The sequence below is a fragment of the Streptomyces daghestanicus genome (genome assembly GCF_020521275.1).
Lineage (GTDB): Bacteria > Actinomycetota > Actinomycetes > Streptomycetales > Streptomycetaceae > Streptomyces > Streptomyces griseoviridis.
This window is the reverse complement of record NZ_BNDX01000002.1, coordinates 1,412,731-1,468,832: the sequence shown is the minus strand read 5'-3', so window position 1 is coordinate 1,468,832 and position 56,102 is coordinate 1,412,731. Positions and strand designations below refer to the sequence as shown.

General features: G+C 73.6%; 51 protein-coding genes (2 of these 51 only partly in view). 34 read left to right on the top strand and 17 right to left on the bottom strand.

Annotation, left to right across the window (positions count from 1 at the left end):
- The 4 genes from Sdagh_RS06540 to hemC all read left to right on the top strand — a co-directional run.
- Window positions 1-999 carry the 3' portion of a YncE family protein gene (locus Sdagh_RS06540; protein WP_189424502.1) on the top strand. It extends 57 nt beyond the left edge of the window, so 999 of the gene's 1,056 nt are visible here — the last part of the coding sequence; its start codon lies beyond the left edge, outside the window; the stop codon is at window positions 997-999.
- A 153-nt stretch (window positions 1,000-1,152) separates the two neighbouring features.
- A complete protein-coding gene (locus Sdagh_RS06535; protein ID WP_189424534.1) occupies window positions 1,153-2,133 on the top strand; it encodes an ATP-dependent DNA ligase in 981 nt (326 codons plus the stop codon).
- A 130-nt stretch (window positions 2,134-2,263) separates the two neighbouring features.
- The gene (locus Sdagh_RS06530; protein WP_189424504.1) at window positions 2,264-3,040 is read left to right on the top strand and encodes an NPP1 family protein; all 777 of its coding nucleotides are present in this window, start codon (window positions 2,264-2,266) and stop codon (window positions 3,038-3,040) included.
- Between the two features lie 48 nt (window positions 3,041-3,088).
- Window positions 3,089-4,024, top strand: a complete 936-nt coding sequence (hemC, locus tag Sdagh_RS06525) for a hydroxymethylbilane synthase (RefSeq protein WP_189424506.1) — start codon at window positions 3,089-3,091, stop codon at window positions 4,022-4,024.
- 15 nt (window positions 4,025-4,039) lie between these two features.
- Here the strand turns inward: hemC and Sdagh_RS06520 are convergent, their stop codons facing one another.
- Window positions 4,040-4,561, bottom strand: a complete 522-nt coding sequence (locus tag Sdagh_RS06520; RefSeq protein ID WP_189424508.1) for a hypothetical protein — start codon at window positions 4,559-4,561, stop codon at window positions 4,040-4,042.
- A gap of 324 nt (window positions 4,562-4,885) precedes the next feature.
- Here Sdagh_RS06520 and Sdagh_RS06515 point away from each other — a divergent pair, with 324 nt between their 5' ends.
- Window positions 4,886-5,677 (top strand): RNA polymerase sigma factor SigF, encoded by a 792-nt coding sequence (locus tag Sdagh_RS06515; RefSeq protein ID WP_189424536.1) that lies wholly within the window; start codon window positions 4,886-4,888, stop codon window positions 5,675-5,677.
- Between the two features lie 15 nt (window positions 5,678-5,692).
- Here Sdagh_RS06515 and Sdagh_RS06510 read toward each other — a convergent pair whose 3' ends face one another.
- Window positions 5,693-6,004 carry an ANTAR domain-containing protein gene (locus Sdagh_RS06510; RefSeq protein ID WP_189424510.1) on the bottom strand — a complete coding sequence of 104 codons (312 nt, stop codon included), beginning with the start codon at window positions 6,002-6,004 and terminating at the stop codon, window positions 5,693-5,695.
- 191 nt (window positions 6,005-6,195) lie between these two features.
- Here Sdagh_RS06510 and Sdagh_RS06505 point away from each other — a divergent pair, with 191 nt between their 5' ends.
- Window positions 6,196-6,999, top strand: a complete 804-nt coding sequence (locus Sdagh_RS06505) for a VOC family protein (RefSeq protein ID WP_190012183.1) — start codon at window positions 6,196-6,198, stop codon at window positions 6,997-6,999.
- Between the two features lie 2 nt (window positions 7,000-7,001).
- On the opposite strand, the gene glgX is transcribed toward Sdagh_RS06505, so the two are convergent.
- Both glgX and Sdagh_RS06495 read right to left on the bottom strand, forming a co-directional pair.
- A complete protein-coding gene (glgX, locus tag Sdagh_RS06500) occupies window positions 7,002-9,158 on the bottom strand; it encodes a glycogen debranching protein GlgX (RefSeq protein WP_189424515.1) in 2,157 nt (718 codons plus the stop codon).
- Entirely contained in the window at window positions 9,155-9,673 is a 519-nt protein-coding gene (locus Sdagh_RS06495) for a PI-PLC domain-containing protein (protein ID WP_189424517.1), read from the bottom strand. The genes glgX and Sdagh_RS06495 overlap by 4 nt, the downstream gene beginning before the upstream one ends.
- Before the next feature lie 374 nt (window positions 9,674-10,047).
- Here Sdagh_RS06495 and Sdagh_RS06490 point away from each other — a divergent pair, with 374 nt between their 5' ends.
- The 6 genes from Sdagh_RS06490 to Sdagh_RS06465 all read left to right on the top strand — a co-directional run bounded on the left by Sdagh_RS06490 (window position 10,048) and on the right by Sdagh_RS06465 (window position 18,927).
- Complete coding sequence (locus Sdagh_RS06490) at window positions 10,048-10,356, top strand: DUF5133 domain-containing protein (RefSeq protein ID WP_189424519.1); 309 nt, start codon at window positions 10,048-10,050, stop codon at window positions 10,354-10,356.
- Window positions 10,357-10,405: 49 nt separating this feature from the next.
- Complete coding sequence (locus Sdagh_RS06485; protein WP_226534655.1) at window positions 10,406-12,403, top strand: alpha-1,4-glucan--maltose-1-phosphate maltosyltransferase; 1,998 nt, start codon at window positions 10,406-10,408, stop codon at window positions 12,401-12,403.
- Window positions 12,400-14,118 (top strand): maltose alpha-D-glucosyltransferase, encoded by a 1,719-nt coding sequence (gene treS / locus Sdagh_RS06480; protein WP_189420436.1) that lies wholly within the window; start codon window positions 12,400-12,402, stop codon window positions 14,116-14,118. Before Sdagh_RS06485 ends, treS begins: the two co-directional genes overlap by 4 nt.
- A gap of 28 nt (window positions 14,119-14,146) precedes the next feature.
- Window positions 14,147-15,514, top strand: a complete 1,368-nt coding sequence (locus Sdagh_RS06475) for a maltokinase N-terminal cap-like domain-containing protein (RefSeq protein WP_190078100.1) — start codon at window positions 14,147-14,149, stop codon at window positions 15,512-15,514.
- A 1-nt stretch (window position 15,515) separates the two neighbouring features.
- Entirely contained in the window at window positions 15,516-17,729 is a 2,214-nt protein-coding gene (gene glgB / locus Sdagh_RS06470; RefSeq protein ID WP_190078101.1) for a 1,4-alpha-glucan branching enzyme, read from the top strand.
- 109 nt (window positions 17,730-17,838) lie between these two features.
- Complete coding sequence (locus Sdagh_RS06465) at window positions 17,839-18,927, top strand: glutamate--cysteine ligase 2 (protein WP_190078102.1); 1,089 nt, start codon at window positions 17,839-17,841, stop codon at window positions 18,925-18,927.
- Between the two features lie 14 nt (window positions 18,928-18,941).
- Here Sdagh_RS06465 and Sdagh_RS06460 read toward each other — a convergent pair whose 3' ends face one another.
- Window positions 18,942-19,175, bottom strand: coding sequence for a DUF6480 family protein (locus Sdagh_RS06460; RefSeq protein ID WP_189420445.1), 234 nt, complete (start codon window positions 19,173-19,175; stop codon window positions 18,942-18,944).
- A 155-nt stretch (window positions 19,176-19,330) separates the two neighbouring features.
- Between Sdagh_RS06460 and Sdagh_RS06455 the strand changes: the two genes are divergently transcribed.
- Window positions 19,331-21,265 carry an AMP-dependent synthetase/ligase gene (locus tag Sdagh_RS06455; RefSeq protein WP_190078103.1) on the top strand — a complete coding sequence of 645 codons (1,935 nt, stop codon included), beginning with the start codon at window positions 19,331-19,333 and terminating at the stop codon, window positions 21,263-21,265.
- On the opposite strand, the gene Sdagh_RS06450 is transcribed toward Sdagh_RS06455, so the two are convergent.
- Window positions 21,243-21,530 carry a DUF4190 domain-containing protein gene (locus tag Sdagh_RS06450; protein WP_189420450.1) on the bottom strand — a complete coding sequence of 96 codons (288 nt, stop codon included), beginning with the start codon at window positions 21,528-21,530 and terminating at the stop codon, window positions 21,243-21,245. The two genes, Sdagh_RS06455 and Sdagh_RS06450, sit on opposite strands and share 23 nt — an antisense overlap.
- Before the next feature lie 368 nt (window positions 21,531-21,898).
- On the opposite strand from Sdagh_RS06450, the gene Sdagh_RS06445 reads away from it, so the two are divergent.
- Window positions 21,899-22,333 (top strand): ATP-binding protein, encoded by a 435-nt coding sequence (locus tag Sdagh_RS06445; RefSeq protein ID WP_189420452.1) that lies wholly within the window; start codon window positions 21,899-21,901, stop codon window positions 22,331-22,333.
- 66 nt (window positions 22,334-22,399) lie between these two features.
- On the opposite strand, the gene Sdagh_RS06440 is transcribed toward Sdagh_RS06445, so the two are convergent.
- On the bottom strand, window positions 22,400-22,768 hold the full coding sequence (locus Sdagh_RS06440; RefSeq protein ID WP_189420454.1) for a PRC-barrel domain-containing protein: 369 nt from the start codon (window positions 22,766-22,768) through the stop codon (window positions 22,400-22,402).
- Between the two features lie 423 nt (window positions 22,769-23,191).
- Between Sdagh_RS06440 and Sdagh_RS06435 the strand changes: the two genes are divergently transcribed.
- From Sdagh_RS06435 to Sdagh_RS06390, 10 genes are all read left to right on the top strand, one after another.
- The gene (locus Sdagh_RS06435; protein ID WP_190010946.1) at window positions 23,192-27,190 is read left to right on the top strand and encodes a HAMP domain-containing protein; all 3,999 of its coding nucleotides are present in this window, start codon (window positions 23,192-23,194) and stop codon (window positions 27,188-27,190) included.
- A 103-nt stretch (window positions 27,191-27,293) separates the two neighbouring features.
- Window positions 27,294-29,681 (top strand): SpoIIE family protein phosphatase, encoded by a 2,388-nt coding sequence (locus tag Sdagh_RS06430; RefSeq protein WP_226534730.1) that lies wholly within the window; start codon window positions 27,294-27,296, stop codon window positions 29,679-29,681.
- A gap of 205 nt (window positions 29,682-29,886) precedes the next feature.
- The gene (locus tag Sdagh_RS06425; RefSeq protein ID WP_189420459.1) at window positions 29,887-30,291 is read left to right on the top strand and encodes an STAS domain-containing protein; all 405 of its coding nucleotides are present in this window, start codon (window positions 29,887-29,889) and stop codon (window positions 30,289-30,291) included.
- 174 nt (window positions 30,292-30,465) lie between these two features.
- The gene (locus Sdagh_RS06420; protein WP_189420461.1) at window positions 30,466-31,365 is read left to right on the top strand and encodes an STAS domain-containing protein; all 900 of its coding nucleotides are present in this window, start codon (window positions 30,466-30,468) and stop codon (window positions 31,363-31,365) included.
- Window positions 31,362-31,784, top strand: a complete 423-nt coding sequence (locus Sdagh_RS06415; protein WP_189420463.1) for an STAS domain-containing protein — start codon at window positions 31,362-31,364, stop codon at window positions 31,782-31,784. Before Sdagh_RS06420 ends, Sdagh_RS06415 begins: the two co-directional genes overlap by 4 nt.
- Window positions 31,784-32,224: an anti-sigma regulatory factor gene (locus Sdagh_RS06410; protein WP_189420465.1), complete on the top strand. Its 441-nt coding sequence runs from the start codon at window positions 31,784-31,786 to the stop codon at window positions 32,222-32,224. Before Sdagh_RS06415 ends, Sdagh_RS06410 begins: the two co-directional genes overlap by 1 nt.
- Window position 32,225: 1 nt before the next feature.
- On the top strand, window positions 32,226-33,296 hold the full coding sequence (locus tag Sdagh_RS06405; protein ID WP_190078104.1) for an ATP-binding SpoIIE family protein phosphatase: 1,071 nt from the start codon (window positions 32,226-32,228) through the stop codon (window positions 33,294-33,296).
- The gene (locus Sdagh_RS06400; protein ID WP_189420469.1) at window positions 33,296-35,014 is read left to right on the top strand and encodes a PP2C family protein-serine/threonine phosphatase; all 1,719 of its coding nucleotides are present in this window, start codon (window positions 33,296-33,298) and stop codon (window positions 35,012-35,014) included. Before Sdagh_RS06405 ends, Sdagh_RS06400 begins: the two co-directional genes overlap by 1 nt.
- Window positions 35,015-35,140: 126 nt before the next feature.
- A complete protein-coding gene (locus Sdagh_RS06395) occupies window positions 35,141-36,517 on the top strand; it encodes an NAD(P)/FAD-dependent oxidoreductase (protein WP_189420471.1) in 1,377 nt (458 codons plus the stop codon).
- 89 nt (window positions 36,518-36,606) lie between these two features.
- Entirely contained in the window at window positions 36,607-38,853 is a 2,247-nt protein-coding gene (locus Sdagh_RS06390) for an FUSC family protein (RefSeq protein WP_189420474.1), read from the top strand.
- A gap of 35 nt (window positions 38,854-38,888) precedes the next feature.
- Here the strand turns inward: Sdagh_RS06390 and Sdagh_RS06385 are convergent, their stop codons facing one another.
- The 5 genes from Sdagh_RS06385 to Sdagh_RS06365 all read right to left on the bottom strand — a co-directional run bounded on the left by Sdagh_RS06385 (window position 38,889) and on the right by Sdagh_RS06365 (window position 42,406).
- Window positions 38,889-39,320, bottom strand: a complete 432-nt coding sequence (locus Sdagh_RS06385) for a hypothetical protein (protein WP_189420476.1) — start codon at window positions 39,318-39,320, stop codon at window positions 38,889-38,891.
- 77 nt (window positions 39,321-39,397) lie between these two features.
- Complete coding sequence (locus Sdagh_RS06380; RefSeq protein WP_189420478.1) at window positions 39,398-40,237, bottom strand: DUF1206 domain-containing protein; 840 nt, start codon at window positions 40,235-40,237, stop codon at window positions 39,398-39,400.
- A gap of 382 nt (window positions 40,238-40,619) precedes the next feature.
- Window positions 40,620-40,847: a DUF5133 domain-containing protein gene (locus Sdagh_RS06375; protein WP_190010943.1), complete on the bottom strand. Its 228-nt coding sequence runs from the start codon at window positions 40,845-40,847 to the stop codon at window positions 40,620-40,622.
- Window positions 40,848-40,918: 71 nt separating this feature from the next.
- Window positions 40,919-41,791 (bottom strand): SigB/SigF/SigG family RNA polymerase sigma factor, encoded by an 873-nt coding sequence (locus Sdagh_RS06370; RefSeq protein ID WP_189420482.1) that lies wholly within the window; start codon window positions 41,789-41,791, stop codon window positions 40,919-40,921.
- Between the two features lie 171 nt (window positions 41,792-41,962).
- Window positions 41,963-42,406 carry an ATP-binding protein gene (locus tag Sdagh_RS06365; RefSeq protein ID WP_189420485.1) on the bottom strand — a complete coding sequence of 148 codons (444 nt, stop codon included), beginning with the start codon at window positions 42,404-42,406 and terminating at the stop codon, window positions 41,963-41,965.
- A gap of 178 nt (window positions 42,407-42,584) precedes the next feature.
- Here Sdagh_RS06365 and Sdagh_RS06360 point away from each other — a divergent pair, with 178 nt between their 5' ends.
- From Sdagh_RS06360 to Sdagh_RS06350, 3 genes are all read left to right on the top strand, one after another.
- Complete coding sequence (locus Sdagh_RS06360; RefSeq protein WP_190078105.1) at window positions 42,585-42,806, top strand: hypothetical protein; 222 nt, start codon at window positions 42,585-42,587, stop codon at window positions 42,804-42,806.
- A 136-nt stretch (window positions 42,807-42,942) separates the two neighbouring features.
- On the top strand, window positions 42,943-44,421 hold the full coding sequence (locus Sdagh_RS06355) for an aminotransferase class I/II-fold pyridoxal phosphate-dependent enzyme (RefSeq protein WP_190010942.1): 1,479 nt from the start codon (window positions 42,943-42,945) through the stop codon (window positions 44,419-44,421).
- A gap of 286 nt (window positions 44,422-44,707) precedes the next feature.
- Window positions 44,708-45,166, top strand: coding sequence for a cyclic nucleotide-binding domain-containing protein (locus tag Sdagh_RS06350; RefSeq protein WP_189420492.1), 459 nt, complete (start codon window positions 44,708-44,710; stop codon window positions 45,164-45,166).
- A gap of 12 nt (window positions 45,167-45,178) precedes the next feature.
- Here Sdagh_RS06350 and Sdagh_RS06345 read toward each other — a convergent pair whose 3' ends face one another.
- Together Sdagh_RS06345 and Sdagh_RS06340 are read right to left on the bottom strand one after the other, a co-directional pair.
- Window positions 45,179-46,510, bottom strand: coding sequence for an MFS transporter (locus Sdagh_RS06345; protein WP_226534653.1), 1,332 nt, complete (start codon window positions 46,508-46,510; stop codon window positions 45,179-45,181).
- A gap of 83 nt (window positions 46,511-46,593) precedes the next feature.
- The gene (locus tag Sdagh_RS06340; RefSeq protein ID WP_189420494.1) at window positions 46,594-47,211 is read right to left on the bottom strand and encodes a LysE/ArgO family amino acid transporter; all 618 of its coding nucleotides are present in this window, start codon (window positions 47,209-47,211) and stop codon (window positions 46,594-46,596) included.
- 66 nt (window positions 47,212-47,277) lie between these two features.
- On the opposite strand from Sdagh_RS06340, the gene Sdagh_RS06335 reads away from it, so the two are divergent.
- From Sdagh_RS06335 to Sdagh_RS06325, 3 genes are all read left to right on the top strand, one after another.
- Window positions 47,278-48,198 (top strand): LysR family transcriptional regulator ArgP, encoded by a 921-nt coding sequence (locus Sdagh_RS06335; RefSeq protein ID WP_190078106.1) that lies wholly within the window; start codon window positions 47,278-47,280, stop codon window positions 48,196-48,198.
- A gap of 236 nt (window positions 48,199-48,434) precedes the next feature.
- On the top strand, window positions 48,435-48,686 hold the full coding sequence (locus Sdagh_RS06330) for a WhiB family transcriptional regulator (RefSeq protein WP_189420498.1): 252 nt from the start codon (window positions 48,435-48,437) through the stop codon (window positions 48,684-48,686).
- 109 nt (window positions 48,687-48,795) lie between these two features.
- Entirely contained in the window at window positions 48,796-49,149 is a 354-nt protein-coding gene (locus Sdagh_RS06325; protein ID WP_190078107.1) for a DUF488 domain-containing protein, read from the top strand.
- A gap of 10 nt (window positions 49,150-49,159) precedes the next feature.
- Here the strand turns inward: Sdagh_RS06325 and Sdagh_RS06320 are convergent, their stop codons facing one another.
- On the bottom strand, window positions 49,160-50,833 hold the full coding sequence (locus Sdagh_RS06320) for an FAD-binding dehydrogenase (protein ID WP_190078108.1): 1,674 nt from the start codon (window positions 50,831-50,833) through the stop codon (window positions 49,160-49,162).
- A gap of 43 nt (window positions 50,834-50,876) precedes the next feature.
- A complete protein-coding gene (locus Sdagh_RS06315; protein ID WP_190010938.1) occupies window positions 50,877-51,485 on the bottom strand; it encodes a TetR/AcrR family transcriptional regulator in 609 nt (202 codons plus the stop codon).
- Window positions 51,486-51,603: 118 nt separating this feature from the next.
- Between Sdagh_RS06315 and Sdagh_RS06310 the strand changes: the two genes are divergently transcribed.
- The 3 genes from Sdagh_RS06310 to Sdagh_RS06300 all read left to right on the top strand — a co-directional run bounded on the left by Sdagh_RS06310 (window position 51,604) and on the right by Sdagh_RS06300 (window position 54,321).
- A complete protein-coding gene (locus Sdagh_RS06310; RefSeq protein WP_189420506.1) occupies window positions 51,604-52,230 on the top strand; it encodes an alpha-ketoglutarate-dependent dioxygenase AlkB in 627 nt (208 codons plus the stop codon).
- A 79-nt stretch (window positions 52,231-52,309) separates the two neighbouring features.
- Complete coding sequence (locus Sdagh_RS06305) at window positions 52,310-53,056, top strand: MBL fold metallo-hydrolase (protein ID WP_189420508.1); 747 nt, start codon at window positions 52,310-52,312, stop codon at window positions 53,054-53,056.
- 29 nt (window positions 53,057-53,085) lie between these two features.
- On the top strand, window positions 53,086-54,321 hold the full coding sequence (locus Sdagh_RS06300) for a DUF4032 domain-containing protein (RefSeq protein ID WP_189420510.1): 1,236 nt from the start codon (window positions 53,086-53,088) through the stop codon (window positions 54,319-54,321).
- Window positions 54,322-54,327: 6 nt separating this feature from the next.
- Here the strand turns inward: Sdagh_RS06300 and Sdagh_RS06295 are convergent, their stop codons facing one another.
- The gene (locus Sdagh_RS06295) at window positions 54,328-55,203 is read right to left on the bottom strand and encodes a universal stress protein (RefSeq protein WP_189420512.1); all 876 of its coding nucleotides are present in this window, start codon (window positions 55,201-55,203) and stop codon (window positions 54,328-54,330) included.
- 175 nt (window positions 55,204-55,378) lie between these two features.
- Here Sdagh_RS06295 and Sdagh_RS06290 point away from each other — a divergent pair, with 175 nt between their 5' ends.
- Window positions 55,379-56,102, top strand: the start of a protein-coding gene (locus Sdagh_RS06290) for an NAD(P)/FAD-dependent oxidoreductase (RefSeq protein ID WP_190078109.1). Its footprint extends 953 nt past the window's final position; the window shows 724 of its 1,677 coding nt (coding positions 1-724); it begins with the start codon at window positions 55,379-55,381; its stop codon lies beyond the right edge, outside the window.

Here is a 56,102-nt window from a genome sequence, read left to right as displayed (position 1 = left end):
ATGGCCGTCGCCGCCGGCGGCGTCCTGACCCTGACGGGCACCGCCTCCGCGCACACCGCCGCCCCGGCCGTCAGCACGGCCAAGCTCACCAAGGGCCTGTACCAGTCGGCCTACTCCGAGCGGAACCACGTGCTGTGGGTGACCGCCGCCGTGGGCCGCCCGCCGGTCACCGAGTCCCACCTGCTGAAGGTCGACCCCGGGACCCTCACCGTCGAGTCGGACATCACCCCGCCGGTCACCGACACCGCCACCGGTGCCGTCGAGGCCGTCTACGGCGTCGCCGTGGACGACGAGCACAACACCGTCTGGACGACCAACACCCGCAACAACACGGTGTCCGTCTACAGCCAGCGCACCGGCGAGCACCTCGCCACCCTGCCGAACGTCGACCACGCCCGCGAGATCGTCGTGGACGAGAAGCACGACACGGTCTGGGCGAGCGCGTTCAGCGACGGCAGCGTCGTCGCCTTCGACAGCAAGACCTTCAAGGAGAAGAAGCGCGTCACCGTGGAGGGTTCCGGCCCGGCCGGCCTCGCCGTCGACGAGAGGACCGGCACGGTCTACGCCGCCGACATGACCAACGACCGGCTCATCGTGGTGAAGCGCGGCTCCACCACACCCGCCTTCGTCCCGGCCGGCGACGGCGCGATCTCCGTCTCCCTGTCGAAGAACGGCAAGGCCGCCTACACCGCCGACCAGACCGCGGGCACCCTGTCCGTGATCGACCTGAGGAAGGGCATCGTCACCAAGACCGTGACGACCGGCGCGGGCGCCCTGTCGGTCGCCACCGACGAGCGCTCCGGCAACGTCCTGGTCGTCAACCGCACCGCGGCGAACGTGACCCGCGTCGACGTCAGGAAGGGCGTCGTCGAGGAGACCGTGGCCACCGGCGCCAACCCGAACCACGTGGAGATCGCCGACGGCACCGCCTGGGTGGTCGACAAGTCGGGCGCCGGCACGGCCGAGGACACCGTCACGAGGATCCGCCTCGCCCGCTGACGCCCCCCGCCCCGGCGCCCGGCACGCCCCCGCTACGGTCAGCGGCGGTGTGCGCCGGGCGCCGGTCCGTACCCGGGCACGATCGCGGCGCCGTTCAGGCGAACCTGCCCGCCGCCGCGCGTGGCGGCACCCGGCCGCGTCGACACCTTCCCCGTGGAGCTGCCGCTGATCCCGCCCATGCTCGCCACGCCGGGCGCCCTGCCGCCTCCCGCGCAGGACGCGCGCTGGGCGTACGAGACCAAGCAGGACGGCCAGCGCGTCATGGTCTACCTGCCCGGCGACGGCCGGGCGCTGCTGCGCGCCCGCTCCGGGACCGACATCACCGCCGCCTACCCCGAGCTGCGGCCCCTGGGCACCGCGCTCGGCACCACCGCGGCCGTCCTGGACGGCGAGGTGCTGGCGCTGGACGCCGAGGGCCGCGCCGACTTCCAGCTGCTCCAGTCCCGGATGGGGCTGGCGCACGCGCCGGGCCGGGCGGCGCACCGCGCGGCGTCCGTCCCGGTCCACCTCGTCCTCTTCGACGTCCCGCACCTGGGCCGCCGCCCACTGCTCCGCCTGCCGTACACCCGGCGGCGCGCCGAGCTGGAGGGGCTCGGCCTGACCGGTCCGGCCTGGTCCACCCCCGCCGCCCTCGTCGGCCACGGCGAGCAGGCGCTGCGCGCCACCCGCGAGCACGGCCTGGAGGGTCTGGTGTGCAAGCGGCTGGACTCGGTGTACGAGCCGGGGGTCCGCTCCCGGGCCTGGATCAAGATCCGGAACATGCGCAGCGAGGACGTGGTCGTCGGCGGCTGGCTGCCCGGCAAGGGGCGGCTGACCGGCCTGCCCGGCGCGGTCCTGGCCGGCCAGCGCGCCGCCGGCCGGCTGCGCTACGTCGGCGGGGTGGGCACCGGCTGGAGCGAGGACGAGCGCGCCGTCCTGGCCGCGCTGCTGCGGGCCGCCGCCACCGACGTATGCCCGTTCGACCCGGTTCCGGCGGTCCCGGGCGCCCGCTGGGTGGTGCCCCGGCTGGTGGGCGAGGTCCGCTTCAGCACCCGTACCCGGGAGGGCATGCTGCGCCAGCCGTCCTGGCTGCGGCTGCGGCCCGACCTGGCCCCGGAGGAGTCGGCGGCGGACGTCCCCGACGACCTGGTGTGACCCCGGGGCGGCTGTTGGGCTGCCCTTAACCCACGCGTCCCCTGGGCCTCTTGGCACGGAAGGGGAACGACGCCATCCTGAAGTCCCCTTTCCCCCACAGCCGTTGGGCTGCGCCCACGAGGAGGACGCGGTGTCGTCGAGCACGTCCGCACCCCGCCGCAGAAGATGGCTCACCACGGTCGCCGGGGCGTTCGCCCTGGTCGTCGCCTTCCCCGCCACCGCCTTCGCCGCCCCGCCCCCGGCGCTCCCCGGCAACGCCGACGCGGCGGAAACCGCCTACCAGCCCGCCTTCGACTACGACACCGACGGCTGCTACCCCACTCCGGCCATCAGCGCCGACGGCACGGTCAACGCCGGCCTCAACCCGACCGGCGCCCTCAACGGCAACTGCCGGGACGCCGCCGACCTGGACAACACCAACGGCTACGCACGCGCCAAGTGCGACGGCGGCTGGTGCGCGTACATGTACGGCCTGTACTTCGAGAAGGACCAGGCGCTGGCCGGCACGAGCATCGGCGGCCACCGTCACGACTGGGAGCACGTCGTGGTGTGGGTGCAGAACGGCACCGTGCAGTACGTGTCGACCTCCAACCACGGCTCGTTCACCGTGCACCCGCGTTCCCAGGTCCGCTTCGAGGGCACCCACGCCAAGGTCGTCTACCACAAGGACGGCATCAGCACCCACTGCTTCCGGCTGGGCACCGCGAACGACGAACCGCCGGAGAACCACAAGGGCACCTGGCAGTACCCGACCCTGGTCGGCTGGAACGGCTACCCGGCGGGCGTCCGCGACAAGCTCGGCGCGTACGACTTCGGCAGCGCCAATTTCGGCCTGAAGGACGCGAGCTTCGCCTCGCACCTGGCCTCGGCGAAGCCCTCGGGGATCACCTTCGACCCGTACGCCTGACCCGCGCGGGGGCGAGACGGCGGCCCCTCCGGGCACTATCGTGTCCGCATGTCCCTTCCCGAGCTGATCCGTGTCGTCTCCCGTGACTCGCCCATGGCTCTGGCTCAAGTGGCCCGCGTCCGGGGCGAGTTGGCGGATCTCCTGCCGGGGGTCCGCACCGAGGTCGTCCCCGTGCGGACGACCGGTGACAAGTGGCTCGGCGACCTGTCGCAGGTGGAGGGCAAGGGCGCCTTCACCAAGGAGGTCGACGCCGCGCTGCTGGCCGGCGAGGCCGATCTCGCGGTGCACTGCGTCAAGGACGTGCCCGCCGACCGGCCGCTGCCGGCCGGCACGGTGTTCGCGGCGTTCCTGCGGCGCGACGACATCCGCGACGCCCTGGTCCACCCGGGCGGGCTGACCCTGGACGAGCTGCCCGCCGGCACCCGGATCGGCACTTCGTCGGTGCGCCGCGTGGCCCAACTGGCCGCGACCCACCCGCATCTGAGGTGCGTGCCGTTCCGCGGCAACGCCAACCGGCGGCTGGCGAAGCTGGCCGCCGGGGAGGCGGACGCGCTGCTGCTCGCCGTGTCCGGTCTGGAGCGCATCGGCCGCACCGACGTGATCAGCGACGTCCTCTCCCCCGAGACGATGATGCCGCCGATCGGCGCGGGCATCCTGGCCCTGCAGTGCCGGGAGGACGACACCGGGCTGATCGACGCGGTCAGCGGCCTCGGCCATCCGGAGACCCACCGGGAGGCCACCGCGGAGCGGATGTTCCTGCACGTCCTCCAGGGCCACTGCAACAGCCCCATCGCCGGTTACGCGCGGGTCGACCGCAGCGGCGAACTCTCCCTGCGGGCTTGCGTGTTCACCCCGGACGGCAAGACCCGGCTGAACGCCCACGAGTGGGCGGGCCGCCTGGACCCGGCCACCCTCGGCACCTCGGTCGCGGTGTCGCTGCTGCGCCAGGGGGCCCGGGAGATCATCGACGGGATTCCGCACTGACCCGGCGGTGACGCCTCAGGCGGTGCCCTCCTCCGCCTGGTCCCGCAGGAACGTGCTCACCTGGTGCGCCAGTTCCTCGCGGCCGGCGGACGGGCAGGTGCCGCCGGCGCCCTCCGTCAGACCGAGACCGCCGGTCCACAGCCGCCGGGCCGTCCACTCGTCGTCGACCCGCAGCTGCACCTGGACGTCCACCCGGCCGAGATCCGCCTGCGGACCGGCCGCGTGGACGACGGCGGTGACCCGGCGCAGCGGGTAGACATCGAAGCCCTCGACGAACTGGGAGTTGCGCCAGTCGATGAAGGCGCCCTCCCCGTCGGGGCCGATCCGGACGTCGATCTGACCGTCCTCCAGGTGGACGCAGACCCGCCGTTCGCCCCGGTTCTCGACGGTGACGCGGAGGCGGAAGCAGGTGAGGCCCTCGGCGGCGTCGTCCCGGCCGCGCGGCGGCTCGCCCGGTTCGACGCGGTGGACACGGACCCGCAGTCCGGGGTGTTCGTCGTACTCCTGCCAGTCCCCGACCACGTTCGGCTCGTACACGGTGCACCTCTCGACCTCTTGGAGCTGCTTCCTATCTGTGCGCTCAGCGCACTGTCAAATGCGCGGAATGCGCTGTGGCCAGGGAGTTCGCCCCTTTTGCTCGGCGATCAAGCGCTGCCCAGGGAGAACGGGACCGGACGACGGGCGGCGGTCACCGTGAGCGTGCCGCACATCACGTTCCGCTGTGGAGCCGGCCGTCCCCGGGGCGGTCCGCTCTGCCGCACGGCGTGCGCCCGCCCCGTCTGCCCGTAAAATCGCCTCATATAGGTATTTCCCTTCCGGTGTCCGATCACCCGAGCACCCCTGCTGAGGGAGGTGCGCATGATGCGTACGGCCGGCCGAACCAAGCCGCACCCGCACGACGACGCCCCCGACACCAGCGCGGCCTTCGCGCGGCTGTCGGGACTGCCCCAGGGCCCGGAGCGCAAGGCGCTGCGGGACGAGCTGATCCAGGTCTGGCTGCCCATGGCCGAGCGGATCGCCGTCCGCTTCCGGGGCCGCGGCGAGTCCCTGGAGGACCTGTACCAGGTGGCGGCCCTCGGCCTGGTCAAGGCCGTCGACCACTACGATCCGGCCCGCGGCCACGCCTTCGAGGCGTACGCGGTGCCCACCGTGACCGGCGAGATCAAACGGCACTTCCGCGACCACATGTGGACCCTGCACGTGCCCCGCCGGGTGCAGGACCTGCGCAACCGGGTGCGCCGCGCCGCGAAGGAGCTGGCGCAGACCACTCCGGGCCGCGCCCCCACCGTCGAGGAGATCGCCGCGTACGCGCACCTGACCGCGGAGGAGGTGCGGGCCGGCATGGAGGCGCTGGAGTGCTTCACCGCGCTGTCCCTGGAGGCGGAGATGCCGGGCACCGACGGGTACGCGCTCGGGGACGCGATCGGCGGCGTGGACCCGGCGTTCGACACCGTGGTGGACCGGGTGGCCGCGCAGCCCTGCCTGATGGCCCTGCCGGAGCGCGAGCGCACCATCCTCTACCTGCGGTTCTTCCGCGGGATGACGCAGAGCTGCATAGCCCGGCAGCTCGGCATCTCCCAGATGCACGTCTCCCGGCTGCTGAGCGGCTGCTTCGCGCGGCTGCGGGAGGAGATCCTCACCGAGACCGGCTGACCCGGGGGGGGCCGGTCAGGGCGTGCCCGGGACCTGGGTCGGGCCGTGGCGGTCGAGGGCGTCCTCCAGCGCGGCCCGGATCTCGCGCGGCATCGCTCCCGTGCGGCCCCAGACGAGGATCAGCTCGGCGACGCTGCGCAGCTTGATGTTGGTGTGCTGGGAGACCTCTTTCAGCACCAGCCAGCCCTCGTCGGGCGCCACCCGGCCGAGGACCACGATCATGCCGATCGCCTGGTCGACGACGGCGTGCGAGACGAGCGCCTCCTTGAGCTGGCGGACCTGTTCCCGCAGCTCGGTCAGCTGGTCCGAGTCCACGTCACCGGTCATGATCACCTCCGGTCGCCTTGACGCGTCCATCCTCACCACCGCCGGTTCCGCCCGCCACTGGGCCGTCCGGGGTCAACCCGCGTCGTTTCGCTGGTCTCGTAGGGGTACTCGGCGGGCGCGAGCGGCGGTCCGGGCCGGACACTGGTGGGAAACCGGCGGCTGCCGGTGAACGAGACCAGGACGCGACTGCCATGAACGACGACATGACCTCGCCCGCCGGCGCGAGGAACGTACTCTCCACGCACTCCGTGTACGGGGCCCCCTGCTGGGTGAGTCTCACCAGCCGTGATCTCAAAGCCACCGAGGAGTTCTATTCGGCGGTACTGGGCTGGCAGTGGAGGCCGGCCAAGCTGGGTGAACGCCACCGGATCGCGCTCGCGGACGGCGCCCCGGTCGCCGGGATCGCCGCGGTCGCCGGGATGTGGCAGATGGCGGTGGCCTGGCTGCCGTACTTCGCGGTGGGCAGCGCCGACCAGGCGGCGGCCCGGGTGCAGGAGCGCGGCGGGACCACCGCGGTGGGCCCGATCTCCTTCCCGCCGGGCCGGGCGGCGCTGCTCGCCGACCGGGACGGCGCGGCCTTCGGGGTCTGGGAGGGCGACCTGTTCACCGACTGGGAGACCTGGCGCCGCGCCCAGCCCGCCTTCATCCGGCTGCACACCCGCGACGCGTTCGACGCGGCGATCTTCTACGGCGAGGTCCTGGACTGGGCGACCGGCCGGCCCGGCGCCTGCGAGGTCGGCTACGAGGGCGGCGAGGTGGTGCTGCGCAGCGCCGGGGAGGTGGTGGCGCGGATCGAGTCGGGCGCGCTGGAGGCGGCGCCCGACCCGGCCGTGCGCCCGCACTGGCAGGTGCACTTCTTCGCCGCCGACGTCGGCGCCTGTGTGCGCGCCGCGGAACTGCACGGCGGCAGCGTCCTGTCCGCGGGCGAGGACGAGGCCGTCCTCCGCGACCCGGACGGCGCGCGGTTCACGGTGGCCGCGCGCCGCCGGCCCTGACGTCACGCCCGCTCCCGGCCGGCGCGCGACGGCCGGGACAGCAGCACCAGGCTGCGCGGCTCCACGGCGACCCGGGTGCCGGCCTTGTGCTCCGTCTCGTCGGGGACGCCCTCCGGTTCGGCGGTGTCGATCAGCGTCGCCCAGCGTTCCCCGTAGGAGGCGTCCGGCAGCCGGAATTCCGTCGGCTCCCAGTGGCTGTTGAGCAGCAGCACGAAGGAGTCGTCGGTGACCGGCCGCCCGCACGGGTCGGGTTCGGCGATGGCGTCGCCGTTGAGGAAGACGCCGACGGCGTGCGCGTCGGGCCGCTGCCAGTCGTCGTCGGTCATCTCCCGCCCGTCGGGCCGGAGCCAGACCAGGTCGGGCAGCGGCTGTCCGGCGTGGGTGACGGTGTCGCCGCGGAAGTAGCGGCGCCGGCGCAGCACCGGGTGGGCGGCGCGCAGGCCGATGACCTGCCGGGCGAAGTCCAGCAGGCCGCGCTGCTCGCCGGTCAGCCGCCAGTCGACCCAGGAGATCTCGTTGTCCTGGCAGTAGGCGTTGTTGTTGCCGCGCTGGGTGCGGCCGAGTTCGTCGCCGTGGCAGAGCATCGGGATGCCCTGCGACAGCATCAGGGTGGCCAGGAAGTTGCGCTGCTGGCGGGCGCGCAGTTCCCGGACGGCAGGGTCCTTCGTCGGGCCCTCGGCGCCGCAGTTCCAGGACCGGTTGTGGCTCTCGCCGTCCGCGTTGTCCTCGCCGTTGGCCTCATTGTGCTTGTCGTTGTACGACACGAGGTCGCGCAGGGTGAACCCGTCGTGCGCGGTGACGAAGTTGACGCTGGCGCGGGGGCGGCGCCGGCTGTGCTGGTACAGGTCGGAGGAGCCGGTCAGCCGGGACGCGAACTCGCCGAGGGTGTGGTCCTCGCCGCGCCAGAAGTCCCGTACGGCGTCTCGGTACTTGCCGTTCCACTCCGACCACAGCGGCGGGAAGTTGCCCACCTGGTAGCCGCCCTCGCCGACGTCCCAGGGTTCGGCGATCAGCTTGACCCGGCTGATCACCGGGTCCTGCTGGATCAGGTCGAAGAACGCCGAGAGCCGGTCCACCTCGTGGAACTGCCGGGCCAGGGTGGCCGCGAGGTCGAAGCGGAACCCGTCGACGTGCATCTCGGTCACCCAGTACCGCAGCGAGTCCATGATGAGCTGGAGGACGTAGGGGTGGCGCATCAGCAGGCTGTTGCCGGTGCCGGTGGTGTCGTAGTAGTGCTGCCAGTCGCCGTCCACCAGCCGGTAGTACGAGGCGTTGTCGATGCCCCGGAAGGAGAGGGTGGGGCCGTTCCCGTTGCCCTCGGCGGTGTGGTTGTAGACCACGTCGAGGATGACTTCGAGGCCCGCTTCGTGCAGGGTCTTGACCATCGCCTTGAACTCGGTGACCTGCTGGCCCCGGGTGCCGTGGGCGGCGTAGCCGTTGTGCGGTGCGAAGAAGCCGATGGTGTTGTAGCCCCAGTAGTTGGCGAGGCCCCGGGCCTGGAGGACGCCGTCGTGCACGAACTGGTGCACCGGCATCAGCTCCACCGCCGTGACCCCGAGCGAGGTGAGGTGGTCCACGACCGCCGGGTGGGCGAGGCCCGCGTAGGTGCCCCGGAGTTCGGGGGGCACGTCGGGGTGGGTGCGGGTGAGGCCCTTGACGTGGGCCTCGTAGATGACGGTGTCGGCGTAGGGCCGCCGGGGCGGGCGGTCGTCGCCCCAGTCGAAGAAGGGGTCGGTGACCACGCCGAGCAGGGTGTGCCCGGCGCTGTCGGCGGGGTCGGGCCGGCCCCCCGCCCGTTCCAGCAGCGAGGGGTGGTCGTCCATCCGGCCGTCCACGGCGCGGGCGTACGGGTCGAGGAGCAGTTTCGCCGGGTTGCAGCGGTGGCCGCCGGACGGAGCCCACGGCCCGTGCACCCGGTAGCCGTAGCGCTGCCCCGGTCCGACGCCGGGCAGGTAGCAGTGCCAGACGAAGCCGTCGACCTCGGGGAGGGGAATGCTGCTGTGGGTGCCGTCCTCGTCGACGAGGATCAGCTCGACGCGTTCGGCGACCTCGCTGAAGAGGGCGAAGTTGGTGCCCTGTCCGTCGTAGACGGCACCCAGGGGGTAGGGGTGCCCGCTCCAGACGGGCGCCCCCTTCCAGGCGGGCCGTGCCGGGGTCACCGGGCCTCCTCCAGGATGCCGTTGCCGCCCGTCGCGGACGGGCCGGCCAGCCGGGCCACCGGCAGGATCTCGCGCGGCACGTCCAGGCCCTCCTGGGTGATCGGCCGCGGGGCGGCCGCGACCAGCGGGACGCGTTCCCCGGCGCGGGCGCGCTGTGAGAACCAGATGATCCTGGCGCCGGCGTCGGTGGCGCAGCAGCCCCAGCCGTCGCTGGTCGCGGCGAGGTGCCTGAGGCAGCCGCGCAGGTCGTGGTGGGGGCGCAGGGCGTGGTCGGTGCCGCCCACCGCCGTGATGAGGTGCTGTCTGTTCCACCACAGCTCGATCGAGACGTTCTTGTCGCTCGCGTGCTCGTCGATCGCCCGCAGCAGCATCTCGGCGCCGCCGCAGACGGGTTCCACGAGGTTCTCCAGGTTCCAGAACCGGAGGTGAGCGGCCAGGATGCGCCTGACCTGTCCGACCCGTTCCGGGCTCACTTCCACGTCGACGTGGTAGTAGCAGGGCACTGCGGTCTTCATCGTCGTCGGCTCCTCACCGCGAAGCTCTCGCTCCTTGCGCGTCCCTGGCGGGACGGGCCCCCGGCACGAAGCGTGAGCGGGTGTCGCTTCTGAGTCACTCCAGCGTGGGAGCAGTAGTCCATTCGTGCAACACGAGGGGGCCGGGAGCGCGGTGCGGCGCAGGTGACCGGGGGGCGGACCGGGTCGGCCGGGGTTCTCGTGGGGCCGGTGGAGTGTCGTCGCGGTGTCGTTGAAGATCCAACAAGACGCTGCGTCGCCGCCCGTGCACCATGTGTGAAGAACTCGATCGCCCGTAACGACAGCCGTGCCTCCGCGCGCGGTCGCCGCCCGAGGGTCGGGAACGCGTCCATCGAGTCCCGGAAGGGAACGGCACGATGCTGCTACCTGCGAAAGCCGAGGTCGACCGGCAGTTGCGGCGTTACCGGGCCCGGGAGCGGACGATGCTCGCCTCCCCCGCCGACCGGTCGGCGCGGGCGGTCTTCGAGGACGCCGGCTACACCCTGTGCGTGCTGATGGGGAAGCGGTGTGCGCGCGAGGCCGCGGACGCCGCCGAGCGGTATCTGGCGGGTCTGCTCGCCTTCGGGCAGGAGCGGGACGAGCGGCCGCGCGCGGGCGGCCGGACGGCGCCGGCCGTGGACCGGCGGACTCCGGCGGGGAGCGCGGTCCCCTCCGGCGCGGCATGAACCGGTCCGGGCCCCGGCCCGGCTCCAGCGACGACGGAGGTGAGAACCGATGAGCACGACCCCGGAGATCGGGCGCATTCCGGTGCGTGATGTCCGCCCGGCGGTGGAGGGCGGCAGGCGTCCGGCGAAGGCGGTGGCGGGTGAGACGTTCGAGGTGACCGCCACCGTGTTCCGGGAGGGACACGACGCGGTCGCCGCGGGCGTCGTGCTGGAGGATCCCGCGGGCCGTCCCCGTCCGTGGAAGCCGATGCGGGAGCTGGCGCCGGGCACGGACCGCTGGGGTGCGGAGGTCACGCCGGACTCCCCCGGGCGGTGGACGTACCGGGTGGAGGCGTGGAGCGATCCGCTGGCCACCTGGCGGCGGCACGCGCGGATCAAGGTCCCGGCCGGCCTGGACGCCGGCCTGGTGCTGGAGGAGGGCGCGGAGCTGTACGCGTGGGCGGCGGCCGGGGTGCCCGACCGGTCGGCGCGGGCGCTGGTCCGGGCCGCGGCGGCGGCACTGCGGGACGACACGCTGCCGGTGGACGCGCGGCTGGCGGCGGCGCTGGCGCCCGAGGTGGACGCGGTGCTCGCCCGGTATCCGCTGCGCGAACTGGTCACCTCCTGCGAGCCGTTGCCGCTGCTGGTGGAACGGGAGCGGGCGCTGTACGGGTCGTGGTACGAGTTCTTCCCGCGCTCGGAGGGCACCCCCGAGCGTCCCCACGGCACGTTCCGCACCGCCGCCCGCCGGCTCCCGGCCATCGCCGCGATGGGCTTCGACGTGGTCTACCTCCCGCCGATCCACCCCATCGGCACCACCCACCGCAAGGGCCCCAACAACACGCTCTCCGCCGGGCCCGGCGACGTGGGCGTGCCCTGGGCGATCGGCTCCCCGGAGGGCGGGCACGACGCGGTCCACCCGGAGCTGGGGACGCTGGAGGACTTCGACCACTTCGTGGCCGAGGCGCGGCACCTGGGCCTGGAGGTGGCCCTGGACTTCGCGCTCCAGTGCTCCCCCGACCACCCCTGGGTGGACAAGCACCCCGAGTGGTTCCACCACCGAATCGACGGCAGCATCGCGTACGCCGAGAACCCGCCGAAGAAGTACCAGGACATCTACCCGATCGCCTTCGACGCCGACATGGACGGCCTGGTCACGGAGACCGTCCGGGTGCTGCGGCACTGGATGGACCACGGGGTGCGGATCTTCCGCGTCGACAACCCGCACACCAAGCCGGTGGTGTTCTGGGAGCGGGTCATCGGCGAGATCAACGGCGCCGACCCGGACGTGATCTTCCTGGCCGAGGCGTTCACCCGGCCGGCGATGATGCACACCCTCGCCCAGATCGGCTTCCAGCAGTCGTACACCTACTTCACCTGGCGCACCACCAAGGAGGAACTCACCGAGTACCTCACCGAACTCTCCGGCGAGGCCGCCTCCTACATGCGGCCGAACCTCTTCCCCAGCACCCCCGACATCCTGCACGCCTACCTCCAGCACGGCGGCCGGCCCGCCTTCGAGGCACGGGCCGTGCTCGCCGCCACCCTCTCCCCCGCCTGGGGGATCTACAGCGGCTACGAGCTGTGCGAGAACACCCCGCTGCGCGAGGGGAGCGAGGAGTACCTCGACTCGGAGAAGTACCAGCTCAAACCCCGCGACTGGGAAACCGCCGCCCGCGAGGGCCGCACCATCGCCCCGCTGCTCACCCGGCTCAACACCATCCGGCGCGCCCATCCCGCCCTGCGCCGGCTCCGCAACCTCCGCTTCCACCACACCGACAACGACTCCGTGATCGCCTACAGCAAGCGCGCGGGGTCCGACGTCGTGCTGGTGGTCGTCAACCTCGACCCCCACCACACCCAGGAGGCCACGATCTCGCTGGGCATGCCGCACCTGGGCCTCGACCCGCACGCGTCGGTGCCCGTGCACGACGAACTCACCGGCGAGACCTACCACTGGGGCAGCACCAACTATGTGCGGCTGACGCCCGGCCGGGCCCCCGCGCACGTCTTCCACGTCCACCTGCCGTCCGCCGCGCCGAAGAACGGGGAGCCGGGAACCTCATGACCGTCAACGAGCCAGTCCCGGACACCTTCGAGGACACGCCCGCCCAGGACCGCGACCCGGACTGGTTCAAACGGGCCGTCTTCTACGAGGTGCTCGTCCGCTCCTTCCAGGACAGCGACGGCGACGGCGTCGGCGACCTCAAGGGACTCACCTCGCGCCTGGACTACCTCCAGTGGCTCGGCGTGGACTGCCTCTGGCTGCCCCCGTTCTTCAAGTCCCCGCTCCGGGACGGCGGGTACGACGTCTCCGACTACACCGCCGTGCTGCCCGAGTTCGGCAATCTCGCCGACTTCGTGGAGTTCGTGGACGCCGCCCACCAGCGGGGCATGCGCGTGATCATCGACTTCGTCATGAACCACACCAGCGACCAGCACCCGTGGTTCCAGGAGTCCCGGAAGAACCCCGACGGCCCCTACGGGGACTACTACGTCTGGGCCGACGACGACACCCGGTACGCGGACGCGCGGATCATCTTCGTCGACACCGAGGCGTCCAACTGGACCTATGACCCGGTCCGCGGCCAGTACTACTGGCACCGGTTCTTCTCCCACCAGCCGGACCTCAACTACGAGAACCCGGCCGTGCAGGAGGAGATGCTGGGCGCGCTGAAGTTCTGGCTGGACCTGGGGATCGACGGGTTCCGGCTCGACGCGGTGCCGTACCTGTACGCCGAGGAGGGCACCAACTGCGAGAACCTACCCGCCTCGCACGCCTTCCTGAAGCGGGTACGGCGCGAGATCGACGCGCAGTACCCGGACACCGTGCTGCTGGCCGAGGCCAACCAGTGGCCCGAGGACGTCGTCGACTACTTCGGCGACTACGCCTCCGGCGGCGACGAGTGCCACATGGCGTTCCACTTCCCCGTCATGCCGCGCATCTTCATGGCGGTCCGGCGGGAGTCGCGGTACCCCGTCTCGGAAATCCTCGCGAAGACCCCGGCGATCCCGTCCGGCTGCCAGTGGGGCATCTTCCTGCGCAACCACGACGAGCTGACCCTGGAGATGGTCACCGACGAGGAACGCGACTACATGTGGGCGGAGTACGCCAAGGACCCCCGGATGCGCGCCAACATCGGCATCCGCCGCCGCCTCGCCCCGCTCCTCGACAACGACCGGGACCAGATCGAGCTGTTCACGGCCCTGCTGCTGTCGCTGCCGGGTTCGCCGATCCTGTACTACGGCGACGAGATCGGCATGGGCGACAACATCTGGCTCGGCGACCGCGACGCGGTGCGCACGCCCATGCAGTGGACGCCCGACCGCAACGCGGGCTTCTCGACCGGTGACCCGGGCCGGCTGACCCTGCCCACGATCATGGACCCGGTCTACGGCTACCAGGTCACCAACGTCGAGGCGTCGATGGCGTCGCCGTCGTCGCTGCTGCACTGGACCCGCCGGATGATCGAGATCCGCAAGCAGAACCCGGCCTTCGGACTCGGCTCGTACACCGAACTGCCCTCCTCCAACCCGGCGGTGCTCGCCTTCCTGCGGGAGTACGAGGACGACCTGGTGCTCTGCGTGCACAACTTCGCGCGGTTCGCCCAGCCCACCGAGCTGGACCTGCGCGCGTACGCCGGGCGGCACCCGGTGGAGCTGTTCGGCGGGGTCCGCTTCCCGGCCATCGGCGAACTGCCCTACCTGCTGACCCTCGGGGGCCACGGCTTCTACTGGTTCCGGCTCACCCGAGTCGCATCCCGCATCGGCCGCCGGGCGTGAGCTCGGGCCGAGGAAAGGACGCGTCACCATGCCGAAGACCGCACCCCTGCGCCCGAGACACGCGCACCATCCCGCCGACCCGATGGCGTCGCTCGGCGGACTGCTGCGCCAGTGGCTGCCCCGGCAGCGCTGGTTCGCGGGCAAGGACCGGCCCGTGGCCGATCTCGGCCTGCTGTCGATGACGGAGCTGTTCCCCGGCTGTCTGCACCTGCTGGTGCACGCCGGGCACGGCACGGTGCCCGCGCCCGGCGGCACCCCGCCGGCCGGTGACTGCTACCAGTTGCTGCTGGGGGTGCGCCGGCAGCCCTCGCCCCGGCTGGGCCGCGCGCTCATCGGCCGGGCCGACGAGGGCCCGCTGGCCGGGCTGACGGTGTACGACGCGTTGCAGGACCCCCGGATGGCCCGGCTGCTCCTGGAGCGGCTGCGCGCCCCCGGCACGGCGGGCCCGCTGCGTTTCGAGGCGGACCCGTCCCGGCCGGTCCCGGCGACCGCGCTGGCACCCCGGCTGCTGGACGCCGAGCAGTCCAATTCCTCGCTGGTCTACGGCGACGAGCTGATCCTCAAGGTGTTCCGGCGCGTCCAGCCCGGCGTCAACCCGGACCTGGAGGTGCCGGGCGCGCTGGCCCGGCAGGGCTGCGGCCGGGTGCCCGCGCCGGTGGCCTGGTTCCGCACCACGTACCCGTTCGAGGCGACCCTCGGCGTGCTCCAGCCGTTCCTGCCGGGCGCCACCGACGGCTGGACGCTCGCGCTGGACGCGCTGGCCGCCGGGGACGACTTCACCGCGCAGGCGCACGCGCTGGGCCGGGCCACCGCCGACGTGCACGTCGCCCTGGCCTCGGCCTTCCCGGCCGGCACCCCCGGGGAGAACGGCCGCACGGCCGCGGCGATGACCGAGCGGCTGACCGCCGCCGCGCACGCCGTGCCCGCCCTCAAGCCGTACGTGCCCCGGCTCCGGGGCGCCTTCGCGGCGCTGACCACCTGCGACGTCGGCCCGGCCGCCCAGCGCATCCACGGCGACCTGCACCTCGGGCAGGTGCTGCGGGCCGGGCGCGACTGGTTCGTCATCGACTTCGAGGGCGAGCCGTCCCGTCCGCTGTCCGAGCGGCGCAGCGCCCACTCCCCGGTGCGGGACATCGCCGGCATGCTGCGCTCCTTCGACTACGCCGCCCGCCAGCGCCGCCCCTGGCGGCCGGAGTGGGCGCGCCGCTGCCGCGAGGCGTACTGCGCGGGCTATGCCGTCCGGGCAGGGTGGGACCCGCGCAAGAAGCACGGACTGCTGCGCGCCTACGAGACGGACCGGGCCGTGTACGAGGTGCTGTACGAGGCCCGGCACCGCCCCGACTGGCTTCCCGTACCCATGGCGGCGATCGAACGACTCGCCGTGAGAGGAGACTGACATGGCCCTCCGCGACACCTCGCTCCCCGAGCCGTCCGGTCCCGCCGCGCCCACCGGCGCGGTCACCGCCGCGCCGCCGCTGGACGCGACCGACCGGGGGCGCCTGCTGGCGGGCGCCCACCACGACCCGCACGCGCTGCTCGGCGCCCACCCGGTGCCCGGCGGGATCGCCGTCCGGGCGCTGCGCCCCTTCGCGCGGGCGGTGAGCGTGCTCACCGGCGGCGAGCGCCACCCGCTCGCCTCGGAGGGCGACGGCCTGTTCTCCGCCCTCCTGCCGCTGGAGACGATCCCGGCGTACACGCTGCTGGTCGAGGACGGGGTGCGGGAGACGGCCGACCCGTACCGTTTCCCGCCCGCGCTCGGCGAACTGGACCTGCACCTGATCGCCGAGGGCCGGCACGAGCAGCTCTGGCGGGCGCTGGGCGCGGAGCCGATGGTCCACGAGGGCGTGGCCGGCACCCGCTTCACCGTGTGGGCGCCGAACGCCCAGGGCGTCCGGGTGGCCGGGGACTTCAGCTGCTGGGACGGCACCGCCTTCCCGATGCGCTCGCTGGGCTCGTCGGGCGTGTGGGAGCTGTTCCTGCCCGGGATCGGCGAGGGCGCGACGTACAAGTTCGAGATCCACTCCCGGTACGGGCAGCGTTTCCTCAAGGCCGACCCGATGGCCCGCCGGACCCAGGAGCCGCCGGAGACCGCGTCCGTGGTCACCGCGTCGCACTACGAGTGGGGGGACGCGGAGTGGCTGCGGGGCCGGGGCGCGACGCCCGTGCACGAGGCGCCGTTCTCGGTGTACGAGGTGCACCTGCCGTCCTGGCGGCCGGGACTGTCCTACCGGGAGCTGGCCGAGGAGCTGCCCGCCTATGTGAAGGACCTCGGCTTCACCCACGTCGAGCTGATGCCGGTCGCCGAGCACCCCTACGGGCCGTCCTGGGGGTACCAGGTCACCGGGTTCTACGCGCCCACCGCGCGGCTCGGCACCCCGGACGACTTCCGGTACCTGGTGGACGCGCTGCACCGGGCCGGGATCGGCGTGATCATGGACTGGGTGCCGGCGCACTTCCCGAAGGACGACTGGGCGCTGGCCCGGTTCGACGGGGACCCGCTGTACGAGCCCGGGGACGAGCGGCGGGCCACCCACCCGGACTGGGGGACGTACACCTTCGACTTCGCCCGCACCGAGGTGCGCAACTTCCTCGTCGCGAACGCCGTGTACTGGTGTGAGGAGTTCCACATCGACGGGCTGCGGGTCGACGCGGTCGCCTCGATGCTCTACCTGGACTACTCCCGCGACTCCGGGCAGTGGGAGCCCAATGTGTACGGCGGCCGGGAGGACCTGGCGGCGATGGCCTTCCTCCAGGAGATGAACGCCACCGTCTACCGGCGCTGCCCCGGCGTGGTGACCATCGCGGAGGAGTCCACCGCGTGGGGCGGGGTGACCCGGCCCACCGACACCGGCGGGCTCGGCTTCGGGTTCAAGTGGAACATGGGGTGGATGCACGACTCGCTGGAGTACCTCGCCAAGGAGCCGGTGCACCGCAAGTACCACCACCACGAGATGACCTTCTCGATGGTGTACGCCTACAGCGAGAACTACGTGCTGCCGATCTCCCACGACGAGGTCGTGCACGGCAAGCAGGCGCTGGTGTCGAAGATGCCCGGCGACTGGTGGCAGCGGCGCGCCAATGTCCGCGCCTACCTCGGCTTCATGTGGGCCCATCCCGGCAAACAGCTGCTGTTCATGGGGCAGGAGTTCGCCCAAGGGGCGGAGTGGTCGGAGCAGCGGGGCCCGGAGTGGTGGCTGACGGAGGACGGGTACCACTCCGCCGGTGATCACCGCGGAGTGCGGGACCTGGTCCGTGATCTCAACGCGCGCTACCTCCGGGCGCCGGCGCTGTGGCAGCGGGACACCGATCCGGCGGGGTTCCGGTGGGTCGCGGTGGACGCCGCCGACGACAACGTCTTCGCCTTCCTGCGGTACGACCGGGCGGGCACCCCGCTGCTGGCGGTGTCGAACTTCTCCCCCGTCGTCCGGCACGGCTACCGGCTCGCCGCCGGCGACGAGGTCCCCGCCTGGGAGGAGGTCCTCAACACCGACGCCGCGCGCTACGGCGGTTCCGGCGTCACCAACCCGGGCGCCGTCAAGACGGAGGACGGCCACGTCACGCTGACACTGCCGCCGCTGGCCACGGTGTGGCTGATGCCGTACGCCGGCTGAGGTCCGGCGAAACACCCAGGTGTCCGACCACCCCTGAGGGGGCAGTCAGGTTCCTACGACACGAGAACCCTCGTCGTCGCTGTGACAGGCACCTGGAAGGCGGCATCACGTGCGTACCGTCGGAGTGGAGGAGGAACTCCTCCTCGTCGATCCCGAGACCGGCGACCCGCGGGCGATGTCCGCCGCGGTCCTCGCGCGGGCCGCCCTGGACGCGGGCGAGGAGGAGGTCTTCGAGAAGGAACTGCACGAGCAGATGCTGGAGTTCGCCACGCATCCGCAGGAGGAGATGGAGCGGCTGCACGCGGAGATCGTCCGCTGCCGCAAGGAGGCCGCGCGGCACGCCGGGGAGCTGGGCGCCACGGTCGCCGCCCTGGCCACCTCCCCGCTGCCGGTCAGCCCCGCCGTCGGCGTCAACAGCCGTTACCAGTGGATGGCCGACCAGTACGGCGTCGTCGTCCAGGAGCAGCTCGTCATGGGCTGCCACGTGCACGTGGCCGTGGACTCCGACGAGGAGGGCGTCGCCGTCGCCGACCGGGTGCGGCCCTGGCTGCCGGTGCTCGCCGCGCTGAGCGCGAACTCGCCGTTCTGGCAGGGCAAGGACACCGGGTACAGCAGCTACCGCAGCCGGGTCTGGCAGCGCTGGCCGTCGGCCGGGCCGACCGAGCTGTTCGGCTCGGCGGAGCGCTACCACCGGCGGGTCGCCGACATGGTGTCCACCGGCACCATCCTCGACGAGAAGATGATCTACTTCGACATCCGGCTGTCCGAGCGCTATCCGACGGTCGAGTTCCGGGTCGCGGACGTCTGTCTGCACTCCGACACGGCCGTCCTGCTCGCCTGCCTCGCCCGGGGCCTGGTGGAGACCGCCGCGCGGGAGTGGCGGGAGGGCGTGGAGCCGGCCGGGCACAGTGTGAGCCTGCTGCGGCTGGCCGCCTGGCGGGCCGCCCGGTCGGGGCTCACCGGCGAGCTGCTGCATCCGGCGACCATGCGGCGGATGCCCGCCAAGACCGTCGTACGGGCGCTGGTCGACCATGTCGAGGAGGCGCTGGTGGAGGCCGGGGACCTGGAACGGGTGCGGGCGGCCCTCGCCGAGCTGCTGCGGCGCGGCAACGGGGCGCGGGTCCAGCGGGAGCTGCTGGAGCGCACGGGCAGCCTGCGGGACGTCGTCACCGGGTGCGTGCGGCACACCCAGGGCTGAGACGCCCCCGGCGCTCACACCATGAGGGAGATGGCGTAGGCGAGGAAGAACGCCGCGACCAGCACGACGAGGACGAGGATCACCGTCAGCGGGGCCTTGCCCCAGCCCTTGGGGGGATTGTGGACCTCGCGCGGGCCGGCCTCGGGCAGGCTGCTCTCCGCGGGCGGGGTCTCCCCGGGCGGTACGCCGCCGCCCGGTTCCAGGCCGGTGGTGCGCTCGGGCTCGGGGTCGGGATTCGTATAGCTCATGCCGTCCGGGTCCCCCGATCCCGCCCGGATCATCACGGACGGGCGAGTTGTGCCGTCCGGGTGCCCGTGGGCGGCCGCCTCGGCTAGATTCGGGCAGCGCCGGACCACAGCGTCCGACGGTTTCCGTCACAGTCCGCACACATCAGGAGCAGTGCATGCGCGACTCCGCCTCCGCTCCGGAGACCGCCGGGGCGCCGGCCGGCGGTCTGGCCGACCGGCTGTTCGAGACGGCGGAGCGGACGCCGGCGCTGCCGCTGCTCGCCCGCCGCCCCGGTCCGGACGGCGCCGACTGGGAGGTACGGACGGCCGCCGAGGTCCGCGACGAGGTGCTGGGCCTGGCCAAGGGGCTGATCGCGGCGGGGATCGCGCCGGGTGAACGCGTCGCGATCATGGCCCGCACCCGCTACGAGTGGACGGTGTTCGGCTACGCGCTGTGGACGGTGGGCGCCGAGGCCGTGCCGATCCACCCGGCGTCCTCCCGGGACCAGGTCGCGTGGATGCTGCGGGACGCGCACTGCGCGGCGGTGCTGGTCGAGGACGAGCGGTGCGTGATGACCGTGGGGCCGGTGTGCGCGTCGCTGCCCGCGCTGCGGCACGTGTGGCAGCTGGACGCGGGGGCGTGCGCGGAGCTGACCGCCCTGGGCGCGGACGTGGCGGCGGCCACGGTGGACTCGATGCGCCGGATCGTGCTGCCGGAGGCCACCGCGGTCGTCGCCTACACCTCCGGCACCACCGGCCGCCCCCTGGGCTGCGCGTTGAGCCACGGCGCGCTCGCCGCAGCCTGCGACGTCCTGCTCGACGGCTGGGGCGGGACCGCCGCGCCGCCGGGGGAACAGGGCGCGGTCCTCGCGTTCCTGCCCTTCTCGCACGTGTACGGCCTGATGGTCCAGGGGCTGTGCGTGCGCGGCGGCCTGCTGATGGCCCACGAGCCGGAGCTGACCGAGGCGGCGCTGGCCTCGGCGCTGCGGACCTTCCGGCCCACCTGCTTCTACGCCGTGCCCTCGGTGCTGGAGAGGATCTACAAGAACTCCCTGCGCTCGGCCGAGCGGGCCGGCCGGGGCGCGCTGTTCGAGCGTGCCGCCGCCACCGCCCGGGACTTCGCCGAGGCCCAGGAGCGCCGGCGGCTGGGCACCGGCCCGGGTCCCGGCCTGGACCTGCGGATGCGGCACGCGCGCTACGAGCGGTCGGTGTACCGGCGGCTGCGCGCAGCGCTGGGCGGCCGGGTGCGCCGGGCCGCCAGCGGCGGATCGCCGCTCAGCCGCGAGCTGTCCCTGTTCTTCGAGGGCATCGGCATCCACGTGCACGACGGCTACGGCCTGACCGAGACGGCCGGCGGGGTGACGATGCAGCCGCTGGGCCGGGAGAAGTCCGGCACCGTCGGCAAGGCGCTGCCCGGCACGGAGATCCGGGTGGCCGGCGACGGCGAGATCCTGGTCCGCGGCCCGTCCCTCTTCCAGGGGTACGTCGGTGCCGCGGACGCCACCCGGGCGGTGCTGCGCGACGGGTGGCTGGCCACCGGCGACCTGGGCCGGCTGGACGACGAGGGCTATGTGACGGTCACCGGCCGCAAGAAGGACGTCATCGTCACCAGCGGCGGCACGAGCGTGGCCCCGGCCGCCCTGGAGCAGCGGCTGCGCACGCACCCGCTGGTCCACCAGGCGGTGGTCGTGGGCGACGGCCGTCCCTGTGCCGGCGCCCTCATCACTCTGGACCCGGAGTTCGTGACGCACTGGCGGGCGGGCCTGGCGCCGCCGGACGGCGACGCCGGCGCGCGCGAGGCACACGAGGAGAACGCCCTGCGTGAGGAGATCGCGCGCGCCGTGGCCGCCGCCAACCGTGCCGTGTCCCGGGCCGAGTCGATCCGGGTCTTCAGCATCCTGCCCGAGCCCTTCGACGTGGCCCGGGGACTGCTGACCCCGTCGCTGGATCCGCGCCGCGCGGAGATCGCGCGGGTCTGCGCCCCGGAGATAGACGCCATGTACGCGGCGCGCTCCCCGCGGCCGGGGCGGGACCGGCCGGCCGGGCCGACGGCCGGCGAGGACTGGGAGGAGTCCGACAACGTCTTCGTCAGCCGCCGACGTACCAGGTGAAACCGCCGTTGGCGGCGGTCACCGCGAGCAGCACACCGAAGATGACGAGGTCGATGACGCCGAGCACCACACCGGCCTTGGCCATGCCGCCGCCGCCCTTGACCGCCGCCTGCCGCATGCCCACGGCGCCCAGCACGATCGCGACCGGCCCGAGGATGACATTGAACAGGAACAGGCCGATGATGCCGCAGACGAGGCTCGCGACGGCCAGGCCGTTGGTGCGGGACCGCGAGGAGGCGGCGGAGGAACTGCCGTAACTGGTCATCAGAATCTCCTGATGTAGGGGGATTCGGTCGGCGGAGCACTCCCTGGTGTGTCATGCTCCGGTCTGTTCCGCCCTCCGGGTGCCCGCCCAATCCCCCGTGTATTCCGTGGAATTGACACGGCACGGTCCGGCGCGGTACGGAATTTCGCATTCCGCGTCGGCCGGATTCCTTTCCCGCGATGGAGGGCCGGGAATTCCGGGCCGCCCGCGCGAGCGGGCACCCCGGGTCGCCGGTCCGTCACCGGGGGTGATCTCGCGGTGTCCTGGCAGACGGGCGCGTAGGCTCCGCCGGCACGGGAACTACAGACGGAGGGGGCGCACGGGAAAGGACGAGACAAGCCGGGCAGACGCCGGGCCGGGAAGGCGAAATGGCAGCCGAGTCGCGTTGGGACAGGACACTGGCTTCCGAGGAGATCACGAACCGCACCGCCAGCTTCAGCGGGGAGCTGCACAATGTGACGGGTGCGCGCCTGGTCGCGGAGGAATTCCTCTACGACCTCTCGCGGGTGGTCTCCCCGGGTGCCCCGGAGCACTGGGACGACATCCTCCTCGTCGTCACCGAGCTGGCCGCGAACGCCGTGCAGTACGCCCCGGGGCCCTTCCGGCTGGAGCTGCGGCGCACCTTCGACGGGGTGCACGTGGTGATGCACGACACCAATCCGACCCCGCCCGCGCCCCGGCCCTTCCACCCGAGCAACGGGGGCGGCGGCATCGGCTGGCACCTGATCCACACCCTGTGCGACCAGGTCAGCGTGGTGAGCGACGAGCGGGGCAAGGACGTCCACGTCTTCCTGCCCTGGTGAGACCCGCGGGCGGGCCCGCGCGGCCCCGGTGTCCGGCGGGGGCCGCGCCCCCGCCGGACACCCGCGTCACGGCGTGACGGCCTCGGGCGGCAGCCGGTGGTAGTAGTCGCCGACCGCCACGAGGTACTCCCGGTCCATCGTCTCGCTGTCGGTCTCGAACCGGGGCGCCGCCTTCACCTCCGCCCGTGAGCACGACAGCGTGACCTTGCGGGCCTCGGTGTCGATGCCCGCGACCACCCCGACGGGCACGAGGACACTGCGGCCGAAGACCCAGACCCCGGTGTCGACCACCAGGTGCCGCATCCCGTAGTGGTCCGCCTGGCGGTCCACGTGACCGATGGTGCCGTCGCGCCCTACGACGGTGCAGCCCGACAGGTCCTCTCCCTCGACGTGACCGCTCTCCGGCGCGTACGACCAGATTCGTTCCATCGGCACGCTGCTCCTTCCTCCCGCGTCCTGACCGGTTCCCGGTCCGGGGCGGGCGCTTCCCGCCCGCCCCGGTTCCACAGCAGCAACTACCCTCGCCCGGCACCGGCATTCGGTGGCCTCCGGCCCCGTCGGCCGGGCCGGTCGGAAACGGGACGTACCCGGCGGGTGCCCCTGGGGTCAAACAGACCCGGGTACCCAGGTTCTCCCGAAGCATGCCCCTCTTTCCCGGGAGGCAGGGGGCACCTCGCGGACCGGACCCGCTTTTCGCCGCCCGCCCGGCGAGCACCTCCGGCTCTGGCGTATTTTTCTCCCGGAGCATCTCCGCTGAACTGCGGAAACGCGACACACAGTCCGGGCCGCGGATCGGCCCGGGCGGGGGTTCCGAGTCCTCGGCCGTGAGGACTCCTGGGGAGCGGAACGAGGGTGCGCATGACCAGCGACAGCACCGGGGTCGTCGACGCGGCCTGGGGCGATCAGGAGCTGCGACGGCTCCTGGCCGGCCTCACGGCCGTACGGGACGGCGATTTCGGCACGCGTCTGCCGGACGACGCCGAGGGCCTGATGGGCGACATCGCCAAGGTCTTCAACGGCATGGTGGATCAGTTGTCCGTGTTCACGTCCGAGGTCACCCGGGTGGCCCGCGAGGTGGGCACCGAGGGCCGGCTGGGGGGTCAGGCGAAGGTGCCGGGGGTCTCGGGCACCTGGTCCGACCTGACCGACTCGGTGAACGCCATGGCCGGCAACCTGACCACGCAGGTCCGTGACATCGCCCAGGTGGCGACCGCGGTGGCCCGGGGCGACCTGTCGCAGAAGATCGACGTGGACGCCCGCGGCGAGATCCTGGAGCTGAAGAACACCATCAACACGATGGTCGACCAGCTCTCCGCCTTCGCCGACGAGGTCACCCGCGTCGCCCGCGAGGTCGGCACCGAGGGCCGCCTGGGGGGTCAGGCGGACGTGCAGGGCGTGCGGGGCACCTGGCGGGACCTCACCGACTCGGTGAACTTCATGGCGGGCAACCTGACCAACCAGGTCCGCAATGTGGCGCAGGTCGCCACCGCCGTCGCCAAGGGCGACCTCTCGCAGAAGATCACCGTGGACGCCCGCGGCGAGATCCTTGAGCTGAAGAACACCATCAACACGATGGTCGACCAGCTCTCCGCCTTCGCCGACGAGGTGACGAGGGTCGCCCGCGAGGTCGGCACGGCCGGCAACCTCGGCGGGCAGGCGCAGGTGCGGGGGGTCTCCGGCACCTGGAAGGACCTCACCGACAACGTCAACGTGATGGCGTCCAACCTGACCAACCAGGTCCGCTCCATCGCCCAGGTCGCCACCGCCGTCGCCAAGGGCGACCTCTCGCAGCGGATCACGGTCGAGGCCAAGGGCGAGGTCGCGGCGCTGGCCCAGGGCATCAACACCATGGTCGACACGCTGTCGGCCTTCGCCGACGAGGTGACCCGCGTGGCGCGCGAGGTCGGCACCGAGGGCCGGCTCGGCGGCCAGGCGCACGTGCCGAACGTGGCCGGCACCTGGAAGGACCTCACCGACAACGTCAACTCCATGGCCAACAACCTCACCGGCCAGGTGCGCAACATCGCGCTGGTGACGACGGCCGTGGCCCGCGGCGACCTGTCGAAGAAGATCGACGTCGACGCCCGCGGCGAGATCCTCGAACTGAAGACGACCATCAACACGATGGTCGACCAGCTCTCCGCCTTCGCCGACGAGGTCACCCGCGTCGCCCGCGAGGTCGGCACCGAGGGCCGGCTCGGCGGCCAGGCCGAGGTGGAGGGCGTCTCCGGCACCTGGAAGCGGCTCACGGAGAACGTCAACGAGCTGGCCGGGAACCTGACCCGGCAGGTCCGGGCCATCGCCGGGGTCACCAGCGCGGTCGCCGAGGGCGACCTGACCCGCACGGTCAACGTGGAGGCGTCCGGCGAGGTCGCCGAGCTGAAGGACAACATCAACGCGATGGTGGAGTCCCTGCGCGAGACCACCCGGGCCAACCAGGAGCAGGACTGGCTCAAGACCAACCTCGCCCGGATCTCCTCCCTGATGCAGGGCCACCGGGACCTGCCCGTGGTGGCCGAGCTGATCATGGACGAGCTGGTGCCGCTGGTCTCCGCCCAGTACGGCGCCTTCTACCTCGCCGAGGACGGCGTGAGCGGCCCCGAGCTGCGGCTCGTCGGCTCCTACGGCTACCCGGACGACGACGGCCGGCCCACCCGCATCCCGTTCGGCCGGACCCTGGTCGGGCAGGCCGCGCGCAGCCGCCGCACCATCACCGTGGACGAGCTGCCGCCGGACTACGTGACCATCTCCTCCGGGCTCGGCCAGGTGGTGCCGACCGCGCTGGTGCTGCTGCCCATCGTCTTCGAGGGCCAGGTCCTCGGTGTGATCGAGCTGGCGTCGGTCTCCGCGTTCACCCAGATCCACCACGACTTCCTGGCCCAGCTGATGGAGACCATCGGCGTCAACGTCAACACCATCGTGGCCAACGCCCGCACCGACGAGCTGCTCGCCGAGTCGCAGCGGCTGACGGCCGAGCTGCAGGCCCGGTCCACCGAACTCCAGGTGCAGCAGGACGAGTTGCAGCGCTCCAACGCCGAGCTGGAGGAGAAGGCGTCGCTGCTCGCCACGCAGAACCGGGACATCGAGGCGAAGAACCTCCAGATCGAGCAGGCCCGGCAGGAGCTGGAGGCCCGCGCACAGCAGCTCTCGCTGGCCTCGAAGTACAAGTCGGAGTTCCTGGCCAACATGAGCCACGAGCTGCGCACGCCGCTCAACAGCCTGCTGATCCTCGCCCAGCTGCTCGCGCAGAACCCCTCGCGCAACCTCACCCCCAAGCAGGTGGAGTACGCGGGCATCATCCACTCGGCGGGCTCGGACCTGCTCCAGCTGATCAACGACATCCTCGACCTGTCCAAGGTGGAGGCCGGGAAGATGGACGTGGCCCCGGAGCGGGTCACGCTGCGCCAGCTCATCGAGTACGTCGAGGCCACCTTCCGGCCGATGACCACGCAGAAGAGCCTGGAGTTCACGATCACGACCGCGCCCGGCGCGCCGGCCGACCTGCTCACCGACGACTCCCGGCTGCGACAGGTGCTGCGCAACCTGCTCTCCAACGCGGTGAAGTTCACCGAGCGGGGCAGCGTGGAGCTGCGGATCGAGCCGGCGGCCGACGAGGAGGTCCCCCGGGGCGTGCTGCGGGGCGGCGCGGTGGTGGCGTTCCGGGTCCGGGACACCGGCATCGGCATCCCCGAGCAGCACCTGGAGACGATCTTCGGCGCCTTCCAGCAGGCGGACGGCACCACCAGCCGCAAGTACGGCGGCACCGGCCTCGGGCTGTCCATCACCCGGGAGATCGCGCAACTGCTGGGCGGCGCGGTGACCGTGGACAGCACACCCGGGCAGGGCAGCACGTTCACGCTGTTCCTGCCGGTGGCGCGGCCCGACTTCGAGGAGCTGCTGGCGCACGGCCGGCCCGCGGACCGCGCGGCGGCCGACCCGTCCGCCGGCGAGCTGACCCGCCCGGCACCCGCGCCCGAGCTGACCTCCGGGCAGCGTCCGCGGCGGCTGCTGGTGGTGGAGGAGCGGCCCCGGGGGCTGCTGACCCTGGTCGCGGAGAGCGTGGTCGCCGACCTCGCGCACGGCCGGGACGACACCGGCGGCCGGCCGCCGCTGGACGTGATCACCGCCGTCGGCGCCCAGGAGGCGGCGGGCGCGCTGGCCGCCGACCCCTGCCACTGCGTGGTCCTGGAGCTGGGCATGCCGGACGGTGAGGCGTCCCGCTTCCTGACCGCGCTGCGCGGCGACTCGGCGCTGGCGAGCGTGCCGGTCCTGGTGCACAGCGGGCACCGCGCGGACGCCGCGCTGGAGGAGTCGCTGCGGGCCGGGGCCGAGGGCGGGGCGGCGCTGGAGTTCCTCTCCAGCCTGGACGAGCTGCGCGAGCGCATCGCCCTGCACCTGTCCGCCGAGGAGCCCGGTGACGTGCTCTCCCTGGTCCGCGCCGAGGAGCCGCTGCGGACGGTGCCGGCCCCGGCGGGCGGCGCACCGGACGGCCGTACCGTCCTCGTGGTCGACGACGACGCCCGCAACCTGTTCGCGCTGAGCGGCATCCTGGAACTGCACGGCTTCCGGGTGCTGCACGCCGAGAACGGCCGCAAGGGCATCGACACCCTGGTGGACAACCCGGAGATCGCCCTGGTGCTGATGGACGTGATGATGCCGGAGATGGACGGTTACACGGCAACCGCCGAGATCCGTTCCATCCCCCGGTACGCGGAGCTGCCGATCATCGCCGTCACCGCGAAGGCGATGCCCGGCGACCGGGAGAAGTCGCTCGCCTCGGGCGCCAGCGACTACGTCACCAAGCCGGTCGACACGGAGGACCTCATGGCCTGCGTGCGGCGGTGGCTGCCCGTATGAGCCGACCGGCCGCCGTCCCGTACCCCGGCGGACCGCCGGCCGCGCGCCGCACCGTGGCGCGTGACCGGACGCCCGCCAGCCGAGGAGCAGTGACACCGTGAGCATCTCCGAACACACGCACGACGGCGATCCCTCCACCGAGATCGCGAACGTCCCCCGGGAATCGCCCGTGGGACGGCTGGCGGCCACGGTGGAGCGGCTCAGCCGCGAGGTGAGCCGGGCCCAGGCGGAGGCCGAGGGGCGGGCCCTGATCGAGCTGGCCAAGGGCATCCTGGTGGAGCGGCTCGGCTGCGGTCCGGCGCAGGCCGCCCGGCAGCTCACCGAGCTGGCCGAGCAGTCCCAGGTGACTCCGCTGGAGTTCGCGGTCGACGTGATCAACCAGGCCGCCCGGGACCGGATGTCGGAGGTGGCCGAAGCGTTCCTCGCGGCGACCGCCGCCGCGGCGGACGAGCAGGCGGCGGAGTCGGCGGCGGTGCGGCTGCGGGCCGCCGAGAGCGGCGCGCTGGCCGCCGACGACACCCAGGCCGTCGCCGACGCCCTGCTCCAGCAGGCGCTGCTGCCGCTCGGCGCGGTGGCCGTGGCGATCTGGGCGGCGGGCTCCGACGGCTCGCTGACCCTGGCCGGCAGCGCGGGCTTCTCCCCCGCCGAGGCGGCCCGCTGGCGCTATGTGCCGCCGGACGTGGCGACGGTCGCCCGCAGCGGGCTGACCGGGCCGGAGGGGCAGTGGTTCATGTCACTGGCGGACACCGGGCTGCCCAGCGTCGGCCGGCACCAGTACCCGCACGGCGGCCGGGTTGCGGTGCCCGCGGGGACCGGGGGGCGGGTGCACGGCGTCCTGGAGATCGCCTGGCCGGTGCCGCTGGCCCCGCAGCCGCCGCAGGTCGTCCGGCAGGTGGAGGCGCTGGCCGAGCTGTGCGCGCACACGCTGGAGACCCGGATGCCTGCGCCGGGCGCCGGGCTGGAGCCACGGGTGCTGCCGGACGCGGCGGAGCTGATGGACCTCGCCGACGGGCTGCACGACCCGGCCCTGGTCCTGGTGCCGCACCTGGACGACTCCGGGAACCTGGCCGACTTCCTCATCCAGCACGTCAACGACCGCTTCCTGGACCCGGCGGGCCGGCCCCGCGCCGTGGTCAACGGCACGCTGCTGCTCCAGGCGTACCCGATGGCCGCCGGGGAGAGCGAGCTGTTCCAGCGGGTGGAGCGGGTCTACGCGACCGGGGAGCCGTTCCGGGCGCGGCGGATGAACCTGACCGCGCTCGTGGACCAGGTGCCGCTGTCGGCGGTGGCGGACATCAGCATCAGCCGGCACGGCAACGCGGTGCTGCTGATCTGGCGCATCGAGGACGAGACGGCGCGGCTGGCCAGCCTGCTCCAGCACGCCCAGCGCCTCGGCCGGATCGGCGGGTTCGAGGAGAACCTGCTGACCGGGGAGATCACCTGGAACGGGCAGCTGTTCGACCTGTACGGGCGTCCGGAGACCAGCACACCGGTGCCGCTGGAGCAGTTGCCGGCCCACGCCCACCCCGACGACGCGGTCACCATCGGCCGGTTCCTGCGGACCGTGATGCACCACCGGCGGCCCGCCTCGGCGGCGTTCCGGCTGGCCCGGCCGGACGGCGTGACCCGGCACATCCGGGTGGTCGCCGAGCCGGTGCTGGACACCGACGACCGGCTGCTGATGGTGCGCGGCGCCTGTCAGGACATCTCGGCGCAGCACTGGACGGAGGTGGCGCTGGCCGCCACGCGGGACCAGCTCGCCCACACCGAGCAGCAGGCCAGCGAACGCGACCGCCTCACCCTCCAGCTCCAGCACGCGATCATGCCGCCCGCGCAGGCACCGCTGAAGATGGACGGCCTCCAGGTCGCCGTCCGCTACCGCCCCGCGGAGACCGAGCAGTTGGTCGGCGGCGACTGGTACGACGCGGTGGTGCTGCCGAACCGGCTGGTGCTGCTGTGCGTGGGCGACGTGGCCGGGCACGGCATAGAGGCCGCGACGACCATGGTGGTGCTGCGCAACGCGCTGCGCGGTCTGGCGGTGACCGGGGCGGGACCGGGCCAGCTGCTGTCCTGGCTGAACATCGTGGCGCACCATCTGACCGGCGGGGTCACCGCGACCGCGGTGTGCGGGCTGTACGACCCGTCCCGGCGCACCCTGCGCTGGGCGCGGGCCGGCCATCTGCCGCCGGTGCTGGTCCGTGACGGGTCGGCCGCGCCGCTGCCGCTGGTGAAGGGCATACTGCTGGGCGCCGTACCGGAGGCCCGGTACGAGGAGGCGGAGACGCAGCTGGCCGCCGAGGACACGCTGCTGATGTACACCGACGGTCTGGTCGAGCGGCGTGACCGGTCCGTGGAGGAGTCGCTGACCCAGCTCCTGACCACGGTGCGTACCGCGCCGACCACGCTGGACCAGCAGCTGGACCGGCTGCTCACCTACAGCCGGTCGGACACGGACGACGACACCTGCCTGGTCGGGGTGCGGCTCGGGTGAACCGGCACCCCGGCAGGCATGGCCGGCGGATCTGTGGGTAAGCGCGCGGCGCGGGGGCCGTTCGGGGAACGAGGGGGACCGACAGCGATGAGAGGTTGATCACCCGCGCGCCCCGGAAGGCGCCGACGCCCGGGAAGAGGGCGCGCAATCGAAGTGACGTACGGGGGTGGCCAGCCCTGGCCACCCACATCTGTTGGAGGTACACGTGCCCATTGCCCAGAATCCGCTGTCCGTCGAGGTGACCCTGCCCCGGCAGGATGTGGCGCTGCTCACGGTCGAGGGTTACCTGGACGTCGACACCGCGACGGAGTTCCAGCATCACCTGGCCAACCAGCTGCACCACGGGCGGCGGCACTTCCTGCTGGACCTGTCGGCCGTGCCGTTCATGGACTCCTCCGGCATGAACATCATCCTGCGGGTCTACCAGGAGGCCCGGGAGCTGCCGGGCAGCGTGCACATCATCAAGCCCACCCCCGCGGTGCGGCGAATACTCGACCTCACCGGCGTCAGCATCACGGTCCCGGTCTCGGAGAGCGTCGAGGACGCCCTCGCCCTCGTCGACGGCCAGGGCGGTGCGGCCGGCGACCCGGTGGAACGGCAGGACGGCTGACCGGCACGGGCGTTCCTCCTCGGGCGCGGGTCACGCCGGTCGTCGGACGAGGTTTTCGTGCGTGGTGTCGTACGAGGTCGGCGGGTGATTACAGTGGTCGCCCGGCAGAGTCACGTCGCCGGTCCGTTGCCGCAACGGTTCGCGCGACGCAGTTGCGGATGAGGAGTGGAACAGGTGCCGGAGCACGTAGGCGACACAACGCCCGGAACGCCGACCGGTCAGGTCAGGGACTTCCTGCGCGGCCGTCGTGAGCAGATCGCGCAGCGCTGGGCGGACGAGCCGCTGTTCCGTGCCGTGTTCACCGTCTCGCGGGACGAGGCGGTGGAGGCGGGCAAGGCCGTCGTGGACGCCCTCGCCGAGGTGGCGGACGTGGGGCGGGTCGAGGACCCCGACGCCCCCGGATTCGCGCCGGTGCGGGACCAGTTGGGGCGGATGGCCGCGGCCCGCTCCCGGGGCGGGCTGAGCACGGGGCAGGTCTCCGGTGAACTGGCCGGGCTGCGCCCGCCGGTGGAGAACATGCTCCTGGAGGAGCTGCGGGACGCCCCGGCCGAGCACGTGCGGGCCTGCGCGACCACGCTGACCGTGCTCATGGGCACGCTGCGGGTCCTGGTGATGCAGACCGCGCTGAGCGAGGGGCAGGCCCTCATCGACCGGCAGCGGCTCCAGCTGATGGAGGTCGCCACCCCCGTGATCAAGCTGTGGGACGGCATCGTGGCGGTCCCGCTGATCGGGACGCTGGACAGCGCGCGGAGCCAGGTGGTGATGGAGACGCTGCTGGAGGCCGTCGTCGAGCAGCGGGCCCGGTACGCGATCCTCGACATCACCGGCGTGCCGACGGTCGACTCGCTGGTCGCCCAGCACCTGATGAAGACGGTGCAGGCGGCCCGGCTGATGGGCGCGGAGTGCATCGTCTCCGGCATCCGTCCGGCGATCGCGCAGACCATCGTCCATCTGGGTCTGGACCTGGGCGGGGTGATCACCCGCGCGGGCCTGGCCGACGCGCTGGGCTACGCGCTGCACCAGCTCGGCGCCGGCATCTTCAACACCACGTCGAACGGTACGGATCAGCGGTGAACGAAGGCTTTGCCGGCCACCCCTCCGCCGGACGTGTGCCGGTCCTCCGACTGGGCCGGGTGCTCCTGGTCACCATCCAGGGGGACCTGCACGACAGCACGGCCCAGCAGCTCCAGGAGGACCTCTCCCAGAGCGTGGTGGACAGCGGCGCCACCGGCGTGGTCATCGACATCTCCGGTGTGGAGATCGTCGACTCCTTCCTCGGCAGGGTGCTGGCCGAGATCGCCGCCCAGTCGAGTCTGCTGGCCGCCCGGACCGTGGTCGTCGGCATGCGGCCCGCGGTCGCGATCACCCTGGTCGAGCTGGGCCTGACGCTGCCCGGACTGGACACCGCGCTGAGCACCGAGGCGGCCCTGGAGCTGCTGGACGCCCCGGTGCCGTCCGCCCGGCCCGGCGCCCCGCGCCAGGAGCGTCCGTGATGGGCACGGCAGCGGGCGTCGAGGCCCGCCTGCCGATCGGCTCGGACCTGGACCTGATGTGGGTGCGCCAGCACGTGCGGCAGGCCGCGGCGACGCTCGGTTTCGGCCTGGTGGACCAGACCAAGCTGGTGACCGCCGCCAGTGAGCTGGCCCGCAACACCCTGGTGTACGGCGGGGGCGGCACGATGGAGTCGGAGCACCTGGTCGACGGCTCCTCGCACGGGCTGCGGCTGACCTTCAGCGACGAGGGACCGGGCATCGCGGACATCGAGCAGGCGCTCAGCGACGGCTTCACCTCCGGCGAGGGCCTCGGCATGGGGCTGGGCGGGGCACGGCGTCTGGTGCACGAGTTCGCGATCGAGAGCGCGCCGGGCGCCGGTACGACGGTCCGGGTGACGTCGTGGACGGGACGGCCGCCGAAACCGCGTGAGGAGTTCTGACATGCCGCGCGTGTGGGAGGTGCCGGTGCACGACTCGACCCGGGTGCGCGACGCCCGTGTCGCGGCGGAGCACGCGGCCGCCGTCGCCTCGCTGGACGAGCCGCGTACCGCGGTCGCCGCGCTGGTCGCCACCGAGCTGGCCACCAATCTGCTCAAGCACGCGGGCGGCGGGCAGGTCCTGATCGAGGTCGTGGCGCCGCCGGTCCTGGCGGCGGGCGCGGACGTGCTCCCGGTGGTGCAGATAGCGGCGGTCGACCACGGCCCGGGCATCGCGGACGTCGGGGCGGCGCTCGGTGACGGCTTCTCCACCGCGGGCTCGCTCGGCGCGGGCCTGGGCACCTGCCGGCGGATCGCCGACGACTTCGAGCTGCACAGCGCCCCCGGCCGGGGCACGGTGGCGCTGGCCCGGGTGGGCGCCGCGGTGCGGCCGGCCGGCCGGCCGGCGCCGGAGTCCGAACCCGCCCTGCGGGTCCGGGCCGGCGGGGTGAACGTGCCGTTCGGCGGGGCGGAGTACTCGGGTGACGCCTGGGCGTGGGTGCGCTCGGGGGACCGGGCGACGCTGATGCTGGCGGACGGCCTGGGCCACGGCCCGGAGGCGGCGCGGGCCTCGACGGCCGCCGTGGACGCCCTGCGCGGCGCGGCCGGGCTGCCGCCCGGGGAGGCGCTGCGCCGGCTGGACGGCGCGCTGGCCGGTACCCGGGGCGCGGCGGTGGCGGTGGCCCAGGTGGACCTGGCCGCCGGGCGGCTGCGGTTCGCCGGGATCGGCAACATCGGGGCGCGGCTGTGCGAGGCGGGCGTGTGGCGGCCGCTGGTGTCCCGGCCCGGCATCGTCGGCGTGCACCGGCCGGGCACCCTGCGCGAGGAGCAGACCGCCTGGGGCGACGACCATCTGCTGATCCTGCACAGCGACGGGCTGCCCAGCCGCTGGACGCCGCCGCCCGAGGCGTGCCGGCCGGGCGTCGACCCCGCCGTCACGGCCGCGGTCACCGTGCGCGACGCCAGCAGTTCGGCGCGGCCGGTGCGCGACGACACCGCCGTGGCCGTCCTGGCCTCGAACCCGGCGGGCCGGTGATGATGCGTACGTGGACGATCTCCGGTGTCCTGGACGCGGCCCGCGCCCGGATCGCCACCGCCCGGCTGGCCGCCGCCCACGGGGTGCCGCCGCTGGAGCGGACCCGGCTGTCGGCGGCGCTCAGCGCGCATCTGCGCCAGTGCCTGACCAAGGGCGGCACCTGGAGGCTCACCCTCAACCCGATCACCCGGGCCGGCGGGGAGAGCCGGCTCGAGGTGCTGGTGACACCCTCGCCGGAGGCGACGGCCGCGGGCCAGCCGCCCTGGCGGATGACGCTCGCCTGCCCGGAGCCGGACCGCGCCCCGCAGACGGACGCGGCGGACGGTGACCCGACGACGCTGGCGGAGGCGCTGCTCGGCGCCGACGAGGACACGGCGCTGGTGCTGCGCAAGCTGCGCGAGCAGGAGGAGCTGGTCGCCTTCCACCGGGAGGAGCTCCAGCAGACCAACCAGGGCGTGGTGGCGCTCCACGCCGAGCTGGACGCCGCCGGACGGGCGCAGCGGGAGGCGTTCGCCGCCGAACGCAAGGCGCGCACCGAGGCGGAGGAGGCCCGGCGCCGGCTGACGTTCCTGGCGGACGCCAGCGCGGTGCTGACGACGCCGCTCAACCACCACGAGATCCTCCGCCGGCTGCCGGACCTGCTGAAGCCGGCCTACGCCGGGAACGTCGACCTGTGGCTGTTCGAGACCGACGGCGACGAGCCGCGGGAGGGCGCGCACCCGGCGGCGGTGACGGCGGCCCGCACCGGGCGCCCGCAGTACGCCGCCGACCATCCGGGCGGGCTGGCCGGCGTCGACGACCATCCGCCGTCCCCGGAGCGCTCCGCCCGGCCGGTGCTGTGCATCCCGCTGCCCACCCGGCGCGAGCCGCTGGGGGTGCTGACCATGTCACCGCCCGGGGAGCGCTGGGACCCGGACGACGCGGTGATGCTGGTGGAGCTGACCCGGCGGGCCAGCATCGCCATCGACAACGCCCGGCGCTACGAGCACAACCGGGACATCGCGGAGACGCTCCAGCGGGCGCTGCTGACCGAGCTGCCGACGCCGGACTTCCTCGGTCTGGCGGCCCGCTATCTGCCGGCCACCCACGGGCTGAACATCGGCGGTGACTGGTACGACGCGTTCCGCCAGCCCGACGGCGGGGTGATCGCGGTGGTCGGCGACGTCACCGGGCACGGGCTGCACGCGGCGGTGATGATGAGCCAGCTGCGCACCGCGCTGCGCGCCTACGCCGTGGACGGAGGCAGCCCCGGCCGCCTGCTGACCCGGCTGCACAACTTCCTGCACAACCTCCAGCCCGATCTCTACGCCACCGCCGTCATCGCCCGGTTCCACCCGGACGAGCCGACGATGACCTGGGCGGCGGCCGGTCATCCGCCGCCGGTGCTGCGCGGGCCGGACGGCCGGGTGCGCGTCCTCGACGCCAAGCCCGGCGCGATGCTCGGCATCCCGCTCAAGCAGGACATCGCGGACCACACCGTACGGGTGGCGCCCGGCACGACGCTGGCGCTGTACACGGACGGTCTGGTGGAGCGCCGGGCGCGCGGCATAGACCCGGGCATCGAGCGGCTGGCGGCGGCCCTCGGGTCGTTCGGGCCGCAGGAACTCCGGATCGACCTGGGCGGCGCGGCGGACGGCATCCTGGACCCGCTGCTGAGCGACTCCGAACGGGACGACGACGTGTGCCTGCTCCTGTGCCATCTGCGTGAGGGCGGCTGAGCGGCCGGGCGGGCGCGTCCGAGTGGCGGGATGCGCGGCGGCGCGATGAGATCGGTGGGTGCGAAGCAGCGATCCCCGGGCAGGCGAAGGACGTTCGAGGCAGACCGCCCGGAGCCGCAGAAAGGGATGAACACCGTGACACGACCCAGGATTCTGGTGGTCGGCGCAGGTTTCGCCGGTGTGGAGTGCGTCCGTCGGCTGGAGAGGAAGCTCTCTCCGGGCGAGGCGGAGATCACGCTGGTGACGCCCTTCGCCTACCAGCTCTACCTTCCCCTGCTGCCCCAGGTCGCCTCAGGCGTGCTGACCCCCCAGTCGGTCGCGGTCTCGCTGCGCCGGAGCAGCAGGTACCGCACCCGGATCATCCCGGGCGGTGCCATCGGCGTGGACCTGAAGGCCAAGGTCTGCGTGGTGCGCACCATCACCGACAAGATCGTCGACGAGCCGTTCGACTACATCGTGCTGTCGCCCGGGAGCATCACCCGCACCTTCGACATCCCGGGGCTGACCGACACCGCGTTCGGCATGAAGACCCTCGCCGAGGCCGCGTACATCCGCGACCACGTCATCACCCAGCTCGACCTGGCGGACGCCAGCGAGGACCCCGCCGAGCGCGCCTCCCGCCTCCAGTTCGTCGTGGTGGGCGGCGGCTACGCCGGTACGGAGACCGCGGCCTGCCTCCAGCGTCTGACGCACGCCGCCGTCAAGCGCTACCCCCGGCTGGACCCGCGGCTGATCAAGTGGCACCTGATCGACATCGCCCCGAAGCTGATGCCGGAACTGGGCGACAAGCTGGGCCGCAGCGCCCTGGAGATCCTGCGCCGGCGTGGCATCGAGATCTCGCTCGGCGTCTCCATCGCCAAGGCCGGCCCGGAGGAGGTCACCTTCACCGACGGCCGGGTGATCCCGACCCGCACGCTCATCTGGACGGCGGGTGTCGCCGCCAGCCCGCTGATCGGCACGCTCGGCGCGGAGACGGTCAAGGGACGGCTCGCGGTCACCGCCGAGATGTGCCTGCCCGACCACGACGGGGTGTTCGCGCTGGGCGACGCGGCGGCCGTGCCCGACCTCGCCAAGGGCCAGGACGGCGCCGTCTGCCCGCCGACCGCGCAGCACGCGATGCGGCAGGGCACCCATGTCGCGGACAACGTCATCGCCGCGCTGCGCGGGCAGCCGCTGCGGCCGTACGTGCACAAGGACCTGGGGCTGGTCGTCGACCTCGGTGGCGCGGACGCGGTCTCCAAGCCGCTCGGCGTGGAGCTGCGGGGCCTGCCCGCGCAGGCGGTGGCGCGCGGCTACCACTGGTCGGCACTGCGCACCGGCGTCGCCAAGACCCGTGTGATGACCAACTGGCTGCTCAACGCGGTGGCCGGGGACGACTTCGTGCGCACCGGCTTCCAGGCCCGCAAGCCCGCGAAACTGAAGGACTTCGAGTACACCGACGCCTACCTGTCCCCGGAGGAGGTGCGGGCCCGGGTGGAGGGGGCCGGCCGGGCACGGGCCTGAGCCGTCCGACCCGGCGCGCCGTATCCGCTCGCGGCATGACATGCTGAGAAGTGGATCTCGGCGTTCGACGATGGGGAGTGTACGGCGGCGTGAGGGCAGCGGGACGCTCGGTGCGGACACGACTGCGGGACCGCGTCGCCGCCTCCGATCCGGGACTGCTCCGGCTGGTGGCCGGGCTGCGGACGGTGGGCGCGATCGCACTGGCACTCGCGGTGCTGGCGCTGATCGGCTCCGACGTCACGCATCTGGTGGCCGGCGCGATGGCGGCGATGGTCGCCACCTTCGCCATCCGGGAGAAGCAGCGCGGCCCGCAGGCGGTCACCCTGGCCCTGGGCCTGCCGGTCGCGCTGGCGTCGGTGTCCCTGGCGGCGCTGCTCTCCTCGCGGGTGGTGATCGGCGACGTCTTCTTCGTCGTCCTGATCTTCTGCGCCGTCTACGGCCGCCGGTTCGGTGACCGGGGCACGGCGCTCGGCCTGATCGGTTTCCAGCTCTACTTCGTCTCCCTGTTCGTCGGGGCGACGGTGTCGGGGCTGCCGGAGCTGTACCTGTCGCTCACCGTGGCGTTCGCGTGCAGCGCGCTGGTGCGGTTCGCGATCGTTCCGGCGACGCCGGCGGGCGTCCTGCAACGGCTGCGGCAGGCGTTCCGGGCCCGGCTGGCCCAGCTGATCTCCGCCCAGCTCGACCTGCTGGAAGCGGACCCCGACGACATCGACAAGGTGCTGGAGGACCTGCGCGAGGGCACGGCGCGGCTGCACGAGACGGCGCTGATGATCCAGACCCGGCTGGACGACAACACGCTCGACGAGTCCACCACGCGGCTGGTGCAGCGCCGGATCGCGGACGCGGAGATCGCCGCCGAGCGGCTCGGGCTGCTGCTGCTGACCGCGCGCAGCGCCCGCCGCGCGGACACCCTCACCCTGCACCTGCCGGGGGCTCCGCTGCCGTCGATGGGCCGGATGCCGGGCACCGACGAGGCGACCGGACTGCTGCGCCGGGACCTCGCGGCGCTGCGCGAGCTGGTGGTCCGGCCGCCCGCCGAGGCGCGCGGCACCGCCCTGTCCCATCTGCGCAACCGGCTGCTCGGCTACCGCGACGAGGAGAACCTGCCGGCCGCGTCCCCGGCCGCGCAGGACGTCTTCCGCGGCATCGGTGAGACGGCGCGCGCGGTGATGGGCCTGCGGGTCGCGCTGGACGGCCCGCAGGACGAGTCCGACGACTCCCCCGCCACCACCCGTTCCCGCGAGGAGCTGGACGCCGAGGACGCGGCGATCGACGCCGGGGAGGCAGCCGCCGACGAGGCGGAGCCGACCGGGCTGCGGCGCCCCACCACGCGGGCCGCGGTGCAGGTCGCGGTCGGTTCGACGCTGGCCATCGTCGGCGGTGAGATGCTCTCCGCGCAGCGCTGGTACTGGGCGGTGCTCACCTGTTGGATCGTGTTCATCAACACCGCCTCGACCGGCGAGATCCTGGTCAAGGGCTACCGGCGGCTGCTGGGTACGGTCTTCGGGGTGGTGGCCGGGATCGTGCTGGCCGGACTGGTGGGGCAGCACACCTGGACGGCGTTCGCGCTGGTCCTGGTGTTCGTCTTCGCGATGTTCTACACGGCTCCGCTGTCCTACACCCTGATGTCGTTCTTCGTCACGGCCATGCTGGGGCTGCTGTACACCCTGCTGCACACCTACAGCGCCTCGGTGCTGCTGCTGCGGATCGAGGAGACGGCGCTCGGCGCGGCCTGCGGGGTGGTGGCGGCGGCGCTGGTGCTGCCGGTGCGCACCGACAGCCGGACCGACGAGCTGCTGGGCACGGTCCTGGACCGGCTGACCGATGTCACCGAGGGTGCCGTGGACCAGCTCAGCGGCGGGCCCGCGGCCGATCTGCTGGACCGCTCCCGCGACCTCGACCAGGCGCTGGGCGATCTGCGGGCCGCGACCCAGCCGCTCACGCATCCGATCACGCCGATGCGGGCCCGGCGGGACACCGCGCGGTACGTGGTGGCGCTGCTGGAGACCTGCGCGTATCACGCGCGGTCGCTGGCGGCGACGGCCGAGCTGCTGCCCACGCACCCCTCCATCGCGGCCGATCCCCGGCTGCGGGGCGCGGTGCGGCGCACGGTGCGCAACATCGGGGCGATCGCGGCGCACGTCGCCGACCCGGGCGCGGCGACGGAGGTCGAGACGGGCCCGAGCATCGCCTCGCTCCTGGAGTACGACGCCGCGGGCGTGCCGCGCTACGGCCGGATCACCGGCCGGGTGCTGCGGCATCTGGAGCGGCTGGACGAGGCGGTGACCGGTCTCGCCCGGCCGCTGGGCGTGCCCGTCGCGGCGCCGAAGCGGTGACGGCGGGCACCCCTGCGCTCCGGTGGGCGGGGGTTTCAGAAGTCGCTGGGCAGACCGCTCGCCTCGGCGATGCCGCGCAGCTCCTCGTTCTGCCGGTGGCGTTCCTTGAGGTAGTCGGCGATCTCGCCGAGGCGGTCCGGGTCGGAGGCGGTGGCCGCGTCGGTGACCACTCTGATCGGACCGGTCTCCTCGGTGCTGATCTCTATCACCTCGTTGTCGAGCCGGCCGGTCACCGCGGTGGCGATGACCAGGGCCGCTTCGTCGCGGATCTCCTGGGGCAGGGCGTCGGCGTCCTGTCCGTCGAGGGAGAAGTCGATGGTGGGCAGTTGTTGCTCGTCGATCGCCCGCAGAACCGGCTCCACGACGTTGAGCAGCATCCGGTAGTCCTCGGTGTCCATCCGGATGCGCAGAAGGTCGAGGTAGACGTCCACGGGACGGCCGTCCGGCGGAATCTCGTGTTCGTTCATCCGTGCCGTGTTCCCCTTCCCGGATCGCTTCAGACATCGGCCGGTACGCCGGTCTCGTATGGGGCGTCCGCGGTGTCTCAGACGCGGCGCCAGCGGGCCAGGCAGAAGGAGAAGACGCCGAACAGGACCAGGCCCGCCGCGACCAGGACCAGCAGCCAGGGGCCGAGCGGGGTGTCGGCGAAGGAGCGCAGGGTGTCGTCGAGGCCCTTGGCCCGGTCGGGCTGGTAGTCGACGGCGGCCCGCACGGCGAAGGCGCCGGCCACGGCGAAGACCAGGCCCCGGGCCACTCCCCCGGCGATGCCGGTGACGTCCACCAGCCGCCGGGACCAGGGCGCCAGCTCGCCCGTCTTCAGCTTCTTGCGGTAGCTGCGGCGGGCCGCCTGTACGCCCATCACCAGGCCGGCGACGACTATGCCGACGCCGACGAGGCCGACCAGCCACCGCCCAGCGGGTGCCTCCATGACCCGGGCGGTGACGTCGCGGGACTGCTGGTCGCTGGAGCCGCCGGAGCCGTTGCCGGGGCTCGCGGCGAAGGCCAGCACCGAGTAGGCGACGAAGGCGTAGAACACGCAGCGGGCGGTGGACGCCAGCCGCTTCTTGGCCTTGCGGCCGTCGGGTCCGACGGCGCCGAACACGGCTTCCGACAGCCGCCACAGGGCCATGCCCACCAGGCCGATGCCCAGGGCCCACAGCAGTACGGAGCCGAACGGCTTGTCGGCCAGTTCCTCCAGGGCGCCGGAGCGGTCGGCCTCCCGGTTGCCGGTGCCGAAGGCGATCTGCAGGGCCAGCACGCCGACCAGCAGGTAGATCACGCCCCGGGCGGTGAGCCCGGCGCGGGCGGCGCCCTCGGCGGCCGTGCCGTCGGCGGCCCGGCGCGCCTTCGCCCGGCCCGTTCCCGTCAAGACTCTCGCGGTCATGTCTCGTCCTCCCCTGTTCCGGAGTCCCGGATGCCCCCGCGCGGGCCCCGCACACCCGGCGGGCGGAGGGCCGTTACGGACCGTCCGGTTCCGGCGCGACCGGGCCCCGCACGCGCCGCGCGGGCCGGCGCGTGCGGGGCCCCAGGGCGTCCGTGACGGCCGTGCGGCCCGGCCAGGCGAGCCAGCGGCCCGTCCCGGTGCCCGATGACGCCCAGGGCGCCGGGACGGGCCGGCTCCGCCACGGCCTGCCGTGCGGATCGGGTCGCGGCCACGTGTCGTCGTCACGCCCTCCGCCCTCGTCGCCGTACCGCCGCCGCCCGTCCCGCGCCGGGCGGGACGAGGCGGCGGTACGGCGCTCCGGCCGGCGGGCCCGGCCGCCGGGTCAGGCCGCGGGCACGGCCGGCGGGGCGGCGGGGACGGGGGCCAGCCAGGCGCGGGCCGCGTGGAGGGCGGCGCGCACGTCGCGGGTGCCGGTCGACACGCACAGCGTGTACGCCAGGTCCCGGGCGCGCGGGCTCGCCTCGGCCGGGCGGCCGGCCGGGTCGCCGGCCGCCTCCGCCTCGTACGCGTCGACGAGCCTGCGCAGCACGGCCGGGTGGGGCTTCAGCATCGGGGTCCGTTCTCTCGTGGGGGGTCGGTGCGGCTCTCTCGTGGGGGGTCGGTGCGGCGCGGGTCGCCGGGTCAGCCGCGGCGGGCGGGGCGCTTGCCCATCGCCTCGTCGCGGACCCGGGCGCAGCTGCGGCTGATGAGCCGGGAGACGTGCATCTGCGAGATGCCGAGCTTGTCGGCTATGCGGCTCTGGGTCATGTCCTCGAAGAAGCGCATGTAGAGGATGGCGCGCTCCCGCTCGGGCAGCCTGCGCAGGCCCTCCTTGGCGGACTCGCGGTCGACCACGATGTCGTAGGAGTCGTCGGCGGAGCCGAGGGTGTCGGCGAGGCTGTAGCCGTCGTCGCCGGCCGAGAGTTCGGCGTCCAGCGACAGGGTGCTGAAGCTCTCCAGCGCCTCCATGCCGGCGGTGACCTCGTCCTCGGTGAGGCCGGTGTGGGCGGCGATGTCGGCGGTCGAGGGCTCGGGGCTGCCCGGGTTCTGGGTCAGCTCGCGCCGGGCCACCCGCACCTTGTTGCGCAGTTCCTGGACCCGGCGGGGCACCCGCAGGGCCCACATGCGGTCGCGGAAGTGCCGCTTGACCTCACCGGTGATGGTGGGGACGGCGTAACTCTCGAAGGCACCCCGCTCCGGGTCGAACCGGTCGATGGCCTTCACCAGGCCCAGTGCGGCGACCTGGCGGAGGTCCTCGACCGACTCGCCGCGGTCGCGGAAGCGGCCGGCGATGCGGTGGGCCATGGGCAGCCACGCGGTGACGAGTTCGTCGCGGACCGCGTCCCGCTCGGGACCGTCCTCCAGTTCCGCCAGCCGGACGAACAGGCTCGCGGTGTCGGGGGCGTCGTCGTGGCGGCGCCGGGCCGGCCCGGCCGACGGATCGGCGGCGGGCTCGGTCACGGTGGCGGCGGGCTGGGCTGCGGCGGGACGGTCGGTGGGCGTGTCGATGAGCATGCGGATTCGCTCCTGAACGGTGGTCTCAGGGGACTGTCCGCGGGAACGGGGCCGAGATCGACTGGAGCGTCGAAGCAGCCATACCGCTCCCGCTGCTGCGCCTCCGGTCCGAAGCACGAAACTGCGACTGCCCCTGCCTTCCGGGAACAAACTCCGCTTTTCGAAAAGTACTCAGGACAGCGGTACGAGGACGCTGATGCACTTGCCGCCGGACGGAAGTCCGGAGACCCTGACGTCGCGTGCCAGGCGGCAGACGATGGGCCAGCCGCGGCCGCCCACCCGCCAGCGGCCCTGCCGGTCGGCGGGCGGCACCGGCGCGGGCAGCGCGTCGCTGCGGTCGCTGACCGACACCCGCAGGGCGGGGCCGTCGACGTCGATCCGGAAGTCGGTGACACCGCCGCCGTGCAGGATGGCGTTGGTGGTGAGTTCCGAGGCGACCAGCAGCGCGTCGGACAGGGCGTCGGCGTCGCACCGGGCACCGCCCGACCGGCAGCGCGCGGAGATCGCGCGTTCCACGGCCCGGCGGGCCTCGGCGGGTTTGCTCGGCCGCAGCGGCCGGCCCTGCTCGTCACCGGGCCGTCCGGCGGCGTCGGGGGTCATGGGGCTTTCACACATCCGTCAGCTCCCTGATCGGTGGAACCAAGAAGAACCAAGAACCGAGAACCGAGCCGGAGCCCGCCGTGCTCACGGCCGTCTCGCTGTACCGGCTGACCTCTCCCCGCACCGGCAAACCTCGCGGCATCCGTACGGCGCAACGGCCATGCGGGCGTCGTACCGGGGGTACGTGGTGTCCATGACGGATGTCGTGGACTCGGACGAACTGCTGCGCCGGATGCACCGGGCGCGGGCCTGCGCGGCCCAGGAGGAGCGGAACTGGCGCACCCGGAGCGGGGAGCTGCGCGGCTCCGACCCGGAGGCGGCCCGGGAGGCAGCGGTACGGGCGGTGGCGTACGAGACGGTCCTGCGGGTGCTGGACGAGATCCTCACCCCGGGGCGGCGGGCCGAGGGGACCTGACCCCGGGCGGGCGCCTCCGGAGGGCCGACGCGCGGCCCGGCGGCCGGCTCCCCGGAGGACGGCCGTCCCCGGCCCCGCATCCCCGCCGGGAACGGCGGTGCCGATTGGCCGGCTCCCGGCGGGGAAGCCGCAGGGGATGGCCATCGATCACACGCGGGCACCGGTTCTGGAGGCCCTCGCCGACTACCGTCGCGAGGGCCGTCTGTCGTTCACGCCCCCGGGGCACAAACAGGCCCGGGGCGCCGATCCGGCGGTGCGGGAGGTACTGGGCGACGCCGTCTTCCTCGGTGACGTGCTGGCGACCGGCGGGCTCGACGACCGGCTCACCCGCGACCGGGTGCTCCAGCGCGCCCAGGAGCTGATGGCCGACGCCGTCCACGCCGACCACACGTTCTTCTCCACCTGCGGCAGCTCCCTGTCGGTCAAGGCGGCGATGCTCGCGGTGGCCGGCCCGCACGAGAAGCTGCTGATCGGCCGGGACGCCCACAAGTCCGTGGTGTCCGGCCTGGTGCTGTCCGGTATCGAACCGGTCTGGGTCGAGCCCCGCTGGGACGCGGAACGGCACCTCGCCCATCCGCCGTCCGCCGCGGAGTACGAGGCCGCCTTCGCCGCGCACCCGGACGCCCGGGGCGCGCTGGTCACCAGCCCGACGCCGTACGGCGCCGGCGCGGACCTGCGGGCCGTCGCCGAGGTCTGCCACCGGCGCGGCCGGCCGCTGATCGTCGACGAGGCGTGGGGCGCGCACCTGCCGTTCCACCCGGATCTGCCGTCCTGGGCGATGGACGCGGGCGCCGACATCTGTGTGACCAGCATCCACAAGATGGGCAGCGGCCTGGAGCAGGGCTCGGTCTTCCACCTCCAGGGCGACCTGGTCGAACCCGGGCTGCTCGGCATGCGCGCGGACCTGCTCAGCACCACCAGCCCCTCGGCGCTGATCTACGCGGGGCTGGACGGCTGGCGCCGCCAGATGGCGCTGCGCGGGCAGGAGATCATGGGTGGCGCGCTGGAGCTGGCGGCGGAGACGCGGGCCGCGATCGAGGAGATCGACGGCATGCACGTCAACGACCGGGCCGACTTCTGCGGGCCGGGGCTGGCCGACGGCTTCGACCCGCTGCCGGTGGTGATCGACCTCGACGGGCTGGGCGTCTCCGGTTACCAGGCCGCCGACTGGCTGCGCGAGCGGCGCGGTGTCGTCGCCCACCTCACCGACCACCGGCGGATCGGCACGCAGATCACCCACGGCGACGACCGGGAGACCACCGGGGAACTGCTGGCGGCGCTCAAGGAGCTGGCGCACGCCGCCCCCGGGCTGCCCGACGCCCCGCGGGTGGCGGTGCCCTCCCCGGCCGAGCTGCGGATGGAGCAGGTGCGGCTGCCCCGGGACGCGTTCTTCGGGCCGGCCGAGGACGTGCCGCTGGAGCGCGCGGCCGGCCGGATCGCGGCGGAGATGATCACGCCGTACCCGCCGGGCATCCCGGCCGTGCTCCCCGGCGAGCGGCTGACCGAGCCGGTGCTGCGCTATCTGACGAGCGGGCGGGACGCCGGGATGTTCCTGCCCGACCCGAGCGATCCGGCGCTGGGGACGGTGCGGGTCGCCGCCGGGGACGCCGGGTGACGCCGGGACCCCCGCGCCGGGTGGGACGGGTCACGCGCCCGGGGTCCGATTTCACGGAACCTCCGCAAATGGTTTAGCGTTCACCCATACGTGGTGACGGGGTCGATCCGCGCGGTCCCCCGAGCGCCACCGTGTACGGCCCTGGCTGGCTCCCCCCGTCCAGCCAGGGCTTTCTCATGCCGTCACGGAATCTTCGCTGCCCGCCGAGGTGCTCGGGGCCGCGCGGGGGGCTCCAATGGGCGTAGGGGAAAACCGGAACCGCATCGCCGGCGAGGAGTTCCGTGTCATGACCAAAGCGATCAAACTGCTCTCCGTCCTCCCCCCGCCCCAGCGGGCGCGGCTGACCGAACTGGCCCGAGAGGTCCACTTCCCGGAGGACACCCGCATCTTCGAGGCCGGCGGCACCGCCGACCGCTTCTGGGTGGTGCGCTCAGGCGCCGTCTCCCTGACCCAGCGGGTGACGTCCCTGCGCAGCGTCACCGTGGCCAGTCTCGGCGCCGGTGATCTGCTCGGCTGGTCGTGGCTGTTCCCGCCGTACCGGTGGGACTTCGGCGCCGAGGCGTTCAGCGCGGTGCGCGCCTACGAGTTCGACGCCGCGGCCGTGCTCAGGCTCTGCGAGGACGACCCCCGGCTGGGCGTGGTGCTGGTGCGGTCCGTCGCCGAGATCCTGGCGCACCGCCTGGAGACCACCCGGGGCAAGCTCCTGGAGCAGTACACGATGCACCACAGCAGCGGACCGCTCTGACCGCCCGCCCCGTCAGACCCGGTAGCGGCGCAGCGCGGGCACGGCCAGGGCGAGGGCCAGCATCACCACGACGACCAGCAGCCCGCCCCCGGCCACGGCACCGCGCGGTCCGAAGGCCGAGCCCGCGGTGCCGTGCAGCGCGTCGGCCAGGCGCGGGCCGCCCGCGACGACCACCGTGAAGACGCCCTGCATCCGGCCGCGCATCTCGTCGGTCGCGGCGGAGAGCAGGATGGACCCGCGGAAGACCATGGAGACCATGTCGGCGACCCCGGCGACGGCGAGGAAGACGGCCGCGACCCACAGATTGCCGCTCAGCCCGAAGCCCGCGACGGCCGCGCCCCAGGCGACGACCGCGCCGATCACCATCCAGCCGTGCCGCCGGACCCGGGAGAAGACGCCGGAGAACAGCCCGCCGGCCACCGCCCCGATGGGGATCGCCGCGTACAGCAGGCCCAGCGCGAAGCCCTCGCCCCAGCCGGCGTACGTCTCGGCGGCGAGCTGCGGGAACAGTGCCCGGGGCATGCCGAGGACCATGGCGACGATGTCGGCGAGGAAGGACAGCAGCAGCACCGTGTGCCCGGCGATGTAGCGGAAGCCCGCGACCACCTCGCGCAGGCCCGCCCGGCGCTTCCCGGCACCGGACAGCGGCAGCAGCGCGGGCAGCCGGTACACCGCCCAGACCGTGACGCACAGGGCCACGGCGTCGATGAGGTACAGCTCCGGCAGCCCGATGACCGGGATGAGGACGCCCGCGAGCAGCGGCCCCACCACCTGGCCGGTCTGCATGACGGTCGAGCCGAGCGCGTTGGCGGCGGGCAGCTCGTCCGCGGGGACCAGCCGGGCGATGGAGGCGCTGCGGGCCGGGGAGTTCAGGCCCCAGAACGCCTGCTGGAGGGCGAGCAGGACCATCAGGACGGCGACCGACGCGAGGCCGGTGGCGGCCTGGACGAAGAACAGCAGCGAGGTCACGGCTATGCCGGTGTTGGTGATCAGCAGCAGCTTGCGGCGGTCCATGGTGTCGGCGACCGCGCCGCCCCACAGCGCGAACACGACCAGCGGGACGAGCCCGGCGAGGCCGGCGGCGCCGACCCAGGCCGAGGAGCCGGTGATGTCGTAGATCTGCTTGGGCACGGCGACGGCGGTGAGCTGGCTGCCGACGGCCGTGACGATGGTGGAGACCCACAGCCTGCGGTAGGCGGGGCGGGCGAGCGGGCGGGTGTCCATCGCCCAGCGGCGCCAGCCGCGCCGGGGCGCGGGTTCCGGACCGGTGCCCGCCTCCCGGGGTCCGGACTCTGGTTCGGGGGCGTTCGCCCGGGGTGCGGTACCGCTGTCGCTCGTGTCCACGCATTCCTACTTGGTAGCTACATCTTTCGACTCCAGGGCATCACTATCGCAGGGCGTGGGGGCGGGGCGGTGTGAGGGAGCACTCAGCTGCCGGTGATGAGCAGGACGCCCATGGTGATCATGGTGGCGGCGACCAGGCCGTCCAGGACCCGCCAGGCCGCCGGCCGGGCCAGGAAACGGCCGAGGTAGCGGGCGCCGAACCCGAGCGCCGCGAACCAGACGAGGCTCGCCAGCGCGGCCCCCAGCCCGAAGGTCCAGCGCAGCGAACCCCGGTCGGCGGCGACGGAACCGAGCAGGAAGACGGTGTCCAGGTAGACGTGGGGGTTGAGCCAGGTCAGCGCCAGGCAGGTGAGCACCGCCCGGCGCCGTGAGGTCGCGGCGTCGCCGCCCTCGGTCCGCAGCGCGCCGGCCGGCCGCACCACCCGCCGGGCCGCCAGGGCGCCGTAGCCCAGCAGGAACGCCCCGCCGATCCAGCCGACCGCCGTCAGCGCGCCCGGCCACGCCACCACCACGGCGCCCACACCGCCGACGCCCAGGGCGATCAGGAGCGCGTCGGACAGGGCGCAGATGCCGACGACGGCGAGGACGGCGTCGCGGCGGATGCCCTGGCGCAGGACGAAGGCGTTCTGGGCGCCGATGGCGACGATGAGGGAGAGACCGGTACCGAACCCGGCGGCCGCGGCGGTCAGGGCGTTGTTCATGTCCTCGACGCTAAGCGGACGGTCACCGCGCGTACAGCTAAAGATTCTTACGTATCCTTAGCGTCCATGAAGACAACGGCTGGGGGGTCGCTGGGCGACCTGCCCCTGGACCAGGTGCGGACGCTGCTGGCGGTGGTGGACGAGGGGACGTTCGAGGCCGCCGCGGCGGCGCTGCACGTGACGCCGTCGGCGGTGAGCCAGCGGGTGAAGGCCCTGGAGCAGCGCACGGGCCGGGTGCTGCTGCTGCGCACCAAGCCGGTGCGGCCGACGCCGTCCGGCGCGGTGCTGGTGCGGCTCGCCCGGCAGCTGGCGTGGCTGGAGCGGGACGCCCACGCCGAGCTGGGGCTGAGCGGCGCCGGTGAGCCGACCCGGGTGTCGGTGGCGGTCAACGCGGACTCGCTGGCGACCTGGTTCCTGACGGCCCTGACCCGGGTGCCCCGCGATCCCCCGCTCTGCTTCGAGCTGCGCCGCGAGGACGAGACCCACACCGCCGCCTTGCTGCGCGAGGGCGTGGTCATGGCCGCGGTGACCTCCGCGGCGGACGCGGTGCCTGGCTGTTCGGTACGGCCGCTGGGGCGGATGCGCTATCTCCCGGTGGCGGCACCGGAGTTCGCCGCCCGGCACCTGGGCGAGCCGGTGCGCGAGGCGCTGGCCGTGGCGCCGGTGGTGGTGTTCGACCGGCGCGACGACCTCCAGGACGGGTTCGTGCGCGGGCTCGGCGGCGGGCACGGGGCGGCGGGCGCGGCGCGGCACTACGTGCCCACGTCGGAGGGGTTCCTGGAGGCCGTCGTCGCCGGACTGGGCTGGGGCGTAGTGCCCGAGACGCAGGCGCTGCCGCTGCTGCGGGCGGGCCGGCTGACCGAGCCGCTGCCCGGCACGAAGGTCGACGTGCCGCTGTTCTGGCAGCAGTGGAAGCTCGACTCCCCCGCCCTGGCGGCGGTGGCCGAGGCGGTCATGGACGGCGCGGCGCGCGCACTGCGCCGTTAGGAGCGCCTGTCGTCCGGGACACGCGGCGGACGCGTCACTCAGCCGGCCCGCCGCGCGCCCTGGGACCGTCCCCCGGTACCGACTTCGCCGTCCCGCGCCTCGGGCCGTCCCGTAACTCCGCCGCCCCGGAAGCGACTTTGCGGCCTCCCGCCCGTTTCGCCCCCGCGGTATCAGGTCACCCGGAGACGAGCAAGCCGAATCCGTACAGCGCGACACGACGATCGCAGGTGACTTTCATGGACGACTGGCGCGAGCACGCGGCCTGCCGCGACGAGGACCCCGACCTGTTCTTCCCGATCGGTTCCTCGGGCCCGGCGCTGATGCAGACCCAGCAGGCCAAGGCGGTGTGTCACCGCTGCCCGGTCCGGGACCAGTGTCTGCGGTGGGCGCTCGACACGGGGCAGTCCATCGGCGTCTGGGGCGGGACCGACGAGAACGAACGGCGGGCCCTGAAGCGGCGGCTGGCGAACCGGCGGCGCTCGGGCTGACCCGGGGCCTCACCCGGCCACGGGACCGGAGAGGCGGACGGCGGGTGTGCCGCGTAGGCTCGCGGCACACCCGCCGTCCGTCCGCCGTCGCCTTCGAAGGGGAGCCGCCGTGACCGTACGGGTACGCCGCGTCTACGACCCGCCCGAGCCGGACGGCGGACCGCGCGTCCTGGTCGACCGGCTGTGGCCGCGCGGCCTGAAGAAGGAGGCGGCCCACGTGGACGAGTGGCCCAAGGCCCTCACCCCGTCCACCGAGTTGCGCCGCTGGTACCACGCGGGCGAGGGCTCCTTCGAGGAGTTCGCCCGGCGCTACGAGGCGGAGCTGACCGCCCCCGAGGCGGCCGAGGCCCTCGACGGGGTGCGGGAACGCGCTCGCGCGGGCACGGTGACGCTGCTGACCGCCGCGAAGGACGTCGACCACAGCCACGCCGCCGTGCTGGCCCGGCTCCTCGGCCAGGGGTGACGGGCCCCGGTCAGCCGGTCTGCCGGGCCGCCGCGCGTCCCGCCGCCCGTCCGGAGAAGAGGCAGCCGCCGAGGAAGGTGCCCTCCAGGGCGTTGTAGCCGTGCACCCCGCCGCCGCCGAAGCCGGCCACCTCGCCGGCCGCGTAGAGGCCCTCGACCGGTGTGCCGTCGGCGCCGAGGGCGCGGGAGTCGAGGTCGGTCTGGATGCCGCCGAGGGTCTTGCGGGTGAGGATGTGCAGCTTGACGCCGATGAGCGGGCCGGCCGCCGGGTCGAGGACGCGGTGCGGGGCGGCGACCCGGCTGAGGCGGTCACCGAGGTAGCGGCGGGCGTTGCGGATGTCCTGCACCTGGGCGTCCTTGCCGAAGGGGTTGGCCAGTTGGAGGTCCCGGGCCTCGATCTGGCGGCGGACGAAGGCCGCGTCCAGGAGCGGCTCGTCGGTGAGGGCGTTCATCCGGTCCACGAGCTGTTCGAGGGTCGGCGCGGTCACGAAGTCGGCGCCCCGGCGCAGGAAGGCGGCGACCGGCCCGGGGGCGCCCTTGCCGATGACCCGTTCCTTCAGGAACGCCCTGCGGTCCTTGGCGGTGATGTCCGGGTTCTGCTCGGAACCGGAGAGCGCGAACTCCTTCTCCACGATCTTCCGGGTGAGGATGAACCAGGAGTGGTCGTGGTCCTTGATGGCAGGGTCGGTGCGCAGGTGCCGGAGCGTGCCGAGGCTGTCGTGGCCGGGCAGGCAGGGGTCGGGCAGGCGGCGGCCGAGGGCGTCGAACCAGAGCGGGGACGGGCCGGACAGGATGCGGATGCCGTGGCCGGGCCAGACCGGGTCCCAGTTGCGGACGCCCTCGGTGTAGTGCCACATCCGGTCCCGGTTGACCACCCGGACACCGGCCGCCTCGCTGATGCCGAGCATCCGGCCGTCGACGTAGGCGGGGACACCGGTGACCATCTCGGCGGGCGGGGTGCCCAGACGCTCGGGCCAGTGGCGGCGGACGGTGTCGTGGTCGGCGCCGATGCCGCCGGAGGTGACGATCACGGCCTGGGCGGTCAGTTCGAAGTCGCCGGCGCGGTCGCGGTTCGAGGCGACGCCGCGGGGTGCGGTGTCCTCGGCGAGGACGGTGCCCCGGACGCCCCGGGCGGTGCCGCCCTCGATGATCAGCTCGTCGACGCGGTGCCGGTGGTGGAAGGTGAGCAGCCCGTCGCGCACCGCCTGCTTCGCGTACCCGGCGAAGGGCGCGACCACGCCGGTGCCGGTGCCCCAGGCGATGTGGAAGCGCGGCACCGAGTTGCCGTGCCCGCCGGCCCGGAGGGCGCCGCGCTCGGCCCAGTTGACGGTGGGCAGCAGCTTGATGCCGTGCCCGTCCAGCCAGGACCGCTTCTCCCCCGCCGCCCACTCCACGTACGCCCGCGCCCAGCGCACCGCCCAGGAGTCCTCGTCGTCCAGGCGGTCGAAGCCGGCACTGCCCCGCCAGTCGTTCCAGGCGAGGTCGAAGGAGTCCTTGACGCCGAGGCGCCGCTGCTCCGGGGAGTCCACGAGGAACAGCCCCCCGAACGACCAGTACGCCTGCCCGCCCAGGTTGGCGGCGTTCTCCTGGTCGACCAGGGCGACCCGGCGGCCCCGGCCGGTCAGTTCGTGCGCCGCGACCAGCCCCGCGAGTCCCGCTCCGACGATGATGACGTCGGCGTCCATGACGACCGTCCCTTCCTCGTGTTCCCGTGTCCGTGTCCTGGGTTCAGCCCGTGAGCAGCGCGGTCAGCAGCCGCCCCAGCCAGCGGCGGGCGTCCTCGACGTCCCGGTCCAGCAGCAGCTGGGTGGTGACGCCGTCGTACGCGGCGACCACGGCGCGGGCCGCGCCGTCGGCGTCGCCGAGCACGGCGGGCAGCGGGCCCGGCGTCGCGGCGAGCCGGGCGGCGACGGTCCGGCGCAGCCCGGCCCGGTGCTCCAGCAGGGTCCGGGCGACGGCCGGGTCGCGGGCGGCGTGGACCAGGAAGTCGGTCTTCACCAGGAGCCAGTCCCGGTCCAGGAGCAGCACCCCGGCGACGCGGTCCGCGGCGGCCGGCAGGTCCGCCTCCGGTCCGTCCGCGGCGAGGGCCCCGGCGACCTGCCCGGCGATCAGTTCGGCGCGCTCCTGGTAGAGGGCGAAGAACAGCTCGTCGAGACTGGCGAAGTTGGAGTAGAAGGCGCCCCGGCTGTATCCGGCGGCCTCGCAGATCTCCTCGATGGGGACCCGTCCGAACCCCTTGGCCGCGAACACGGTGAACGCGGCCGCGAGCAGGTCGGCGCGCGTCCGGGCCCGGCGCCTGGTCACCCGCCGCCCCGTGGTGGCCGTCCGTTCCGCCATGCCCGGTCTCCGTCCGCCGGCTTGCGTTCGATACGGGAACGTATCCGATGCACCGGTGTATGCGAACCCCCCGGACAGCGATTGGAACGCCCGTTCGATTACCAGGTATGCTCGGTCCATGACCACGCACCTCCAGGGCTCCCTCTTCGACCAGGACGACCGGCTCCGGCTCGGCCCGCTCGACGGAGTCCGCCGGACCCGGCTGGGCTCCGGCGCCTGGATCGACGTGCTCCCGGCCTGGCTGAGCGGCGCCGACGCGCTCTTCGAACGGCTCGCCGCCGAGGTCCCCTGGCGGGCGGAGCGGCGCGCGATGTACGACCGGGTCGTCGACGTGCCCCGGCTGCTCGCCTTCTACGGGGCGGGCGACCCGCTGCCGCACGCGGTGCTGGACGAGGCCCGCGACGCGCTCGGCGCGCACTACGCGGCGGAGCTGGGCGAGCCGTTCACCACGGCCGGGCTCTGCTACTACCGGGACGGCCGGGACAGCGTCGCCTGGCACGGCGACCGGGTCGGCCGGGGCGCGCGCGAGGACACCATGGTCGCCATCCTCTCCGTGGGCACCCCGCGTGACCTGCTGCTGCGCCCGGTGGGCGGCGGCCCGGCGGTGCGCCGGCCGCTGGGCCACGGCGACCTGATCGTGATGGGCGGCTCCTGCCAGCGCACCTGGGAGCACTGCGTCCCCAAGTCGGCGCGGACCGGCGGCGGGCGGATCAGCGTCCAGTTCCGCCCGGACGACGTGCGCTGACCCCGGCACCCGGCGTACCGCCGCCCGGCCGCGTCTGCTTGGCTGGTCCCCCAGTCATCCCCGGGACGCGGAGCGAGCGATGAGCGCCGATGTACGACAGGTCGCGGACGGCACCTACCTGGTGCACGGCAGCAACACCAACTGGGTGATCCTCACCGAGGGGGACGCCGCCACGCTGATCGACACCGGCTATCCCGGGGACCGGCGGGCGGTGCTGGAGTCACTGGCGGCGGTGGGCAGTTCGCCCGAGGCGGTGGCGGCCGTGCTGATCACGCACGCCCACAACGACCACCTGGGCTCCGCCGAGTACCTGCGGGCGACTCACGGCACCCCGGTCCTCCTCCACGAGGCCGAGGTGCCCCACGCACGGCGGGACTTCCTCCAGCAGGTCTCCGTCCCCACGGTGCTGCGCAACGCCTGGCGGCCGGGCGTCCTGCCCTGGATCGCGCACGCCGTCCGTTCCGGCGGCACCGCGCGGTTGCCGGTCGCCGGGCCCCGGCCGTTCCCGGCGGCGGGCGCCCTGGACCTGCCCGGCCGCCCGGTGCCCGTGCACACCCCGGGGCACACCGACGGCCACAGCGCCTACCACCTCCCCGACGCCGGCGTGGTGATCTCCGGCGACGCCCTGGTCACCGGCCACCCCATCGCCCGGACCGAGGGACCGCAGATCCTCCCCGACATGTTCCACCACGAACGCGCGCGCACGGTGGCCTCGCTGGCGGTCTTCGAGGGGCTGGCGGGCGACCTGCTGCTGCCCGGCCACGGCCCGGCCCACCACGGGTCCGTCGCGCGGGCCGCGCGGCTGGCACGGGAGCGGGCGTCCTGAGCCGGGCGGGCACCGCTTAGAGTCGGGCCATGGCCTTGCAGATCAGCGCCACCAATCCGGAGCACCCGGCGCTCCTCCTCGAACTCCCCTGGCACGTGCCCCTGGAGGAGTGGCCCGGCAAACACCTCGTGCCGCTGCCACGCGGCATCTCCCGCCACGTGGTGCGCTACGCCCGCGCCGGGGACGAGATCGTCGCCGTCAAGGAGCTGGCGGAGCGGCCCGCGCTGCGCGAGTACGAGCTGCTGCGCGACCTGGACCGGCTCGGCATCCCCGCCGTCGACGCCCTCGGCGTGGTCACCGGCCGCACGGACGCCGGGGGCGAGCCGCTGGAGCCGGTGCTGATCACCCGGCACCTCGGCGGCTCGATGCCGTACCGGTCGATGTTCGAGACGACCCTGCGCCCGGCGACCATGCACCGGCTGATGGACGCCCTCGCCGTGCTGCTGGTACGGCTGCACCTGGCCGGGTTCGCCTGGGGCGACTGCTCGCTGTCCAACACCCTGTTCCGGCGCGACGCGGGCGCCTACGCGGCGTACCTGGTGGACGCCGAGACCGGTGAGCTGCACGCCCGGCTCAGCGACGGGCAGCGGGACTACGACCTCGAACTGGCCCGCGTCAACATCAGCGGCGAGCTGCTCGACCTGGAGGCGTCCGGCGCGCTGCACCCGTCCGTCGACGCCGTCGAGTTCGGCACCGAGATCTGCGCCCGCTACCGCTCCCTGTGGCAGGAGCTGACCCGCACCTCGGTGTACCCGGCGGGCAAGTACCACTACATCGAGCGGCGGATACGGCGGCTCAACGACCTCGGTTTCGACGTCGCCGAGATGCAGATCGAGCACGCCTCCAACGGCGACACCGTCACCTTCGTGCCCAAGGTCGTGGACGCCGGGCACCACCAGCGCCAGCTGCTGCGGCTGACCGGCCTGGACGCCGAGGAGAACCAGGCCCGCCGGCTGCTGAACGACCTGGAGTCCTGGATGACCACCCAGGACGACTACGCCCCCGGTGATCTCCTGGGAGCGCGCCCCGAGGTCCTCGCCCACCGCTGGGTGCGGGAGGTGTTCCGGCCGACCGTGCGGGCGGTGCCGCACGCGCTGCGCGGAGCGATGGACCCGGCGGAGATCTACCACGAGCTGCTGGAGCACCGCTGGTACCTGTCCGAGCGGGCCCAGCACGACATCGGGCTGGACACGGCCGTCCAGGACTACATCGAGAACGTCCTGCCCAAGGCCCGCGCGACGCTCCAGCCGACGGCCGGCGACTGACTCACCTCACGCGTGCGGGACGACCGCCACCGGGCAGCCCGCGTGGTGCAGCACCCCGTGGGCGACCGAACCGATGCGGGCGCCCACGGCGGAGCGGCGGGCGCGGCGGCCCACGACCATCAGCTGGGCCCGCCCGGCCACCGACAGCAGCACCTGTCCGGCGCTGCCCATCTCCACGTGCTCGACGACGGGCACGTCCGGGAAGCGGTCCCGCCACGGCTCCAGCGCCTCGGCGAGGGCCTTGTGCTCGTACGGCTCCGGGCCCCCGGCGTCGTCCAGCAGTTTGAGCGAGGCCGGGCTGTAGGAGAACAGCGGCGGCAGCGTCCAGGCCCGGACCGCCCGGACGGTGGCGCCGCGGGCGGCCGCCGCCTCGAAGGCGAACCGCAGCACCCCGGCGCTGTCCTCCGGCTCGCCCTGCTGGCCGACGACGATCTCGTGCCCGGCCACCTCGTCGGCGGGCCGGTCGCCGCCGGCCCGGACCAGGACGACCGGCCGCGCCGCCTCGGCGATCACCTGCTGGCCGACGGAGCCCAGCAGGAAGCCGACGACCGCGCCGTGCCCGCGCGAGCCCAGCACCAGCGTCCGCGCCTCGGCCGCGGCGGTGAGCAGCGTGGCCACCGGGTCGCCCTCCAGGACGTCGGTGGTCACCTCCAGGCCGCGGTGGCGCGAGGTCACCGACGCGGCCGCCCCGGTCACCGTCTCGCGCACCCAGCGCTCCTGCGTCTCCCGGTCCCCCGCGCCGGGCGCCTCGCCGGGCCGGAACCGCCAGGCGTGCACCACCCGCAGCGGCACACCGCCCCGGACGGCCTGCCGGGCCGCCCAGGCCAGCGCCGCCAGGCTCTCCTCCGATCCGTCCACCCCTGCCGTGACCGGACGCGTCATGCGGTGCCTCCCAGATGCGGTGCCTGTGTCGGCCCCAGTCTTCCCTACGGCGGCCCCGTGACCTGCGCCGGGGAACGGATGAGCGCCGCCCGGCCGTCGAACATACGATGGAGACGGGCCGGTGCGGTCACGGCAGACGCCGTGCCGTGGAACCGGCCGCTCGACTGGGGGACGTATGACACAGGCCGCCGAGACGGCGCGGACCGTCATCATGACCGTGGACGACGATCCGGGAGTGTCCCGTGCCGTCGCCCGCGACCTGCGGCGACGCTACGGTGCCGGGCACCGGATCGTGCGCGCGGAGTCCGGGGAGTCGGCGCTCCAGGCCCTGCGTGAACTGAAGCTGCGCGGCGAACTCGTCGCCGTGATCATCGCCGACTACCGGATGCCGGGGATGAACGGCATCGAATTCCTCGAACAGGCCATGGACGTCCACCCGGCCGCCCGGCGGGTGCTGCTGACGGCCTACGCGGACACCAACGCGGCGATCGACGCGATCAACGTGGTCGACCTGGACCACTACCTGCTCAAGCCCTGGGACCCGCCGGAGGAGAAGCTCTACCCGGTCCTGGACGACCTGCTGGCGGCGTGGCGGGCCGGCGACCACAAGCCGGTGCCCAGCACCAAGGTGGTCGGGCACCGCTTCTCGGCGCGCTCCTCGGAGGTCCGCGAGTTCCTGGCCCGCAACCAGGTGCCCTACCGCTGGTACTCCGCCGACGAGCCGGAGGGCGGGCGGCTGCTGTCCGCCGCCGGGCAGGACGGCCGGCGGCTGCCGGTGGTGATCACGGCGGACGGGACGCCGCTGGTGGAGCCCGGGACCGCCGACCTCGCCGCGCACGTGGGCCTGGCGACGACACCGGCGGCCGACTTCTACGACCTGGTGGTGATCGGCGGCGGCC

What these genes read in the sequence shown, in the direction of transcription:
- hemC (WP_189424506.1), top strand. Translation starts at nt 3,089, where the DNA reads ATGTCCCTTCCCGAGCTGATCCGTGTCGTCTCCCGTGACTCGCCCATG.
- Sdagh_RS06515 (WP_189424536.1), top strand. Translation starts at nt 4,886, where the DNA reads ATGCGTACGGCCGGCCGAACCAAGCCGCACCCGCACGACGACGCCCCC.
- Sdagh_RS06510 (WP_189424510.1), bottom strand. Translation starts at nt 6,004, where the DNA reads ATGACCGGTGACGTGGACTCGGACCAGCTGACCGAGCTGCGGGAACAG.
- Sdagh_RS06505 (WP_190012183.1), top strand. Translation starts at nt 6,196, where the DNA reads ATGAACGACGACATGACCTCGCCCGCCGGCGCGAGGAACGTACTCTCC.
- Sdagh_RS06495 (WP_189424517.1), bottom strand. Translation starts at nt 9,673, where the DNA reads ATGAAGACCGCAGTGCCCTGCTACTACCACGTCGACGTGGAAGTGAGC.
- Sdagh_RS06490 (WP_189424519.1), top strand. Translation starts at nt 10,048, where the DNA reads ATGCTGCTACCTGCGAAAGCCGAGGTCGACCGGCAGTTGCGGCGTTAC.
- Sdagh_RS06485 (WP_226534655.1), top strand. Translation starts at nt 10,406, where the DNA reads ATGAGCACGACCCCGGAGATCGGGCGCATTCCGGTGCGTGATGTCCGC.
- treS (WP_189420436.1), top strand. Translation starts at nt 12,400, where the DNA reads ATGACCGTCAACGAGCCAGTCCCGGACACCTTCGAGGACACGCCCGCC.
- Sdagh_RS06475 (WP_190078100.1), top strand. Translation starts at nt 14,147, where the DNA reads ATGCCGAAGACCGCACCCCTGCGCCCGAGACACGCGCACCATCCCGCC.
- glgB (WP_190078101.1), top strand. Translation starts at nt 15,516, where the DNA reads ATGGCCCTCCGCGACACCTCGCTCCCCGAGCCGTCCGGTCCCGCCGCG.
- Sdagh_RS06460 (WP_189420445.1), bottom strand. Translation starts at nt 19,175, where the DNA reads ATGAGCTATACGAATCCCGACCCCGAGCCCGAGCGCACCACCGGCCTG.
- Sdagh_RS06455 (WP_190078103.1), top strand. Translation starts at nt 19,331, where the DNA reads ATGCGCGACTCCGCCTCCGCTCCGGAGACCGCCGGGGCGCCGGCCGGC.
- Sdagh_RS06450 (WP_189420450.1), bottom strand. Translation starts at nt 21,530, where the DNA reads ATGACCAGTTACGGCAGTTCCTCCGCCGCCTCCTCGCGGTCCCGCACC.
- Sdagh_RS06445 (WP_189420452.1), top strand. Translation starts at nt 21,899, where the DNA reads ATGGCAGCCGAGTCGCGTTGGGACAGGACACTGGCTTCCGAGGAGATC.
- Sdagh_RS06435 (WP_190010946.1), top strand. Translation starts at nt 23,192, where the DNA reads ATGACCAGCGACAGCACCGGGGTCGTCGACGCGGCCTGGGGCGATCAG.
- Sdagh_RS06410 (WP_189420465.1), top strand. Translation starts at nt 31,784, where the DNA reads ATGGGCACGGCAGCGGGCGTCGAGGCCCGCCTGCCGATCGGCTCGGAC.
- Sdagh_RS06405 (WP_190078104.1), top strand. Translation starts at nt 32,226, where the DNA reads ATGCCGCGCGTGTGGGAGGTGCCGGTGCACGACTCGACCCGGGTGCGC.
- Sdagh_RS06400 (WP_189420469.1), top strand. Translation starts at nt 33,296, where the DNA reads ATGATGCGTACGTGGACGATCTCCGGTGTCCTGGACGCGGCCCGCGCC.
- Sdagh_RS06395 (WP_189420471.1), top strand. Translation starts at nt 35,141, where the DNA reads ATGAACACCGTGACACGACCCAGGATTCTGGTGGTCGGCGCAGGTTTC.
- Sdagh_RS06385 (WP_189420476.1), bottom strand. Translation starts at nt 39,320, where the DNA reads ATGAACGAACACGAGATTCCGCCGGACGGCCGTCCCGTGGACGTCTAC.
- Sdagh_RS06380 (WP_189420478.1), bottom strand. Translation starts at nt 40,237, where the DNA reads ATGACCGCGAGAGTCTTGACGGGAACGGGCCGGGCGAAGGCGCGCCGG.
- Sdagh_RS06375 (WP_190010943.1), bottom strand. Translation starts at nt 40,847, where the DNA reads ATGCTGAAGCCCCACCCGGCCGTGCTGCGCAGGCTCGTCGACGCGTAC.
- Sdagh_RS06370 (WP_189420482.1), bottom strand. Translation starts at nt 41,791, where the DNA reads ATGCTCATCGACACGCCCACCGACCGTCCCGCCGCAGCCCAGCCCGCC.
- Sdagh_RS06365 (WP_189420485.1), bottom strand. Translation starts at nt 42,406, where the DNA reads ATGTGTGAAAGCCCCATGACCCCCGACGCCGCCGGACGGCCCGGTGAC.
- Sdagh_RS06360 (WP_190078105.1), top strand. Translation starts at nt 42,585, where the DNA reads ATGACGGATGTCGTGGACTCGGACGAACTGCTGCGCCGGATGCACCGG.
- Sdagh_RS06355 (WP_190010942.1), top strand. Translation starts at nt 42,943, where the DNA reads ATGGCCATCGATCACACGCGGGCACCGGTTCTGGAGGCCCTCGCCGAC.
- Sdagh_RS06350 (WP_189420492.1), top strand. Translation starts at nt 44,708, where the DNA reads ATGACCAAAGCGATCAAACTGCTCTCCGTCCTCCCCCCGCCCCAGCGG.
- Sdagh_RS06340 (WP_189420494.1), bottom strand. Translation starts at nt 47,211, where the DNA reads ATGAACAACGCCCTGACCGCCGCGGCCGCCGGGTTCGGTACCGGTCTC.
- Sdagh_RS06335 (WP_190078106.1), top strand. Translation starts at nt 47,278, where the DNA reads ATGAAGACAACGGCTGGGGGGTCGCTGGGCGACCTGCCCCTGGACCAG.
- Sdagh_RS06330 (WP_189420498.1), top strand. Translation starts at nt 48,435, where the DNA reads ATGGACGACTGGCGCGAGCACGCGGCCTGCCGCGACGAGGACCCCGAC.
- Sdagh_RS06320 (WP_190078108.1), bottom strand. Translation starts at nt 50,833, where the DNA reads ATGGACGCCGACGTCATCATCGTCGGAGCGGGACTCGCGGGGCTGGTC.
- Sdagh_RS06315 (WP_190010938.1), bottom strand. Translation starts at nt 51,485, where the DNA reads ATGGCGGAACGGACGGCCACCACGGGGCGGCGGGTGACCAGGCGCCGG.
- Sdagh_RS06310 (WP_189420506.1), top strand. Translation starts at nt 51,604, where the DNA reads ATGACCACGCACCTCCAGGGCTCCCTCTTCGACCAGGACGACCGGCTC.
- Sdagh_RS06305 (WP_189420508.1), top strand. Translation starts at nt 52,310, where the DNA reads ATGAGCGCCGATGTACGACAGGTCGCGGACGGCACCTACCTGGTGCAC.
- Sdagh_RS06300 (WP_189420510.1), top strand. Translation starts at nt 53,086, where the DNA reads ATGGCCTTGCAGATCAGCGCCACCAATCCGGAGCACCCGGCGCTCCTC.
- Sdagh_RS06295 (WP_189420512.1), bottom strand. Translation starts at nt 55,203, where the DNA reads ATGACGCGTCCGGTCACGGCAGGGGTGGACGGATCGGAGGAGAGCCTG.